The organism is Citrobacter sp. Cpo069, assembly GCF_030332785.1.
GTDB classification, from domain to species: Bacteria; Pseudomonadota; Gammaproteobacteria; order Enterobacterales; family Enterobacteriaceae; genus Citrobacter; species Citrobacter portucalensis.
Window position 1 is genome coordinate 346,030 of the sequence record NZ_JAOWHD010000063.1, and the last position, 57,671, is coordinate 403,700.

Below are 57,671 nucleotides of genomic sequence, written 5' to 3' on the forward strand. Positions count from 1 at the left end.
ATATTTTCAGCTTAAGGAAGGCTCACGCATGCTCCCATCCCGTTCTGCTCCGGCTCCTTTTTACGAAAAGGTCAAACAGGAGATCAGCGAAAAAATTGCCAGCGGTATCTGGCAGCCTCACGATCGCATTCCTTCTGAGGCAGAGCTGGTGGCGCAATATGGTTTCAGCCGCATGACCATCAACCGGGCGCTGCGTGAGTTAACGGATGAAGGTTTACTGGTGCGTTTGCAGGGCGTCGGGACGTTTGTCGCAGAGCCCAAAGGTCAGTCCGCGCTGTTTGAAATCCGCAGCATCGCGGATGAAATCAACGCCCGTCAGCATCAGCACCGGTGCGAAGTGCGGACGCTGGAAAGAACCCTGGCAAACGCGCAGCAGGCTTTGGTGTTAAACGTCAAAGAAGGCACCTCCATTTTTCACTCTGTCATGGTGCACTACGAGAACGATTTGCCGGTGCAGATTGAAGATCGCTGCGTGAATGCAGATATTGTGCCGGAGTATCTGGCGCAGGATTACAGCCAGACTACGCCGCACGCTTACCTGTCGCTGATAGCCCCTTTAACGGAAGGTGAGCATATTGTTGAAGCGGTACGTGCCAGCGCCGAAGAGTGCGCGCTGCTGAATATCAAAGAACACGATCCCTGCCTGCTGATCCGCCGTAAAACCTGGTCTGCGTCATCCATTGTCTCTCATGCCCGTTTGCTGTTCCCGGGTTCTCGCTATCGCCTGCAAGGACGGTTTATGTCCTGATACAGGACATGAAAACCGTGATTGCTGACGCAATATAATAAAAATGTATCTTAATTGTTAAAATGACCCTTGCGGCAGCTTGTATAGACAAGTATATGTTACTTATCTATCCGACGTTCGCGAGGAGTTTTCTGTCATGTCCCATAGCAAATATCGTCAGCAGGATATTCGTGCCCCACGCGGCACCACCTTAACGGCCAAAAGCTGGCTGACCGAAGCGCCGCTGCGCATGTTAATGAATAATCTGGATCCCGATGTGGCGGAAAATCCGCATGAGCTGGTGGTATACGGTGGGATTGGCCGCGCCGCGCGGGACTGGGAATGTTATGACGCCATCGTCAACGCGCTGACCAAACTGGAGACCGATGAAACTCTGCTGGTCCAGTCTGGTAAACCGGTAGGCGTATTCAAAACTCACGACAACGCACCGCGCGTGCTGATTGCCAACTCCAACCTGGTGCCACATTGGGCTACCTGGGAACACTTCAACGAACTGGACGCCAAAGGGCTGGCGATGTACGGCCAGATGACCGCCGGAAGCTGGATCTACATCGGCAGCCAGGGCATCGTGCAGGGGACTTATGAAACCTTCGTTGAGGCCGGGCGTCAGCATTATCAGGGTAACCTCAGCGGACGCTGGGTGCTGACCGCCGGGCTGGGCGGCATGGGCGGAGCACAACCGCTAGCCGCTACACTTGCGGGTGCGTGTTCGCTGAACATTGAATGCCAGCAAAGCCGAATTGATTTCCGTCTGCGTACCCGTTACGTCGACGAGCAGGCGACATCGCTTGACGATGCGCTGGCGCGTATCGACAAATACACCCGCGAGGGTAAAGCGGTCTCCATTGCACTGTGTGCTAACGCCGCCGACGTTGTGCCGGAACTGGTGAAGCGCGGTGTGCGCCCGGATATGGTCACCGACCAGACCAGCGCCCACGATCCGCTGCATGGTTATCTGCCGTCCGGCTGGAGCTGGGAAGAGTATCAGGCAAAAGCGGTGTCCGATCCGCAGGGCACGGTGCAGGCGGCGAAACGTTCAATGGCAACGCACGTTGAGGCGATGCTGGCGTTTAGCAAAATGGGCGTGCCGACGTTTGATTACGGCAACAACATTCGCCAGATGGCCAAAGAGATGGGCGTGGAAAATGCCTTTGATTTCCCGGGATTCGTACCTGCTTATATTCGCCCCCTGTTCTGTCGCGGCATAGGGCCATTCCGTTGGGTGGCGCTGTCGGGCGATCCGCAGGATATTTATAAGACAGATGCCAAAGTGAAAGAGATCGTGGCTGATGATAAGCACCTTCATCACTGGCTGGATATGGCGCGTGAGCGGATTAACTTCCAGGGCTTACCAGCGCGTATCTGCTGGGTCGGCCTGGAGTGGCGACAAAAGCTGGGGCTGGCGTTTAATGAAATGGTGCGCTGCGGTGAAGTATCCGCGCCGATTGTTATTGGCCGTGATCATCTGGACTCCGGTTCTGTTGCCAGCCCAAACCGCGAAACAGAAGCTATGCGCGACGGTTCAGACGCCGTATCCGACTGGCCGCTGTTGAACGCGCTGCTTAACACCGCCAGCGGAGCAACCTGGGTGTCGCTTCATCATGGCGGCGGGGTTGGCATGGGCTTCTCTCAGCATGCCGGGATGGTGATTGTTTGCGATGGTACCGATGAGGCCGCGGCGCGCATCGCCCGGGTATTACATAACGATCCGGCTACCGGGGTGATGCGCCACGCCGACGCCGGGTATGACATTGCGGTGGAGTGCGCCGTTGAAGAAGGGCTGAATTTGCCAATGATTGCTGCGACGCAGGAGAAACGCTGATATGAACACCATGACACTCACGCCGGGCCATCTGAGTTTTACCCAGCTACGTGAAATCTGGCAGCAGCCGGTCAAACTGAGCCTGGATGCCGGGGCGATTGATGCAATCAACGCCAGCGTCGCCTGCGTCAATAATATTGTCGCTGAAGGCCGTACGGCGTATGGCATTAATACCGGCTTTGGCCTGTTGGCTCAGACCCGTATCGCCACGGAAGATTTGCAGAATTTACAGCGTTCGCTGGTGCTTTCGCATGCGGCAGGCGTTGGCGAGGCGCTGGATGACGCAATGGTTCGTCTGATTATGGTGCTGAAAATCAACAGCCTGGCGCGTGGTTTTTCCGGCATTCGTTTGAGCGTGATTGAAGCGCTGATTGCGCTGGTGAATGCCGAGGTGTATCCACTGATCCCGGCGAAAGGGTCGGTGGGCGCATCGGGCGACCTGGCGCCGCTGGCACATATGTCGTTGACGCTATTGGGCGAAGGTAAAGCGCGCTGGCAGGGGGAATGGCTCCCGGCTACCGACGCGCTGAAAAAGGCCGGACTGGAGCCGATCACGCTGGAGGCGAAAGAGGGGCTGGCGCTGCTCAACGGCACTCAGGCTTCCACCGCCTTTGCACTGCGCGGGTTAATTGAAGCTCAGGAACTGTTTGCGTCTGCGACGGTGTGCGGGGCGCTGACCACAGAAGCCGTGCTGGGCTCCCGTCGTCCGTTTGACGCCCGTATTCATGCCGCGCGAGGGCAGCGTGGGCAGATTGATGCTGCAACGCTATACCGTCATGTGTTGACCGACTCTAGCGCGCTTTCGCAGTCGCATCATAACTGTGAAAAGGTGCAGGACCCGTATTCTCTGCGCTGTCAGCCACAGGTGATGGGGGCGTGTCTGACGCAAATGCGCCAGGTGATGGATGTTCTGCTGGTTGAAGCCAACGCGGTTTCCGACAACCCGCTGGTGTTTGCCGAAGAGGGCGATGTGATCTCCGGTGGGAATTTCCATGCTGAACCGGTGGCGATGGCGGCAGATAATCTGGCGCTGGCGATTGCGGAAATCGGCTCGTTGTCAGAGCGGCGAATTGCGCTGATGATGGACAAACATATGTCGCAGTTGCCGCCGTTCCTGGTGAAAAATGGCGGGGTTAACTCCGGCTTTATGATTGCTCAGGTAACCGCCGCCGCGCTGGCGAGCGAGAACAAAGCGCTGGCGCATCCGCACAGCGTGGACAGCTTGCCGACCTCCGCCAACCAGGAAGATCATGTTTCTATGGCGCCGGCGGCGGGGCGCAGACTGTGGGAGATGGCAGCAAATACGCGCGGCGTGATTGCCGTGGAGTGGCTGGCGGCGTGTCAGGGGATTGACCTGCGTGAAGGGTTAACCTCCAGTCCGTTGCTGGAGCAGGCGCGACAGGCGCTGCGCGAGCAGGTTGCCCACTACACGCAGGATCGCTTTTTTGCCCCGGATATTGAGTGCGCGACCGAGCTGTTAGCGCAAGGAACGCTGCTGCAATTGCTGCCTGAATTTCTGTAGAAAATTGCCTGATGTCGACGCTGACGCGTCTTATCAGGCCTACGGTCTGCTTTGTAGGCCGGATGAGGTGAAACCGACATCCGGCACAACACAGCTTAGCTAAACATCGCCGTAATCGAGGCGCTGGCGAGCGAGTGGAAATGGACGTTAAATCCAACCATCGCGCCGCTGGCACCTTCATCGACATCAATACGCTCCACATCCAGGGCGTGAACCGTAAAGATATAGCGGTGGGTTTCCCCCTTCGGCGGCGCAGCGCCACCATAACCAGCTTTACCAAAATCTGTACGGGTCTGAATCACCCCATCCGGTTGTGCAACCAGCCCGGAGCCGAATCCTTGCGGGAGTACGCGGGTATCAGCCGGCAGATTTACCACCACCCAATGCCACCAGCCGGAGCCGGTTGGCGCATCAGGATCAAAGCAGGTCACGACAAAGCTTTTGGTTCCTGCGGGTACGTCATCCCACGCCAGGTGGGGGGAAATATTATCCCCGTCATAGCCCATGCCGTTAAAGACGTGGCGATGCCCAAGCTTATCGCCATCGCGCAAATCGTTACTGATTAGTTTCATGCTGACTCCTCTCGTTAGCCAAAAAGTGTAGCCAGAAACCGTAGAGCTTACCGCTGATTAATCGCTAAAAAATGTTGCATTGCGCACAGCCTCGTTCACGGCCTGCGTCAGGCGACGCAACTGATCGGGCTGGATGATGTACGGTGGCATCAGGTAGATGAGCTTGCCAAACGGTCTTATCCACACGCCCTGTTCGACAAAGAACTTCTGTAACGCTGCCATATTCACCGGATGCGTGGTTTCGATGACGCCGATGGCGCCGAGCACGCGTACGTCCGCGACCCAACTGGAGTCCGCCGCCGGGGCGAGTTCTGCCCGCAACTGCGCTTCAATGGCCGCTACCTGCGCGCGCCACTCGCCGGTTTCGATTAACGACAGGCTGGCGGAGGCGACGGCGCAGGCCAACGGATTGCCCATAAAGGTCGGGCCGTGCATGAAGCATCCGGCTTCACCGTTGCTGATGGTTTCCGCAACCTGGCGGGTGGTGAGGGTTGCAGAAAGGGTCATTGTTCCGCCGGTTAACGCTTTGCCCAGGCATAAAATGTCCGGAGTGATGTCGGCATGCTCGCAGGCAAACAGCTTGCCTGTACGACCAAATCCGGTGGCGATTTCATCGGCAATCAGCAGGATCCCTTCACGGTCGCACATCTTACGGATGCGTTTTAACCATTCGGGATGATACATGCGCATACCGCCAGCGCCCTGTACGATTGGCTCTAGGATCACCGCCGCAATTTCGTGGCGATGCGCGGCCATCAGACGGGCAAAAGGCACCATATCCAGTTCGTCCCACTCGCCGTCCATGCGGCTTTGTGGGGCAGGGGCAAACAGGTTCTCCGGCAGGTACCCCTTCCACAGACTGTGCATTGAGTTGTCAGGATCGCAGACCGACATCGCGCCGAAGGTATCACCATGGTAACCATTACGAAATGTCAGGAAACGCTGGCGGGATTCGCCTTTAGACTGCCAGTATTGCAGCGCCATTTTCATTGCAACTTCTACTGCGACCGACCCTGAATCCGCGAGAAAAACGCACTCCAGCGCCTCTGGCGTCATCGCCACCAACTGGCGGCACAGCGCAATGGCCGGGGCATGGGTAATGCCGCCAAACATCACATGCGACATGGCATCAATCTGCGTTTTCATCGCGGCGTTCAGCTGCGGGTGATTGTAACCGTGGATTGCCGCCCACCAGGATGACATGCCGTCAATCAGCTTCTCACCGCTGGCTAAGATCAGTTCGCAACCTTCGGCACGCGCCACCGGATAAACCGGCAACGGGGAGGTCATGGAGGTGTATGGGTGCCAGATATGGCGTTGGTCAAACGCAAGATCGTCCGTTGTCATAATCGACTTGTAAACCAAATTAAAAAGATTTAGGTTTACGAGTCTACACCAAACTAACAACGAAACGTATACCAATATGGCTCATTCTTCTCGCTGGACAATGTCGCAAGTCACCGAATTATTTGAAAAACCGCTGTTGGATCTGTTGTTTGAAGCGCAGCAGGTTCATCGCCAGCATTTCGATCCGCAGCAGGTACAAGTTAGTACGCTGCTGTCGATTAAGACCGGTGCTTGCCCGGAAGATTGCAAATACTGCCCGCAAAGCTCCCGCTATAAAACCGGTCTGGAAACGGAACGGTTGATGGAGGTTGAACAGGTACTGGACTCGGCACGTAAGGCGAAGCAGGCCGGTTCAACGCGGTTTTGCATGGGCGCGGCGTGGAAGAACCCGCATGAGCGCGATATGCCGTACCTGGAACAAATGGTTCAGGGCGTGAAAGAACTAGGGCTGGAAGCCTGTATGACGCTGGGCACGCTGGACGAATCTCAGGCCCAGCGCCTGGCCAATGCGGGTCTGGACTACTACAACCACAACCTCGACACCTCGCCGGAATTTTACGGCAATATCATCACCACCCGCTCGTACCAGGAGCGCCTGGATACGCTGGATAAAGTGCGCGAGGCGGGCATTAAAGTTTGCTCCGGCGGGATTGTTGGGCTGGGCGAAACGGTGACCGACCGCGCGGGTCTGCTGCTGCAATTAGCGAATCTGCCGACGCCGCCGGAAAGTGTGCCGATCAACATGCTGGTGAAAGTGAAGGGCACGCCGCTTGCCGATAACGACGACGTAGATGCTTTTGATTTTATTCGTACTATCGCTGTGGCGCGTATCATGATGCCGACCTCATACGTGCGTCTTTCTGCCGGGCGCGAGCAGATGAACGAACAAACCCAGGCGATGTGCTTTATGGCCGGGGCCAACTCGATTTTCTACGGCTGCAAACTGCTGACCACCCCGAACCCGAACGAAGATAAGGATTTGCTGTTATTTCGCAAGCTGGGTCTTAACCCGCAGCAAACGGCGGTACTGGCGGGCGATAACGAACAGCAACAACGTCTGGAGCAGGCGCTGCGTACCCCGGATACCGACGATTACTACAACGCGGCAACCGTATGACCTGGCAGCAAAAAATTGACGATGCGCTAACAGCGCGTCGTCGTGCTGATGCCCTGCGTCAGCGCTATGCAGTGACGCAGGGAGCCGGGCGCTGGCTGCAGGCCGACGGTCGCCAGTATCTGAATTTCTCCTGCAACGACTACCTCGGCTTAAGCCACCATCCGCAGATTATCTGCGCGTGGCAGCAGGGCGCTGAGCGTTTTGGCGTCGGCAGCGGCGGCTCGGGCCATGTCAGCGGTTATTCCGTTGCTCATCAGGCTCTGGAAGAAGAGCTGGCGCAGTGGCTCGGCTATTCCCGGGCGCTGTTGTTCATCTCTGGTTTTGCCGCCAATCAGGCGGTCATTGCCGCACTGATGGGAAAAGATGACAAGATTGTTGCCGACAGGCTCAGCCATGCCTCGCTGCTGGAGGCTGCCAGTCTTAGCCCTGCCGTGTTACGTCGCTTTACTCATAACGACTCGCAACATCTGGATCGTCTGCTGACAGCCCCCTGTCCGGGGCAGCAACTGGTGATCACCGAAGGCGTGTTCAGCATGGATGGCGACAGCGCGCCGCTGGCAGAAATCCACGTGGTGGCGAAACGGCAGGGCGCGTGGCTGCTGGTGGATGATGCGCATGGGATTGGCGTAAGCGGTGAGGAAGGGCGTGGTTCGTGCTCCCGACAGCAGGTGAAACCTGAGCTGTTGGTGGTGACATTTGGCAAAGGGTTCGGCGTCAGCGGTGCGGCGATCCTGTGTTCTGATAGCGTGGCCGATTATCTGCTGCAGTATGCCCGTCATCTGATCTACAGCACCAGCATGCCGCCAGCCCAGGCTCAGGCCTTGCGCGCCGCGCTGGCGGTGATCCGCAGCCGCGAAGGCGATGAGCGCAGAGAAAAGCTGGCGATGCTGATCCAGCGTTTTCGCGCAGGGGTGAATACTACGGATTTGACGCTGGCACATTCAGACAGCGCTATTCAACCGCTGATCGTTGGCGACAATCATAAAGCCTTGCAACTGGCACAGACGTTACGGCAACAGGGGTGCTGGGTGACGGCGATTCGTCCACCGACGGTGCCGGTTGGGACGGCCAGGCTGCGGATTACGCTGACCCAGGCGCATGAAGTCCAGGATATCGACAACTTACTGGAGGTGCTGCATGGCGCAGGTCAATAAGCAGGCGATTGCCGCTGCGTTTGGTCGCGCGGCCACGCACTATGAGCAACATGCGGAGCTTCAGCGTCAGAGCGCCGATGCGTTACTGGCGCAACTCAATGGCCGGGCGTTCTCACGGGTTTTGGACGCGGGCTGTGGGCCTGGGCGTATGAGTCGTTACTGGCGGGAGCAGGGGAGCGAGGTCTGTGCGCTGGATCTGTCGGCGCAAATGCTTACGCAAGCGCAGCGTCACGATGTCGCCCATCACTATCTGCTGGCGGATATCGAAGCCATTCCGCAGGCCGCTGCCACTTTCGACCTGGCCTGGAGCAATCTGGCCGTGCAGTGGTGCAACGACCTGCGCGGCGCGTTACGCGAGCTATACCGGGTGGTGCGTCCTGGAGGGGAGGTGGCGTTTAGTACGCTGGCGCAAGGGTCGATGCCGGAACTTCGTCAGGCGTGGAGAGCGGTTGATGATCGGGAGCACGCCAACCGTTTTTTGCCCGTGGAGCAACTGGAAAACGCTCTGTGCGGCTGGGACGTTGAATACCAGTCTCATGCCGTCACGCTGTGGTTTGACGATGCGCTGAGTGCCATGCGCTCGCTAAAGGGCATTGGCGCGACGCATTTGCATGATGGACGTGAGCAGCGTGTGCTGACCCGCTCGCAGTTGCGCCAGTTACAGCTCGCCTGGCCTTGTCAGCAGGGGAAATATCCGCTGACCTATCATCTTTTTTTGGGAGTAATTCAACGTGACTAACACGTATTTTGTCACCGGGACGGACACCGAAGTAGGTAAAACTATCGCCAGCTGTGCGTTGCTTCAGGCGGCGGGACAGCTGGGGTTGCGAACGGTCGGCTATAAGCCGGTGGCGTCAGGCAGTGAAATGACGGCTGAAGGTCTGCGAAACAGCGATGCGCTGGCTCTACAGCGCAACAGCGTTGTGGCAGTGGATTATGCGGCCATCAATCCGTATACCTTCGCCGAACCTACCTCACCGCATATCATCAGTGCTGACGAAGGACGCCCCATTCAGGCTTCAGTGATGTCTGCGGGTTTACGCTTGCTTGAAGAACAAGCTGACTGGGTATTGGTGGAAGGCGCAGGCGGATGGTTTACGCCACTTTCACCAACGCTGAGTTTTTCTGACTGGGTAAAAGCGGAACAACTGCCGGTGATTCTGGTGGTTGGTGTTAAGCTCGGTTGTATCAACCATGCCATTTTGACCTCCCAGGCGGTGCAGCAGGCCGGGCTGACGCTCGCCGGATGGGTTGCCAATGATGTGCTGCCACCTGGCAAGCGTCATGCTGAATATATGGCGACGCTAAAGCGTGCGCTTGCGGCTCCGCTACTGGGGGAAATACCCTGGCTGGCAGAAGAGCCGGAACGAGCATCGACAGGTCGTTATATCGATCTTAGCGTTTTGTCTCTGGCATCCACCAGTCGTTGATTAGCGGGTCGCTGAATTGTGTTATTTGCCCTTGAGCCACGTTGCGTCCACGATGTAACAAGCAATAGCAGTCGGCGACCCGACGAATAAACGGCAGGCTCTGCTCCGCGAGCATAATGGCGATGCCAAGCTCCTGGCTTAGCCTCACAATCAGATTCCCCAGTTTGTGGATATACGCCTGGCCACTTCCTCGTGTCGGCTCATCGAGAATCAGCAGGCGCGGGCGAGTGACCAGCGCACTGGCGAGTGCAAGCTGGTGCTGATTTTCCTCTGATAATGCCACCCCTTTGGCCTGACGCAGTACAAACAGCTGCGGAAACAGGCGGTAAATATCGCTGCTGTTCATCGCTTCGCTTTCCTCAACCGCCTGGCGCGCAATGTGCAGATTTTCCTCTACCGTCAGCTGCGAAAAGATTCGCCGTTCCTGTGATACACAGTTAATACCCAGCGCAATGCGCTTTGCCGCCGGAATCTGAAGCAGATCGCAAGGTGGTGCGCCAGCCTGATGCCAGAACATGGTTCCGCTCTCAATCGGTAAATTGCCTGTGATGCAATTGGCCAGCGTGGTTTTTCCCATCCCTGGAAGACCCAGCACGGCGGTACATTTGCCGGGCAACAGGTCGAGATCGACATCCCAAAGCGAGTGTTGATTACCGTAATAGTGATTCACTGCACGAAGACTCAACATAGATTTCTCCCTCATGATGATATCCGCCTCGCGGGCTGATGGTCGGGAGAAAACTGCAAATCTCTTGCCAGAAGCGGAATTAGGGGAAAATACAGCAGAATAGAGTATTGAGCGGGTTGCGGTATCCGGCTTGTTGTGGATGAGAGCCGCAGTGTGCACATTGTCAGTGCCTGGTGGCGTTGTGATGGTGCAGGCAGGAAAATGATGAAAATGCGAGCAAGATCTCGGCTATCCCAGGTCGCTTCGTTAGCTGATAAATATCAAAAAATAGCGATAATTTTTTTTTATCCCACCAGAAAAGATCATCAGGACGTTTTTGCCAGGCTACAGTCCGTACGGGCTGGAGGCAGTTATCCACTATTCCTGTGGATAACCTTGTGTATTAGAGTTAGAAAACACAAGGTAAGCGAGAGAAGACGCGGCCTGCGACTAAATTGATGCGAAAGACGGCTTGAGATAATAATCATTAAATTACAGTGTGTTAGATAAATGCAATGGCTGTCGCAGAAGTGTCATGTGTTGCCACAAAACTTTCATCGGGTAGCTTGACAAATGTTAAAAAAGTCATTGGTTTGGGGATAACACATTTTTGCTGGTGTTTTATCTTGCCTGCGGACAAATTTTAGCCTGTAGTCACGGCCATTTTGCTGGCGTAACAGAAATATTCTGGCGCGTTACTGTTTTTTCATCCAGTATATTTTACTGGCAAAATATACTGCTGCGAGTAAAATTACACACCTGCCCGCCCATTGCTTCAGGTAGCTGCTCATGAGTAAACCGTTCAAACTAAATTCCGCTTTTAAACCCTCTGGCGATCAGCCCGAGGCGATACGTCGCCTGGAAGAAGGTCTGGAGGATGGTCTGGCGCATCAGACGCTGCTGGGGGTGACGGGGTCGGGGAAAACATTCACCATCGCGAACGTGATTGCGGACCTACAGCGCCCTACCATGGTGCTGGCCCCCAATAAGACGCTTGCCGCGCAGTTGTACGGTGAGATGAAAGAGTTCTTCCCGGATAACGCGGTGGAGTATTTCGTCTCCTACTACGACTATTATCAGCCGGAAGCCTACGTGCCAAGTTCTGACACCTTCATCGAGAAGGATGCTTCGGTTAACGAACACATTGAGCAGATGCGTCTGTCAGCAACCAAAGCGTTGCTTGAGCGACGGGATGTCGTCGTCGTAGCGTCGGTTTCCGCGATTTATGGTCTGGGTGACCCGGACCTGTACCTGAAAATGATGCTGCACCTGACGGTGGGGATGATTATCGACCAGCGCGCGATCCTGCGTCGTCTGGCGGAGCTGCAATATACTCGTAACGATCAGGCATTCCAGCGCGGGACCTTCCGCGTGCGCGGTGAAGTGATCGACATATTCCCGGCGGAATCTGACGACATCGCGTTGCGCGTGGAACTGTTTGATGAAGAGGTCGAACGTTTGTCGCTGTTTGACCCGCTTACCGGACAGGTCGAATCCACTATTTCGCGCTTTACCATCTATCCCAAAACGCACTACGTGACGCCGCGCGAACGTATTGTTCAGGCGATGGAAGAAATTAAGGTTGAGCTGGCAGAGCGGCGAAAAGTCCTGTTGGCAAATAACAAACTGCTGGAAGAACAGCGCTTAAGTCAGCGTACCCAGTTCGATCTGGAAATGATGAACGAGCTGGGTTACTGCTCGGGGATTGAAAACTATTCCCGCTATCTGTCCGGGCGTGGTCCGGGCGAGCCACCGCCGACGCTGTTTGATTACCTGCCTGCCGATGGCCTGCTGGTGGTGGATGAATCTCACGTGACTATCCCGCAAATTGGCGGCATGTATCGCGGTGACCGGGCGCGTAAAGAAACCCTGGTCGAATACGGATTCCGTCTGCCGTCTGCGCTGGATAACCGTCCGCTTAAATTTGAAGAGTTTGAAGCGCTGGCCCCGCAAACCATCTACGTTTCGGCGACGCCGGGCAACTATGAGCTGGAGAAATCCGGTGATGATGTGGTCGATCAGGTAGTAAGACCGACCGGCCTGCTGGATCCGGTCATTGAGGTGCGCCCGGTGGCGACGCAGGTTGACGATCTGCTATCTGAGATCCGCACCCGTGCGGCGATTAACGAACGTGTGCTGGTCACCACGCTCACCAAACGGATGGCGGAGGATCTCACCGAGTATCTTGAAGAGCACGGTGAACGGGTGCGTTATCTGCACTCTGACATCGATACCGTGGAACGTATGGAAATCATTCGTGACCTGCGTCTGGGCGAGTTTGACGTGCTGGTGGGTATCAACCTGTTACGTGAAGGTCTGGACATGCCTGAGGTCTCCCTGGTGGCGATTCTGGACGCAGACAAAGAAGGGTTCCTGCGTTCTGAACGGTCACTTATTCAGACCATTGGTCGTGCGGCGCGTAACATCAACGGTAAGGCGATTCTCTACGGCGATAAAATTACCGCCTCTATGGCTAAAGCGATTGGTGAAACCGAACGTCGCCGTGAGAAGCAGCAGCTCTATAACGAAGAACACGGTATTACGCCGCAGGGGCTGAACAAGAAAGTGGTCGATATTCTGGCGCTGGGTCAGAATATTGCGAAGACCAAAGCGAAAGGCAAAGGGAAGTCACGCGCAGGCGCGAAGTCTGAGGTTGTCGAACTGGATATGACGCCAAAAGCGCTGCAGCAGAAGATTCACGAGCTGGAAGGGCAGATGTTGCAACACGCGCAGAATCTCGAATTTGAAGAGGCCGCGACAATCCGTGACCAGTTGCATCAGTTGCGCGAGTTGTTTATTGCGGCATCGTAAGGCGGTGTCGGATGCGGGGTGGATAGCATTCGTAGGCCGGATGCCGGAGCAAATCGTTTTGTAGGCCTGATAAGCAAAGCGCATCAGGCATTGTTTGATGCCGGAGCAAATCGTTTTGTAGGCCTGATAAGCGAAGCGCATCAGGCAAATCCGTTCAGCCCAGCGCCTGCACTGCTTTCTCCAGCGCACTATGCAATAGCTGGCGGTCATGGCGGTAGGGAATATCGCTGGCTTCCAGCACTTCCTGGATCACAACGCGGTCGGTAACGGCGGAAGCATCCACTTTCGGCCCCACAACCACCGCATCAATCACTTTCTTCCCGACGTACTGTTCAATAATGGCCAGCTTATCGCTAAGCGTCAGGCTGGCTGCTGGCAGGCTTAATTCGCGTCCAAGATTGCCTATGTAGACCATCGGAGCCGGTGTGCGACGTAATGCCTGTGACATTTCATCGAGTAAAAGAATCGGCATCAGGCTGGTGTAAAAACTGCCGGGGCCTATCAAAATTAAATCCGCTTCAGCGATAGCCTCAACGGCCTCCCGTGTAGTCGGGACTTTTGGCGAAAGCATCAGTTCCTGAGGTGGGACGGTGAGCTGATCGATATTCACTTCGCCATAAACTTCGTGCCCCTGGTCATCAATGGCCATCAGATCCACCGGCAGCTCCGACATCGGAATTAAATGTGCGTCAACTTTCAGCAGGCTACGAATTAAATTGATAGCTTCCAGAGGCCGCACGCTGAGGTGATCGAGCGCCTTTAACATCAGATTTCCGAGGTTATGCCCGGAAAGTTCGCCATTACCGCCAAAACGATACTCAAACATAGCGGATGCAACGCTGGGTTGGGTAATTAACTGGTTCAGACAGTTACGCATGTCTCCCCAGGCAATCCCTCCTTCAGAGCGACGAATACGACCTGTCGACCCGCCGTTATCGGTGGTGGTGACGATACCCGTCAGGCGGGAACCTAATGGGGAAAGAGAGGAGAGAACGCGTCCTAATCCATGCCCTCCGCCGAGAGCGACAACGCGGTCCAAATCTGCCAGCGTGCGAGTGCGCATATATTTTCCTGATATCAATTGATCGGCGCTACAGTAACGTAAATAGCGTGTTTTCAGCAATTATCCAGTCGGAATCTGCCGTAATTTTTTTCTGCGATCTACTCCTTTCTGACGACACTCACCTGATGGCAAGATGATGTATATCAATGCAAAACTGTGATTTTTGCTTATTCTGTAGCGAAATTGCACGATTATGTCGCTATATACATATTTATACAGCGAAAGTGTACATGGCAAAAGCGCCATTTACACGCTAGTATCGGCATAACCACAAAGTACTCTTAAGAATTTGAGTTGCCGGAAGCCAACGCATCTGCAACTCGAAGTATGATGAGTATAAACACTCTAGCCTCTGCACCTGGGTCAAATGATACGGTGCTTTGGCCGTGACAAGACTTGAAAAAGTTTGTCACCAGGGCGCAGGAAGAAATGACTACGTCTCCCGTATTTGGAAAGGTGTACATGGGCTCTCAACTTACCGATGCTTTCGCACGTAAGTTTTACTACTTACGTTTGTCGATTACCGATGTGTGTAACTTTCGTTGCACCTACTGCCTGCCGGATGGCTATAAGCCCGGCGGGGTCACCAATAACGGCTTTTTAACCGTTGATGAAATTCGCCGTGTCACGCGTGCGTTCGCCAGTCTGGGAACGGAAAAAGTGCGTCTGACGGGGGGCGAACCTTCACTGCGTCGCGACTTCACTGACATTATCGCCGCCGTGCGCGAAAACGACGCCATTCGCCAGATTGCGGTAACCACCAATGGTTATCGTCTGGCGCGCGATGCCGCCGCCTGGCGCGATGCCGGACTGACCGCGCTCAACGTCAGCGTCGACAGCCTCGACGCCCGTCAGTTTCACGCCATTACCGGACAGGACAAGTTTCAGCAGGTGATGGCGGGCATTGATGCCGCCTTTGATGCCGGTTTTGAAAAAGTGAAAGTCAACACCGTGCTGATGCGCGACGTAAACCATCATCAACTGGACACCTTCCTGGCGTGGATCCAACCTCGACCAATCCAACTGCGTTTTATTGAACTGATGGAAACGGGCGAGGGCAGCTCTCTCTTCCGTAAACACCATATTTCCGGACAGGTACTGCGCGATGAGCTGCTGCGTCGCGGCTGGATCCACCAGATCCGACAGCGTAGCGACGGCCCGGCTCAGGTTTTCTGTCATCCTGATTATGTTGGCGAAATTGGTCTGATCATGCCTTATGAGAAAGACTTCTGCGCCACCTGTAATCGTCTGCGCGTTTCCTCTGTCGGCAAGCTTCATCTGTGTTTATTTGGTGAAGGCGGCGTAAGCCTGCGTGATTTGCTGGAAGACGATGCTCAGCAACCGGCGCTGGAAGAACGTATTTCAGCCGCGCTGCTGGAGAAAAAGCAGACCCATTTCCTGCATCAGAACAATACCGGTATTACGCAAAACTTATCTTACATTGGCGGCTGATCGCTAAAAGGAGTTTTTCATGAGTCAGGTAAGCGCTGAATTTATCCCGACACGCATTGCTATTCTTACTGTTTCCAACCGTCGCGGCGAAGAAGATGACACCTCCGGCCATTATCTGCGTGACTCGGCGCAAGAAGCGGGTCATCAGATTGTCGATAAGGCGATTGTCAAAGAGAACCGCTACGCCATCCGCGCCCAGGTTTCTGCCTGGATTGCCAGTGACGATGTACAGGTGGTGCTCATTACCGGTGGCACTGGCTTAACCGAAGGGGACCAGGCGCCGGAAGCGCTGCAACCGCTGTTCGACAGAGAAGTCGAAGGGTTTGGCGAAGTATTCCGTATGCTGTCGTTTGAAGAGATTGGCACCGCGACGCTGCAATCCCGTGCGATTGCCGGGGTGGCGAATAAAACGCTGATTTTTGCCATGCCGGGTTCGACCAAAGCGTGTCGTACTGCCTGGGAAAATATCATTGCGCCGCAGCTTGATGCCCGTACGCGTCCGTGTAATTTCCACCCACATTTGAAGAAATAAGTATGTCGCAACTGACTCATATTAACGCCGCTGGCGAAGCGCATATGGTGGATGTCTCCGCCAAAGCGGAAACCGTACGCGAGGCGCGTGCAGAAGCATTCGTGACCATGCGTAGCGAAACGCTGGCGATGATTATCGACGGCAGCCATCATAAGGGCGACGTTTTCGCCACGGCGCGTATTGCCGGTATCCAGGCCGCCAAACGCACCTGGGATCTTATCCCACTGTGTCACCCACTGATGCTGAGCAAGGTTGAAGTCAATCTGCACGCTGAACCGGAACATAACCGCGTACGTATTGAAACGCTGTGTCGCCTAACCGGTAAAACCGGCGTTGAAATGGAAGCGTTAACGGCAGCCTCCGTGGCGGCGTTGACCATCTACGATATGTGCAAAGCGGTGCAAAAGGATATGGTGATTGGTCCGGTGCGTTTGCTGGCAAAAAGCGGCGGCAAATCGGGTGATTTTAAGGTGGATGCACATGATTAAGGTTCTTTTCTTTGCTCAGGTACGGGAACTGGTGAACACCGATGCGTTAGAAGTTGCCGCCGAGTTTGCAACGGTAGAAGCGCTGCGCAAGCATCTGGCGGCGCAAAGCGATCGCTGGGCGCTGGCGCTGGAAGACGGCAAGCTGCTGGCGGCGGTGAATCAGACGCTGGTCAGTTTTGACCATCCTCTTAACGCGGGTGATGAAGTCGCTTTCTTCCCGCCGGTAACCGGAGGCTAAAATGGCTGAAACGCGAATTGTTGTTGGCCATGCGCCGTTCAGCGTCGGGGATGAGTATCCCTGGCTGGCAGAGCGCGATGAAGACGGCGCGGTAGTCACTTTCACCGGTAAAGTCCGCAATCACAATCTCGGTGACAGCGTTAAGGCGTTAACGCTGGAACACTATCCGGGAATGACCGAAAAAGCGCTGGCGGAGATTGTCGACGAAGCGCGTTCGCGCTGGCCGCTGGGTCGGGTGACGGTGATCCATCGCATTGGCGAACTGTGGCCGGGTGACGAAATCGTTTTTGTTGGCGTGACCAGCGCGCATCGCAGCAGCGCGTTTGATGCCGGGCAGTTCATTATGGATTACCTGAAAACCCGCGCGCCGTTCTGGAAGCGCGAGGCCACGCCGGAAGGTGAGCGCTGGGTTGATGCCCGCGACAGTGATAAGCTAGCAGCAAAACGCTGGTAGAGTACAATTGTTGTAGGCTCATACTGATTCAGGAGATTGTCATGGACCGATTCCCACGATCCGATTCTATTGTACAGGCCCGTTCCGGCTTGCAAACGTATATGGCGCAGGTGTACGGCTGGATGACCTGCGGACTATTGCTGACGGCGTTTATCGCCTGGTATGCGGCAAATACGCCCGCGGTGATGATGTTTGTCTTCTCCAGCAAAATCACCTTCTTTGGCCTGATCATCGCTCAACTGGCGCTGGTGTTTGTTCTGTCCGGCATGGTGCAAAGGCTGAGCGCGGGTATGGCGACCACGCTGTTTATGCTCTATTCGGCATTAACCGGGTTGACGCTATCAAGCATCTTTATTGTCTATACCTACTCGTCTATCGCCAGCACCTTCGTGGTCACTGGCGGGATGTTCGGGATCATGAGTTTGTATGGCTACACCACCAAGCGCGATCTGAGCGGCTTCGGCAATATGCTGTTTATGGCGCTGATCGGTATTGTGCTGGCTTCGCTGGTTAACTTCTGGCTGAAGAGCGAAGCGCTGATGTGGGCGGTGACCTATATCGGGGTGATAGTGTTTGTCGGTCTGACCGCCTATGACACGCAGAAGCTGAAAAATATCGGTGAGCAGATCGACCTGCGAGACAGCTCCAATCTGCGTAAATACGCGATTCTTGGGGCCTTAACGCTGTATCTGGACTTCATCAACCTGTTCCTGATGCTGCTGCGTATTTTCGGCAATCGTCGTTAATTGTCTGTTGCCGAATGGTATAAAAAGTAGGCCGGATGCGTTACGCCGCATCCGGCACTATATACATCCTCATTTCGCCATCGCCTTCTCGTTCTTTGCCCGTAGCTTTTTCGCCCGACTCTCCAGCAGTAAATAACACATCAGCGCCAGCAGTAGCGGAATAAAATAGTACAGCACGCGATACGCGAGCAGGGCAGCAATGATCGTGCCCTGAGACGTATTCTCTCCCTCCAGCAGCGCCATAAACACCGCCTCCAGCACGCCGATCCCTGCCGGAATATGCACAATAACCCCGGCAATACTGCTTACCAGCAGCACGCCAAGCACGAAGAAATAGTTAATATTCTGACCCAGCAACAACCAGATAATCGCCCCCATAACCATCCAGTTAGTCCCGGATATCGCCATCTGCGCGAGGGCAAATTTCCAGGAGGGGAGCACCAGCTTTTGGCCCTTGATGGTGATGTGACGATGTTTAGCGAAGGTGCAAAACCACAGATAAACAACAATAATCAGCAGCAGCGCTATGCCTAAAATGCGCAATGTGCCTTCATCGATATACCAGTGAGTGGGCAGTTCGACGACGCCGAAGGTAAATATAAAACCGCCCAGCAGAATATAGCCCAGCCAGTTAGTGGTAATGCTCAGCGAAAAAATCCGCGTTATTGTGCCCCCCGGCAACCCGAGACGCGAGTAGAGCCGATATCGCATCCCAATACCGCCCACCCAGGTGCTTAACGTCAGGTTGAACGCGTAACAGATAAACGACACCAACATGACCTGGCGTTTTGCCAGCTTGTGCCCGCAGTAGTAGCGCCCGAGCAGATCATAACAACCGTAAAGTAAATAACTGACGATCACCAACCCCACGGCGCTGAGCAGGGCGATCCGGTTGTAATCGCGAATTACCGTCCACACTTCCTGCCAGTTGACTTTGATGGCATAAACGACCAGCAACACGATCACCGCAATAAAAAATAACCATGTGAGGATCTTTTTCGCTAACCGCCAGCGTCGGTGATTTTTTGCCATCAGGTTTTCCCTCCTGCATCCTCAGTTTGTATACGGTCCTGAGTTTCCAGAGCGGGCTGCGCGGGCGGCTCTACCTCGGCCAGGTGCGGGGTATGCGCCGGAAGCCAGCCGACCAGCGCCGGGAAGTGGCGTAAAAAGTGGAAGGCCAGCACGCTCTTAGTCAGGTTCCACCAGGTGCGTTTTGGCAGCATGGATTCATCAACCCGCTTGCAGTCCTGCGCAATAATAGGGTTCAGGTTGTCGCGCAGGGTCTGGTTAAACGTGCGGTCATGAATAATCAGATTCGCTTCCAGATTCAGCGACAGGCTCAGCGGATCAAGATTGCTGGAGCCCACCGTCGCCCAGTGATCGTCCATCAGCGCCACTTTGCCATGCAGAGGTTTACGGCGGTATTCGTAGACATGGACGCCACCTTTTACCAGATAGTTGTACAGTAGGCGGGCACCCACTTTCACAATCGGCATATCCGGTTCACCCTGCACAATGAGTTTTATCCGAACGCCGCGTCGTGCTGCTTTACGCAGGGCATGCAGCAGGCGATAACCGGGAAAGAAATAGGCATTGGCAATGATCACTTCCCGTCGGGCCTGGGTCAGCATTTTAAGATAATGGCGTTCAATATCATCGCGATGCTCTTCGTTATCGCGCCAGACAAACAGCGCCTGCGCTTCGCCGGGGCGATGATTGTCGATTGCCCGGTGATGACGTCGCCACCAGCGTCGTACGGCGCTTTGCCCGGGCAGGTTTTCCAGTACAAAGTTCAGAATGTCAGCAACGACTGGACCTTCAACGCGAACGGCGTAATCCTGCTTGGCCTCCGGGCCGTAATCCGACATATGTTCAGCGGAGTAATTGATGCCGCCGACAAAGGCAACACGGTCATCAATGACCACTATTTTTCGATGCATACGGCGAAAGAGATTGGTGCGCATTCCAAAAAGACGCGGACGCGGATCGTAGTAGCGGAAAACAACACCGGCTACGGTCAGCTCTTCAACAAAACTGTCGCTCAGATCCGGCGAGCCGTAGCCATCCAGCAGCACCTCTGCTTTGATTCCTCGTCGGGCGGCTTCGAGCAACGCGGCATGCAGCTGTTTTCCTACTGCATCTTCAAACCAGATAAAAGTCTCAAGGATAATTTTTTGCTGTGCCTGCTCAATGGCGTCAAAGACGGCGGGGTAGAATTGATCGCCGTTTTCCAGCAGTTGAATTTGATTGCCTTCACGCCAGCCATATTTCATAAATGAATCTCCGCACTCAGGGGGGCATGATCGGACAAATGTCGCCAGTGACGCAGCGCAAGCGTCGTCGGGGTACTGGCATTCGCGTTTTTCACATAGATCCTGTCCAGGCGCAGCAGAGGAAACTGCACCGGAAACGTTCGCGCCGGGCGACCGTGGGCACGGGTAAAAATCTCGTCAAGGCCAGCTTTGGCTTTCAACGGGCGATTGGCTGTTTGCCGCCAGTCGTTAAAATCTCCAGCAATCACCACGGGCTCCGCGTTGGGCAGGGCGTTAACCCAGTCTGCCAGCATCGAGAGCTGAGCCTGGCGGTGAGCTTCACGTAGGCCGAGATGCACACACATCATATGAATGGGGAGGGAGAGCATTGGCGGTACGATGCGGCAGTAAAGGACTCCGCGCTTTTCACTCGCACCGACTGACACATCACGATTTTCATAATGCTCAATGGGATACCGCGACAGCACTGCATTACCGTGATGTCCCTGCGGGTACACGGCGTTACGCCCGTAGGCGAAATCGCTCCACATCGTGTCCGCCAGAAATTCGTAGTGGCTGGTATCCGGCCAGTTCTCAATGTGCAGCGAATGCGCTTCGTGCGCCCCCATGACTTCCTGCAGACACACAATGTCTGCGCCGACGGTTCTGACGGCTTCCCGTAGCTCAGGCAAAATAAAACGCCGGTTGAAGGCGGTGAACCCTTTGTGAGTATTAATGGTGAGCACATTGAATGAAAATTGAACTCCCGATCCGCTCATGAGCCTCCCGATGGCGTCACTTCCTAAATAAAATAGTGTAGTCGTCGTCACAAAAAGATGCGGTGTTGCGGAATTTTCCGTAAAGTCCGGTACTCTGAACAATTAGTCGAAAATCCTTCAGGAGAATAGCCATGAGGTGGCAACAACGTGTTCGTGTCGCAACGGGTCTAAGTTGCTGGCAGATAGTGTTGCATTTACTGGTAGTGGCGTTGCTGCTAATGGGCTGGATGAGCGGCAGACTGGTGCATGTCGGCCTGGGATTGTGCGTCGTGTACGGCGTTACCGTTTTATTGATGCTTGCATTGCAACGTCACCACGAACAGCGCTGGCGCGACGTGGCTGATGTGCTGGAAGAGTTGACCACGACGTGGTATTTCGGTGCCGCAATGATTGTGCTGTGGCTGCTGTCGCGCGTGCTGCAAAACAACGTCTTGCTGGCACTGGCGGGGCTGGTCATCCTTGCCGGACCCGCCGTGGTCTCGCTGCTGGCGAAAGACAAAAAGCTACATCACCTTGCGTCTAAACATCGCATACGCCGCTGATCCGGTCGTGGCCGCTATCACTAATAGCGGCCACAAGCTTCCCCAGACAATCTGCAGACTCGCATCTTTCAGGTAAATCTGTTTCGTGATGTCCGTAAAATGGCGGATCGGGTTTATCCACGTCAGATTCTGCAACCAGACCGGCATGTTTTCGACAGGTGAGACATAGCCCGAGAGTAAAATCGCCGGCATCATAAACACAAACACCCCGATAAACGCCTGCTGCTGGGTGGCGCACAGTGACGAAATCAGCAGACCAAAGCCGACCAGCGACAGCCCGTAAATCACCATTGTGAAATAGAACAGCCCCAATGAACCGGCAAACGGGATGTGATAAGCCCAGATGCCGATCGCCAGCACAATGGTGGCCTGAAAAGTAGCCACAATTAGCGCGGGCACAGCTTTACCGATAAAAATCTGCCAGGTGGTAAGCGGGGAAACCAGCAGTTGATCCAGCGTGCCTTGCTCGCGCTCGCGGGCAACCGAGAGTGAAGTAACGATCATTACGCCGATGGTGGTGATCATGGCGATCAGCGACGGAACCACAAACCATTTGTAATCCAGATTCGGGTTATACCAGTTACGCACCACCAGCTCGCTGTTGTTCGGTTTCGGCTTGCCGTCCATCAGCTCCTGCTGATACTCCTTAACGATTTGTTGCAGGTAATTCGCGGCAATTTGCGCGCTGTTGGAGTTACGTCCGTCGAGGATAATCTGCATGGGAGCCTGCTGGAAGGTATCCAGATTACGCGAAAAATTGGCCGGGAAACGCACCAACAGCAGGGCTTTTTGCGTGTCGATGGTGGGCTGGATCTCCTGCGGACTTTTCAACAGCAGAACATGCGTAAAGGCGCTGGCGCGGGCGAAGCGCTGGGTTAGCTCAACCGAATGTTTACCGTTGTCTTCGTTATAGATAGCGATAGTGGCGTTGGTGACTTCCAGCGTTGCCGCGAACGGGAACAGGATAACCTGAATCAGCACCGGTAAAATCAGAATGGCTCGCGTCTGCGGTTCGCGTAACAGCGATTGCAGCTCTTTGCGAATTAATGTCCATAAGCGATGAAACATGCCTGTCCTCTCAGTCCAGTTTGTAGGCCTGATAAGCTAAGCGCATCAGGCATAATGCCGGATGGCGACGTGAACGCCTTATCCGGCCTACGGCTACAATTATCCATACACGAATTTAATCCAGCCGACGTTTGGTTTTAAGCCACGTCAGGCCGATAAACATCACCGCCGAAGCGATTAAAAACAGCACGTTGATAATCAGCACCACCGGAATATTTCCCGCCAGAAACAGGCTTTGCAGGGTACTGACGAAATAACGTGCCGGAATAATGTAGGTTACCGCCCGGATGATCGCGGGCATGCTGTCTATCTGGAAGATAAAACCCGACAGCATAATTGAGGGCAGGAAGGCGGCGTTCAGTGCGACCTGCGCGGCGTTAAACTGGTTGCGGGTGATGGTGGAAATAAGCAACCCCATACCGAGTGTACTGAGCAGAAACAGGCTGGTAATGAAAAACAGGATCAGCAACGAGCCGCGGTAGGGCACGCCAAGAATAAACACCGACACCAGCATACACAGCAGCATCGCCAGCATGCCCAGAAAGTAATACGGGATCAGTTTGCACAGTAGGAGTTCGACGCGGGTGACTTCTGTCGACAGCAGCGCTTCCATGGTGCCGCGCTCCCATTCGCGCGCCACCACTAATGAGGTGAGGATGGCGCCAATCACCGTCATGATGATGGTTACCGCTCCGGGAATAATAAAGTGCTGGCTGATGGCCGCCGGGTTAAACCAGTAGCGGGTTTGCACGTCGATCAAAGGTTTGAACGATTCCCCACGATCTTCTGCCCGCTGTTGCTGCCAGATTTGCCAGATGCCTTCGACATAACCCTGCACAAAGTTGGCGGTATTCGGTTCGCTGCCGTCGGTGATCACCTGGATCGGGGCGACATCGTTAGGTCGCGCCATCTGCTGGGCAAAATCCACTAGGATCACCACCAGACCGCGAATGCGCCCGGCCTGCATTTTCTCAATCAGTTCCTGGCGATTATCGCTGATGGTGGCGTCAATATACGGCGAACCGGTCATGGTATGGGTAAAATCCAGCGCCTCTTCACTCTGCTGTTCGAGCAAAATCCCTACCCGCAGCTTGCTGGAGTCGAGGTTGATCCCGTAGCCGAAGATAAACAGCAGCAGCAGCGGGATCACCACCGCAATCAGCCAACTGCTGGGATCGCGGACGATCTGGCGCGTCTCTTTCACGCATAGCGCGCGGACGCGACGCCAGGAGAGAGCGGAGTTACTCATGCGTATGCTCCTTATCCCAGTCATTGATTAGCGTGATGAACGCCTGTTCCATGGTCGGGTCCGGCGTGTCGCTGTCAGCAGCCTGAGCCTTCAGGTCGTCTGGCGTACCGCTGGCTATCAGTTTGCCGCGATACACCAGCCCGATGCGATCGCAGTATTCTGCCTCATCCATAAAGTGGGTGGTCACCATCACCGTGACGCCTTTTTCCACCATGCTGTTGATATGCAACCAGAACTCACGACGGGTGAGGGGATCGACCCCGGAAGTGGGTTCATCAAGGAACAGAATGTCGGGTTCATGCATCAGCGAGCAGGCCAGCGCCAGACGCTGCTTAAATCCCAGCGGCAGTTCATCGGTGGCATGGGAAGCGATACTCTTCAGGCCAAATGCTTCGCTCATACGATCGATTTTCTCTTTCTGCGCCCGACCGCGCAGGCCGTAGACGCCGGAGAAAAAGCGCAGATTCTGTTCAACCGTCAGGTTACCGTACAGGGAGAATTTCTGCGCCATATAGCCCAGATGCTGACGCGCTTTACCGGAGCTAACTTTCAGGTCCATATCCAGCACCAGCGCTTTGCCGGAGGTGGGGACCAGCAGGCCGCACATCATTTTAAAGGTGGTGGATTTGCCAGCGCCGTTGGGTCCTAACAGACCAAAAATCTCGCCGCGCTGCACGGCAAAGTCTACGTGGTCGGTAGCGGCAAAATCGCCAAATTTCTTGGTCAGCGCTTTGGCTTCGATCACCGTTTCGCCAGGCGTGCCTTCCACGGTATGCAGGATAGCGCCCAGTGGGGACTCCGATGTTCCGGCTCCGCCGAGTAAATCGATAAAGGCATCTTCGAAGCGGGGGGCTGTTTCGTTGATGGTTATCTCCGGCATGCCGTCAGCGTTTTGGATCTGCTGAGCAGTAGCCTCTTTTTTCAGGATTAAACGGACGGATTTGCCCTGAATCATTCCGTCGCTGACCAGCGGCAGCTTTAACGCGCGTTGCAGCAGTCGGCGGTTGTTTTCCTGTGGACTGCTCATCAGGAAGCTGCGACCTGCCATGGTTTGCGTAAGCTGGGTGGGATCGCCCTGGTATAACAGTTCACCTTCGTTCATCAGCAGCACATCACGGCATTGCTCTGCTTCATCCAGATACGACGTACTCCAGAGGATCAGCATGCCGTCCCCGGCCAGCTCGTGGACCATTTGCCACAGTTCGCGACGGGAAATGGGGTCGACACCTACGCCTGGCTCATCCAGCAGCAACACTTTAGGTTCGCCAACCAGCGTACAGGCAAGCCCGAGCTTCTGCTTCATGCCGCCAGAAAGCTTGCCAGCCAGTCGTCCGGTAAATGGTCCCAGCGAGGTGAATTCCAGGAGTCGGGCAAAGGTTTTTTCTCGCGCTTCACCGGTGACGCTGCGTAAGTCGGCATAGAGATTGAGGTTCTCCATGACGGTTAAATCTTCGTACAGACCAAATTTCTGCGGCATATAGCCCAGCACCGCATGTAGTGCGCTGTCGTCTTTGATGGGGTCAAAACCAATCACTTCAGCACTTCCGGCATCAGGTTTTAATAATCCCGCCAGCATTCGCATCAACGTAGTTTTGCCCGCGCCGTCCGGCCCGACAAGCCCGGTCACGTAGCCTGCATGAACGGTACAGTCGAGCGGGGCGACAGCCGGTTTTTCCATTCCGGCAAAGTTTTTCGTCAGCCCTTTAAGCGTAATGACGGCGTCATTCATGCCGTGCCTCATTGCCAAACTTTATCGTTACCGGCATTCCCTGACGCAGCGCATCGTCCGCGTCGGTGACGACAATTCGCAGGCGATAAACCAGGTCGGTACGCAGGTCAGGAGTCTCGACCGTTTTCGGGGTAAATTCGGCGGTAGGAGAAACGAAGCCGATTTTGCCGTGATACGGTTTGTCCGGGCGGCCATCGGTATAGAGCAGGATCTCACGTCCTGGCTGCGCCTGGCTCAGATTTCGTTCGTCAACGTAAGCACGAACCCATACCGGACGCGTGAGCGACAGCGTCAGTACCGTGCCCCCTTCGTTCAGCATGCTGCCGGGTTCAACTGCACGGGTGAGAAGCGTGCCGTCAGACGGCGAGGTCAGCGTGGTGTCATGCAAATTAAGCTCTGCCTGTGCCAGCTCGGCCTGAGCTTGTTCGAGCGTGGCTTTTGCCTGCTCGATGTCCTGCACACGATTACCGCTGCGATACTGCGTGAGTTTATCCTGTGCGGATTTCAGCGAAGCTAACGCCTGATCGCGAGATGAACGGGCGTTTTCCAGATCGTTGGCTGAAATTGTGCGGCTTTTCCACAATCCGACCTGCCGATTGTAAAAGTTCTGCGCGTAATCATAGGCGGCCTGCGCCTGTTTGACTGCCGCCGCGGTTTGCGCGATCTCTTCTTCGCGATACCCTGCCAGCATCAGATCGTATTGTGCCTGTGCGGCGGCAACATTGGCTTTTGCCTGCATCAATGCGTTTTCATACGGTGCGCGGTCCAGTTCACCCAGCACCTGACCGGCGGTAATCGCATCGCCTTCGTCAACCGCCAGCGAGGCCAGCCTGCCGCCGACACGAAAACTCAGGTTGACGCTACGGATATCGACATTGCCGTATAGCGTCAGGCCGTTATCTTGCCGACTCTGATACCACCACGTTCCACCGGCAATCACGGCAACGAGGGCCGCGATAACCAGCCCGAGAACGACAGGTTTTTTCATGACTCCAGACTCCTTTGCGTTAAACCTTGCAGAATAAGATCGATGTGACAGGTGATCGTTTGGTCAATCAGCGCGGTTTTATCCTCATCAAATTGTGACCAGCCTGTACGCAACAGAATGGTTTCTTTCCCCAGACGAAAAGCCAGCACCTCGCCGAGTATGGCGTGGGTGTGCAGAATCATTTGGGTATCATTGGCATCGCCGCCCGTATAGGCGGCAATCAGGCGCGTCAGATGTGTATGTAGCGGATTGATAACCTGGTCGTGCACCAGTTGATAAGCCGCGGTGGGGGAAAGCTGTTCGCGCGAGATAAATTTGCTCAGGTTAACGGTGTCGTCCTGAGTTAACAGCATGATCATATTTTTGCAGGCGCGCAGGATCAGTTCGCGCATCGCGCCACGGTCCGGCTCAGGCTGGGCGAATAAACGCTCGGCCTCTTCAGCGTGCGGGCGAAACTGTGCACCGATAAAATCCGCAATCCACTGGGCGCAGGCGAGATATAAATCCTCTTTTGAGCCAAAATAGTAGGTGATAGCCGCAATGTTTTGCCCGGCCTGTGCAGCGATATCGCGCGTCGTGGCGTGCAGACCATACTCACCGAATTGCGCCAATGCGGCGGCAATGAGCTGGTTCTTCGCCTGTTCACCTTTGGTTGTCATGGTGGGTGTATTCATGGCACGACTCTGATCTTAATCAATCGATTGATTAAGATTATGACTGATGTGCAGCCTTGTCCAGTCCGGAGCGTTATTTTCCAGTGAAGGGATAATTTATGCGGCACATCACAAAAACTGCTACACTCCGCCCCTTCATGACATTGTGGTTTTTGTCATCTCTATTGTATGTATCTCCCTGAAAACGACACCGGTAACGGTCAGGGCGGTTCGGAGTTGTTATGTCTTTTGATTCCCTTGGTTTAAACCCTGAAATTTTACGTGCCGTTGCCGAGCAGGGTTACCGTGAACCTACCCCTATTCAGCAGCAGGCTATTCCTGCCGTGCTGGAAGGCCGCGATCTGATGGCCAGCGCCCAGACCGGTACGGGGAAAACGGCAGGTTTTACCTTGCCGCTGTTGCAGCACCTGATCACCAATCAGCCGCATGGTAAAAGCCGTCGTCCGGTTCGTGCGCTGATCCTCACGCCAACCCGCGAACTGGCGGCCCAGATTGGCGAAAACGTCCGTGATTACAGTAAGTATCTGAATATTCGCTCGCTGGTGGTCTTCGGCGGCGTCAGCATTAACCCGCAGATGATGAGGCTGCGTGGCGGCGTAGATGTGCTGATCGCCACTCCGGGTCGTTTGCTCGATCTGGAACACCAGAATGCGGTGAAACTGGATCAGGTTGAGATCCTGGTACTGGATGAAGCTGACCGCATGCTGGATATGGGCTTTATTCACGATATTCGTCGCGTTCTGGCAAAACTGCCGGCAAAACGTCAGAACCTGCTGTTCTCGGCAACGTTCTCTGATGACATTAAATCGCTGGCCGAAAAACTGTTGCACAACCCGCTGGAAATTGAAGTGGCGCGTCGTAATACCGCGTCAGAGCAGGTTACTCAGCACGTTCATTTCGTTGATAAAAAACGTAAACGTGAACTGCTGTCGCAGATGATTGGTCAGGGCAACTGGCAGCAGGTGCTGGTGTTTACCCGTACCAAACATGGCGCGAACCATCTGGCAGAGCAGTTGAATAAAGACGGCATCCGCAGTGCGGCTATCCACGGTAATAAATCTCAGGGTGCGCGTACGCGTGCGCTGGCTGATTTTAAATCCGGTGATATTCGCGTGCTGGTAGCGACCGACATTGCCGCGCGAGGTCTGGACATTGAAGAGTTACCGCACGTGGTAAACTACGAGCTGCCAAACGTCCCGGAAGACTACGTGCACCGCATTGGTCGTACCGGTCGTGCGGCCGCTACCGGCGAAGCGTTGTCTCTGGTGTGCGTCGATGAACATAAGCTGTTGCGTGACATCGAGAAGTTGCTGAAAAAAGAGATCCCGCGTATTGCGACGCCAGGCTACGAGCCAGACCCGTCCATTAAAGCTGAGCCGATCCAGAACGGTCGTCAGCAGCGTGGCGGCGGCGGTGGTCGTGGGCAGGGCGGAGCAGGGCGTGGACAGCAGCCGCGTCGTCAGGATGGCGGAGCGCCAAAAGCGAAGCCGCGTAATGGCGAAGGCAAACCGGCAGGTGATAAACCTCGTCCACCGCGCCGTCCGCGCAAACCGTCTGCAGCTCAGTAATTGCGAGCCCGGCCGAAAGGTCGGGCTTTTCTTTTTGCGACACGGGATAGAAAGTGCCACAATAGTGGCTGTTTATACAGTATTTCAGGTTTTCTCATGGCACTTACGGCTGCGCTAAAAGCGCAAATCGCCGCCTGGTACAAGGCGCTTCAGGAACAGATCCCCGACTTTATCCCCCGTGCGCCGCAGCGGCAGATGATTGCTGACGTCGCGAAAACGCTCTCCGGGGAAGAAGGGCGGCATCTGGCGATTGAAGCACCGACCGGAGTGGGGAAAACCCTGTCGTATCTGATTCCCGGTATTGCCATCGCGCGTGAAGAACAAAAAACGCTGGTGGTCAGTACCGCCAACGTCGCTTTGCAGGACCAGATCTACAGCAAAGATTTACCGCTGCTGCGCAAAATTATCCCCGACCTGCGTTTTACGGCTGCGTTTGGTCGCGGACGCTATGTCTGCCCGCGTAACTTAGCGGCGCTGGCCAGCACTGAACCCAATCAGCAGGATCTGCTGGCTTTTCTCGACGATGACCTGACGCCCAACAACCAGGAAGAACAAAAGCGCTGTGCCAGGCTAAAAGGCGATCTCGACAGCTACAAGTGGGACGGGCTGCGCGACCACACCGATATCGCTATCGACGACGGACTCTGGCAGCGTCTGAGCACCGATAAAGCCAGCTGTCTGAATCGCAACTGTCACTACTATCGTGAATGCCCTTTTTTTGTCGCCCGCCGGGAGATTCAGGAAGCTGAAGTGGTCGTGGCTAATCATGCGCTGGTAATGGCGGCCATGGAAAGCGAAGCCGTTTTGCCGGAGCCGAAAAACCTACTGCTGGTACTTGATGAAGGCCACCATTTGCCGGATGTCGCGCGCGATGCGCTGGAGATGAGCGCAGAAATCAGCGCCCCCTGGTATCGACTGCAGTTGGATCTGTTTTGCAAATTAGTGGCTACCTGCCTGGAGCAGTTCCGCCCGAAGACCACGCCGCCGCTGGCGAATGCCGAGCGTCTGAACGGTCACTGTGAGGAATTGTATGAGCTGATTTCATCGCTCAATAACATTCTTAATCTGTATATGCCCGCTACCCAGGAGGCGGAGCACCGCTTTGCGATGGGCGAATTGCCTACGGAAGTGATGGAGATTTGTCAGCGTCTGGCAAAGCTAACGGAAATGCTGCGCGGTCTGGCGGAACTGTTCCTCAACGATCTCAGCGAAAAAACCGGCACTCACGATATCGTGCGTCTGCATCGGGTTATTTTGCAGATGAACCGGGCGCTGGGCATGTTTGAGGCGCAAAGCAAACTGTGGCGGCTGGCATCGCTCGCGCAATCGTCAGGCGCGCCGGTGAGTAAATGGGCGACGCGCGAGGTGCGTGACGGGCAGATCCACGTCTGGTTCCACTGCGTGGGGATCCGTGTGAGCGATCAGCTCGAACGACTGCTGTGGCGTAGCGTCCCGCATATTATTGTCACTTCCGCAACGCTGCGCTCGCTCAACAGCTTCTCGCGTTTGCAGGAGATGAGCGGTCTGAAAGAAAAAGCAGGGGACCGGTTTGTCGCGCTGGATTCACCGTTTAATCACGTTGAACAGGGCAAAATAGTCATTCCGCAGATGCGCTACGAACCGTTAATTGATAACGAAGAGCAGCATATCGCGGAAATGGCCGCCTATTTTCGCGAACAGCTGGAGAGTAAAAAGCATCAGGGCATGCTGGTACTTTTTGCCAGCGGTCGGGCGATGCAGCGTTTTCTTGAGCACGTTACCGATCTGCGCCTGCTGTTGCTGGTGCAGGGCGATCAGCCGCGCTACCGTCTGGTGGAGTTGCACCGCAAACGGGTGACCAACGGCGAGCGCAGTGTGCTGGTTGGGCTGCAATCTTTTGCTGAAGGTCTGGACTTGAAAGGCGACCTGCTGACTCAGGTGCATATTCACAAAATTGCTTTTCCGCCTATCGACAGCCCGGTGGTGATCACCGAGGGCGAGTGGTTGAAAAGTCTGAACCGCTACCCCTTCGAGGTGCAGAGCCTGCCTGCGGCGTCATTCAATTTGATCCAGCAGGTTGGGCGACTCATCCGTAGCCATGGCTGCTGGGGAGAAGTGGTTATTTATGACAAGCGTTTATTGACCAAAAGCTATGGCAAGCGTTTACTGAACGCGTTACCCATATTTCCGATAGAGCAACCTGCTGTGCCAGACGTTATAGTAAAACCAAAAGAAAAAGCGAAACCCACGCGCCGCCGTCGGCGTTAACGATGCGAGCAACAGGCAAGGAGTTATCGATGGATTACCGCAAAATCATTAAAGAGATTGGGCGAGGAAAAAATCACGCGCGTGACCTGGATAAGGATACTGCTCGCGGACTGTATACCCATATGATGAACGGCGACGTACCTGACCTTGAGATGGGCGGGGTACTGATTGCGCTACGTATCAAGGGCGAAGGTGAAGCGGAGATGCTGGGCTTTTACGAAGCGATGCAAAACCACACCATTCGCCTGACTCCGCCGGTAACCAAACCCATGCCGATTGTCATTCCCAGCTACAATGGCGCGCGCAAGCAGGCGAATTTGACTCCGCTGCTGGCGATTTTACTGCATAAACTCGGTTTTCCGGTGGTGGTGCACGGCGTCAGCGAGGATCCAACCCGCGTACTGACTGAAACCATTTTCGAACTTATGGGGATTACGCCAACGCTGCATGCCGGGCAGGCGCAGGCAAAGCTGGATGGTCATGAGCCGGTGTTTATTCCGGTGAGCGCGCTGTGCCCTCCGCTGGAGAAACAGCTGGCGATGCGCTGGCGCATGGGTGTGCGTAACAGTGCACATACGCTGGCTAAATTAGCCACGCCGTTTGCTGAAGATGCCGCGCTGCGTCTTTCCAGCGTGTCCCACCCGGAATATGTTTCGCGCGTGGCGAAGTTCTTCGGCGATATCGGTGGGCGCGGCCTGTTGATGCATGGTACCGAGGGCGAAGTGTATGCCAACCCGCAGCGCTGCCCGCAGATAAGCCTGATAGATTCATCCGGTGTGCGAGTGCTACAAGACCGACAGAGCGAGATGCCTGACGAGCCGGTACCCCTACCGGTAGCAAAAGACCCGGAAACCACCGCGCGCTGGATTGAGCGTTGTCTGGCTGGCAGTGAGCCTGTTCCGGCATCGTTGAAAATCCAGATGGCCTGCTGCCTGGTGGCAACCGGTGAGTCCGCCTCACTGGCTGAAGGACTTGCCCGCGTCGAGCAAAGTTTCTAAACCATTTGTTATCCCGACGGGCCTGTTGCCTGGCCCGTCGGTTCTCTCTTTTCGGCAATGTGAAATTTCTGCACGTTTATTGACCTCCAGCGCACCGTGGCGCAGCATAGTTTGTTGAAAAATAAGAAACACAACAAACACGTGACACAACAGGAGATAACAATGAACAGTGGACATCGCTTCCATGTGCCAACGCTGCACGCCTTTATCCAGGCCGTTTTTCATCAGATGGGAAGCAATGATCAGGAGGCGCGGCTGGTGGCCGACCATCTGATAGCCTCTAACCTCGCCGGTCACGACTCCCATGGCATCGGTATGATCCCAAGCTATATTCGTTCATTCTCGCAGGGGCATCTGCAGATCAACCGTCATGCCAAAGTGGTAAAAGATGCGGGGGCGGTGATTACACTTGACGGCGACTGTGCGTTTGGTCAGGTGGCGGCACACGAGGCAATCACGCTTGGAATCGAAAAAGCGCGTCAGTACGGAATCGCCGCCGTGGCATTACATAATTCGCACCATATCGGCCGTATTGGCTACTGGGCGGAGCAATGTGCGGCGGCAGGTTTTGTCTCGGTACACTTTGTGAATGTGGTGGGGATCCCGATGGTCGCACCGTTTCATGGGCGCGATAGCCGTTTTGGCACCAATCCTTTCTGCGTCGTATTCCCGCGTAAAAATACCTTCCCACTGTTGCTGGACTATGCAACCAGCGCCATCGCGTTTGGCAAAACCCGTGTGGCATGGCATAAGGGCGAGCCGGTGGCTCCAGGATGCCTGATTGATGTGGAGGGTGTTCCCACTACCGATCCTGCGGTAATGCAGGTTTCTCCGCTGGGGTCGTTGCTGACCTTTGCCGAGCACAAGGGGTATGCGCTGGCGGCGATGTGCGAAATTATGGGCGGTGCGCTTTCTGGCGGTAAAACCACACATGAAGAGAGCCTGCAGACCAGCGCGGACGCCATCATTAACTGTATGACCACCATCATTATGAATCCACAACTGTTCGGCGCGCCGGACTGCGACAACCAGGTCGCGGCATTTGCTGAGTGGGTGAAAGCGTCGCCGCATGCTGAAGATGCCCCGATCCTGTTGCCTGGGGAGTGGGAGGTGAATACTCGCGAGGAACGGCTGGAACACGGTATTCCGCTGGATGCCGGAAGCTGGCAAGCGATTTGTGAGGCAGCACTGCAAATTGGGATGCCAGAGGCCGTGTTGCGGGAATTTTGCCAGCGGCTGAAACAATAGGCAAAAAAAAGCCCGTCCAGTGGCGGACGGGCAAACAAAGGGTAACAAACAGGGTCAATGAGGGTTGGAGCATTGGGTCGTACAGGTAATCTTTCGGTTATTTATAGATAACCGCGGTGCCGCTCATTTTATCTTTGCCGATAGCGGAAGTGATGCTGTACCCAGTTGCGCCAGCAGCATTCGCTTTCTCAGCCAGTTTGGCTTCCAGGCCGTCCAGCGTAGTGGCGCCGTCAGCAGATACCACACCAATTTTGTTCATGTTTTGCGCCTGAGTAGAGGAAACCGGCTCGGCAGCGAAAACGCCAAATGACAGGGTAGACAGGGCGATGGCAGCAACAGCAAATTTGATATTTTTCATGATTAATCTCTCGCAGGGTTGTTCTGTTAGTCAGTGTTCTTTAAGAAGACGTTGTTCCGTCGATGTGATAAGTATCACGTTTTTTTTGGTGAGAGAAAATCGAATAGAATTGACGACATCAATCAAAAAAATTGAATGACAAATAACTTATTGAATATTAATAAATTCGAGTAAGGGATTTACAGTTCTTGTCATTGCGCTTTACAGAGAAGGCGACAACGGCACATTTTGCTACACAGGGTGCAAAAAAGCATGCTCGTAAAGGAAATCGTATGCGCTGAAACTTTTGGTAAAGATAAGTCAACGTAGCTGGCTGTCTTTCGAACCCCTGCGATTATATCCTGAAAATGTTGGGTTATGTGAATCTTTATCCTGTTGGCAGGCAATGCACAAGCGTACACCAGGCACGGCCTCACGTCTGGCCTGAGGCATAGGATTGCCGCATTCTTCGCATTCATACAGACTTTCTCCCGTCGGTAACTCACCGCGAGCGCGGGCAACAGCATCTTCAATAGTATTGTTGATCTGTTCGTTAACCGCGTCGTCATTTGCCCATCCGGATGCCATGTGTACCTCCTGCTGATGTCTACAGACTAAGTATAGCGAAGGTGATGGCTGAAAAACGACCACGCGCCAGCAGTATCAGATTTCAGACCATTCACGCAGCAGGTTATGGTAGAGATTGAGTAATGACAGGATCTCGCTGCTCTCCCCATGGCGAGCCTTCAGGGATTGAATGTTTTTATCCAGTTCAAAAAGCATGGCGCGATTTTTGTTGTCACGGACCATCGACTGTATCCACATAAAAGACGCTACACGAACGCCATGGGTCACTGGCGTGACGCAATGTAGGCTGCTGGAAGGGTAAAGCACCAGATCGCCTGCCGGAAGCTTCACCGCATGCTGGCCGTAAGTATCATTGACCAGCAGTTCTCCCCCTTCATAATCATTCGGGTTACTCAGGAATAAAGTTGCGGAAAGGTCCGTGCGCATCCAGCCGTTTTGCGGATGGCTACGCACCGCACCGTCAACGTGAAAACCGTAGGTCTCGTTGTCCTGGTAGCGATTAAACAGCGGTGTGGAGAGCGTTTTCGGTAGTGCTGCGGCGAAGAAAAGCGCGCTGTTATTTACCGCAGTCTGTACCGCCTGTTGTAAAACGCCGTAGCGTTCACTTTGCGTATTCACCTGCTGGTTGTTTTTAACCTGCGCCCCCTGAGCGCCGGTGGTTGCGCGGCCATCAACCCAGTCGGCAGCGTCCAGTTGTTCGCGAAACCAGGCTACATCCTGCGCCGACAGAACGCCGGGAATGTGGTACATCATCAGTGTTTCTCCTGAAAGTGGGGCTTACGCCCCACGCGATGGATTAGAAATGCATATTGGCGGTGAGCAGGAAAGTTCTTGGCTCGCCCGGATGATAACGGTATCCACTCTTGTTTATGGAGGATACATAATCGGTGTCGAACAGGTTATAGACGTTTAGTTGGAAATCGAGATTGCGATTCACGCGATAGCCCAGTTTGGCGTCAGCGACCCAGTAACCTTCAGTGTAGGATGGCGTACCCACCGCACCATCGGAACCGCGATGCATACTGCCCACGTAGCGAGCGCCTGCGCCAACGGAGATATCATCGGTAGCCTGATACTGGTTCCACAGCGTGAACGCATGTTCCGGTGTATATGGCAGGGAAGAGGATCCATCCTGAGCAACGTTTTTACCGCTGTGGATGGTCGCGCGTTGTTGCGTGTAACCCCCAATAATCTGCCATGCGGGGGTGATGTTACCTGCTACTGAGAGCTCGTAGCCTTCAACGCGTTTCTCTCCGTACTGGGAATAGGTACCGTCGTCGTTCTGCTCAACTTCATTCTCAATATCTGTGCGGAAAATCGCGGCGGTTAACAGCAGGCGCTTATCCAGCACCTCCCATTTGGTGCCGATCTCGCTGGTTTTCGCTTTCTGCGGTTTGAAATCGGTACGGTTCGCACTGTTACCGCTGCCGCCCTGAGCAAGAGCAAAGTTGCTGCCGCCCGGCGGTTGCTGAGAAACGGCATAGTTGATGTACACGTTACCGTTATCGGTCAGGTGATACAGCGCGCCAGCTTTCCAGTTCACCAGATTGCCTGATTTGGCAGTATCTACAGTGGTGACCGGGGAACCTTTAGCCACGCCTGTCGGGCACGCGACTGCGCCGCGACCGGAAGCGCCGCAAGCGGTGGCGCTGTCATATTCAGTCCGGTAATTGTCGAGGCGAATACCACCGTTCAGCTCGAATTCACGGGTAATTTGTAGCGTATCAAAAGCGTATACACCGAAGGTATCTGTTTGCCCGTTAGCGTTGGCGCCGTTGCGAGACAATCCGCCGATATTCACATTGCTGTCGGGGTGATAGATATTCACCGGTGGTGGGGTGATCGGCGCCACGCCATAGTTGGTTTGTGTTTCGCGCGTCAGCTCCACGCCGGTGCTGATGTCGTGACCGATGGATCCCGTGTAGAACGTTGAGGTCAGGTTGGTCTGGTTGGTCAAGATCTTATTGCTGACATCCTTGGTATTTGCCAGGCGTGACCAAGTCCAGCTGTCGACGCTGCTGGTGGGTTGGGTGATGTTAGACGCGCCGCCCATCACCGCCGTCATCAGATAATCCTGTTTAATACGCGACCAGCGGGTGGTGTTGCGAATAGTGGTGCTGTCGTTCAGGTCATGTTCAAAACGCATCGTCGCGGTATCGGTTGTCGAATCGTCATAATCCGAGTTGGTACCGTAGAAATTATGCGTATCCACTTTGCCTGAATGATTCAGTGCAGAAGTCCCCGCAGAAGGTGCGGAATATCCCGGCAAGCCAATGGTAGGGATGCCGCCATCCGGCGTGTTGTGCTGGGTGACATGTAGATAGTTCAGGTACAGTCGATTCTCTGTGCCTAAGCCAAAAGCGAGAGAGGGGGCCACACCGTAGCGTTCATTCTTAACATTATCGCGACCAGCATCATGCGTTTTTTCACCCATCAGGTTTAAACGTGCGGCGGTGGTCTCGCCGATGACCTGGTTAATGTCCAGCGTACCACGGCGGAACCAGGCGCTACCGACGCTGGCCGATGCATCGATTCCTGAGTCGGTGCGTGGCTGCTTGCTGATCATATTGATAGAGCCAGTCGGTGCGCTACGTCCATAGTCGGTACCGGAAGGACCTTTGATTACTTCCACCTGTTCGGTATTGAAGGTGTCGCGCGTGACGCTGCCAATATCACGGATACCGTCGATATAAATACTGTTCGAGGTATCCGCACCACGCATGTAAACCGCGTCACCGGTGCTGGAGTTACCGTTCTCACCGGCGAAAAATGCGCCAACGCCCGGGACGTTTTTCAGCGCGTCGGTCAGATTTGTTGCGCCTTGATCCTTAATCACCTGCTCAGAAATCACCGTCATGGTGCGGGTTGTATCCGCCACCGGACGGGAGAATTTAGGGTCGGCAGACTGTGTTGGGGCGTACAGCGAAGGTTTGGCCGCTTCAACGATCAGAGTGTCTTCTTGTTTTTTATCCTGGTCGTCCGCAGCGACAGCCTGAGCTATAGGGGACAGGCCAATGCACAGACCGGCAAAAAAAGTCAGTGAGTGAAAGCTACTGGACGGCAAGTTGCGATTTTTATCCATGTTAATGAGTGACTTATTATTGTTTGAGTGGACGGTTTCACTCGCGCGAAGGGACATCTCTAAGGATGTTATACCCTGCAGGCCTCGCGGAAATGAGTGTGTAATTGATAATGATTTTGATAAGCATTACTAATCAGTTCGACGTTTTAGCATTCATTAATTCAAAAATAAATACATTTATTTACATTAGATTCAAAATGCCAACATGTTGATTACAAATTGAGCTGCATTAAAGTGAACCGCGCGCAGAAAACTGCATTCGGGTTGAATGCAGTTGGGCTGAGATGGGGGTTACTTATAGATGGTTGCGGTGCCGTACATCTGATTTTTGCCGCCCGCAGAATCAACGACAAAGCCTTTTGCCCCTTGCTCTTTCGCTTTCTCCGCCAGCTTGTCTTCCAGGTCGCTCAGATTAGAGGCGCCGGTAGCGGATACGGTGCCGGAAGCTTGTAGCTGACCGGTAGCTGGGCTGGTGTATGGCTGTGCAGCAAAGGAGGTAAATGTCATGCCGGAAAGTACGGTAGCAGCAAGTAATGTGAGGCATTTCTTCATGGTGATATCCTCTGAAAAACAACAGGTGTGCCTGATAAGTTTAGGTCGTCAGCGGATGACATTTACCGCAAAAAATTGGTGATGAGCTGTCTGTTTTTTGAACAATTAGTAAAGCGTCAAACAGGTGTAAAAAATCAAATTTCCTTGTTGTGTGTGTTTACCGCGTGGCGTTATGCGGGTATCTTACGCCGCTGTTAAAAGGAGAATACTATGTCCGCCCTGAAACAGGGATTACACCCACGCAACCGCCACAATGGCCGTTATGATCTTGCGACTTTATGCCAGGTTACGCCCGAGCTGACGCAATTTCTCACCCTCACGCCCGGCGGCGAGCAGAGTGTTGATTTCGCGAATCCGCAGGCAGTAAAGGCGCTCAATAAAGCACTGCTGGCGCATTTTTATGCGGTGAAAAACTGGGATATTCCAGATGGTTTTTTGTGTCCGCCGGTGCCTGGTCGTGCTGACTACATACACCATTTGGCCGATCTGTTGGGTGAAACCAACGGAACCATTCCGGCAAATGCGAGCGTGCTGGACGTGGGAGTGGGGGCAAACTGTATTTATCCACTGATCGGCGTGCATGAATACGGCTGGCGATTCACGGGTAGTGAAACCAGTAGCGAAGCGTTTAACAGCGCTCAGGCGATCGTCAACGCCAATCCGGGATTAACCCGTGCTATTCGTCTGCGTCGCCAGAAAGATGCAACGGCAATCTTCAACGGCATCATTCACAAAAATGAGCAGTATGAAGCCACATTGTGTAACCCGCCATTCCATGATTCTGCGGCCTCAGCCCGTGCCGGAAGCGAGCGCAAACGCCGTAATCTGGGACAGGACAAAGACGATGCGCTGAACTTTGGCGGACAGCAGCAGGAGCTGTGGTGTGAAGGCGGTGAAGTGGCGTTCATCAAGAAAATGATTGCTGAAAGCCAGGCCTTTGGTCGCCAGGTGATGTGGTTTACTACACTGGTGTCGCGCGGTGAGAACTTGCCTCCGCTGTACCACGCATTAACGGATGCGGGCGCGGTGAAAGTGGTCAAGAAAGAGATGGCCCAGGGACAAAAGCAGAGTCGCTTTATTGCCTGGACCTTTATGGATAACGATCAGCGTCGTCGTTTTATGGCGCGTAAACGCTAAAGCGTTGGCTCGGTTGGCGGTAGTGGTTCGCTTGCCGCCGACGCAGGACCATTCCCTGGTGCAGGTAACACTTGATACGTCTGTACCGGGGCGCGTATGTTGGCCAGATCGAAGTATTTCTTCACCTGGCTGTCGAGCGCAAAACGTACCGTCCACTGCTTCAGCGGTAAGGTGGTAAACGAGACCCGTAGCGTGAATGCCGTATTGGTTAATCCTACAATCCCGGCAAACGACGGTTCGCCGATAATCAGCCCGCGAATATCATCTTTTTCCATCACCGCAGCAACCGCGTCTTTCAACGCCTGATTCGCTTTATCCGCATCCTCATGGCGGTCTACGTCGTAATTGGCGACGACCGATCCAATTCCACGCACAAAGTTGGCGAAGGTCGTTATCGATGACCAGGGAATAATATGGTACGCCCCGGTGTCCTGACGCACGCCCACAGAACGAATGGACATTCGTTCAACCGTACCGGTGAGTGGACCGATGGTCACCAGGTCGCCGGTGTTCATGCCATTTTCAAACTGAATAAAAATCCCAGTAATAATATCTTTTACCAGCGTTTGCGAGCCGAAAGAGATTGCCAGCCCCAGCGCCCCGGCCCCGGCCAGTAAAGGGGCGATATTAACGCCAATTTCGGACAGCACAATCATGATGGTGATCGTGCTGATGATCACCGCCAGCGCGTTGCGAAACAGCGTCAACAGGGTGCGGGTACGAGCGCTGGGTAGCGGGCGTCCGTGAATATCGGAAGCCAGACGATTTTCAATCAGGCTGGCAAGGATCGTCCAGCCGATGGCGGAGAAGAATAAAATCAGCGCGATACGGATCAGAATATCCACCGTTTTTTCTCCTGCGCCGTAATGCAGCCAGTTCCAGAAGTCGAACAGTCCCCAGGCATTCAATAGCAGCATCACCGCAACGCACACCGTCAGGATCCTGGCCACGCTTAACGCCGTCGACAGCCAGCCATTCAGCCGCTTTTGGAGTTCCGGATAGCTGCGCTGGGTGTGTGGCGAAAGGGTAATAGTTTTGGCTATCCAGCGGGAAAACATGCCGGAAACAAAGGCGGCAATTCCAATGATTACCAGGCTGCGCAGCGTAGCGCCCATCATGAATTTCAGGCTGTTGCCCGGATCAAACAGCGAAAAGAAAAACAGCACAATGAAATAGGCGCTGGCCAGCCAGTACCATACCAACGCAAAGGCGCGGATAAACAGGCTGAAAAAAGCTAACGATCTTTCTGCCAGATTCTGTAAATGCAGCGTTATCTCTTTCTTATTTCTGAAAATCAGGTACAGCGCCCATAGCGTGATACACAGCATGATGATGACGTTGGCCATCGCGCCGACCTGCACATTGACCTGATTGGAGATAATGGGAACGGCAACTATAAGCCCGTAACCAATCAAACTGCTTAATGAACTCAAACGCCGATTCCAGTAGCGCGCACCGGTATCCTGAATGTTAAACGGACGCAGTTCGGCCACCGTTGGGCAAAATATCAGACGCAGAATGGCTTTGAAGAATTCAATCAGGGCAAAGGCATTGAGAAACAGGCTTTGCTGAAAGGCGATGGTGCGACTGCCGGCGTTCATTCTGTCGCTCAGTATCTGCCCGACAAACAATGTCAGCGCCAGCAGAAGCAAATCAATAATGAATGCGCCAACGATCATCGCCGGAAGCTGCAGCCAGTTGCTGCGTTCGCGGTTTTTCCGCCGCGCCCATTGCCCCATTTTGCGATACAGCGGCAGCGCGCACAGGCGGATCAGCCAGTAAAACCCGAACACTGACGCCGCCAGCATTAAAAAATGAGTCAGGGCATTGGTGAACGTTTGCGGGTTAAAGGTCTTGTGCGGTGCATCGGTAATATTGCGATAAAGCTGGGCAAAGCGGCTGGAGAGCGCCTCACCGTAGTGCCGGGTGACATCGGTGACGTTTTCCAGCACCGTTTTTTCTTCCGTTAACGTGGGTGGGACAATAGTTGGCACCGGTTCGGCTGGAGGAGTTGTCGCCACTTTGCGTAACTGATCGATCAGTTCTTTCCGCGAGGTGTCATTTTCCAGCACATCAGCCAGTGCGCCGTAGGCCGCTTTCTTCTGTTCAACATCCGGCTCCTTTGCCGGGGCGGTTTGTGCGTTGGTTGACGTTGGCGTGGTGACGCCAGGTATCGTCACTGCCTGAGTCGGAAGACTCAACAGACAAACAAAGATGAACAGGATCCAGCGCATGACTCCTCCCATGAGAAAATAAATTCAAAAGGATAAGTATAGATGTCAGGGCGGGAGGGACTTGAAATGAGAGGATTCTGGTGAAAAACCTCCCTTCGGGCGAAGGGAGGTTGAGCTATCAGGAAACGTGCTGCAAGAATTCCTGTAAGCGTTGGCTGGGTGGATTTTCAATCAGGGCCTGCGGATTACCGTCTTCGGCAATTCGTCCCTTATCAATGAAAATCAGGCGTGAAGCCACTTTTTCGGCAAAGCCGATTTCGTGGGTCACAATCACCATGGTCATCCCTTCTTCCGCCAGGTCCTGCATCACTTTCAGAACTTCATGGCGCAGTTCAGGGTCGAGTGCTGAGGTTGGCTCATCAAACAGCATCATTTTCGGTTTTACTGCCAGCGCACGGGCGATAGCCACACGCTGTTGTTGACCACCGGACAGTTCAGAAGGGTAGTGATGTGCACGTTCGGCCAGACCCACTTTTGCCAGCAGCTCTTTCGCCAGTTTCTCGGCCTGTTCTTTATTCGCCCCGCGTACGCGCTGCGGTCCGAACATGACGTTTTCCAGTGCCGTCAGATGTGGGAACAGGTAAAACTGCTGAAACACCATTCCGGCTTCCTGACGGATTAAGCGCTCGTCTACCTTCGGATCGTTTACTTTCAGACCATCGACGATCAGATCGCCGGAGGTTATCTCTTCCAGTTTGTTAATGCAGCGCAGCAGGGTAGATTTACCGGATCCTGACGGCCCGATAATCACCACGACTTCACCCTGCTGAATGTTCAGGTCAATATTGTGCAGCACCTGGGTTGGACCAAAGTGCTTAGAAACGTTTTTAAATTCAATCACAGGATTTTCATCCTTCTTTCCAGACGACGCAGAATGAAGCTCAGCACCAGCGTAATGATCAGATAGAACACCGCAACGGCGCTCCAGATTTCCAGTGCGCGGAAGTTACCGGCAATGATTTCCTGGCCCTGACGGGTCAGTTCAGCGACGCCAATGACAATAAACAGCGAGGTATCTTTAATGCTGATGATCCACTGGTTGCCCAGCGGCGGCAGCATACGACGCAGTGCGAGAGGTAAAATAACGTGGCGGATAGTCTCTGTGCGTGAAAGTCCAAGCGCCAAACCGGCTTCGCTGAACCCTTTATGGATTGAGAGCACGGCACCGCGGGTGATTTCCGCAATATAGGCCCCGGAGTTGATCATGATGGTGACAACGGCGGCGCTAAAGGGGTCAATGCGTAAATCGTTAAATGCCATTGGCAGAGCGAAGTAAATAAACATTACCTGCACAACGATTGGCGTACCGCGAATGACTTCGATAAACACCAGCGCTACGTGGTTGGCGATCCAACCGCCGAAAGTGCGCGCAAACCCTGCTGCAAGTCCGATTATCAGACCGCCAGCCAGACCGAGGACCGAGATCCACAGGGTCATTTTGGCGCCTTCAATCAAAAGCGGGATGGCGGGCCAGATGGCACTCCAGTCAAACTGCATATGTCGTTCCTGTTACCGTGGTGTAAATATTCAAATGCCCGTTTTGCCGGATGTGCTGTGCTTATCCGGCCTACAGGTCTCAAAAATCCAGGCGTAGGCCCGGTAAGCATCACGCTACCGGGCAACGCTGCCGGTTATTATTTAGGTTCAGTACCGAACCATTTTTTGTAGATTTCGTTGTAAGTACCGTTCTCTTTCAGCGTTTTCAGCGCGCCGTTCACTTTCTCACGCAGGTCGTCGCTGCCTTTCGGGAAGGCGATACCGTACTGCTGGGCTTCCAGCGATTCGCCTACAGCTTTGAACTGACCATTGCCTGCTGTTTTGATGAAGTAAAGAATGTTTGGTGTGTCGTGCAGTACAGCGTCTGCGCGGTTGGTGCCCAGTTCCATATATGCGTTATCGATATTCGGGAACTGACGCAGGTCTTTGGTTTTGATATTCGCTTTCGCGTAATCAACGGAACCGGTGCCGCTCTTAACTGCAACGACTTTACCATCCAGATCTTTTACGCTTTTGACGTCGTTGTTATTCGCTTTCACCATCACTAACAGACCGCTTTTGTAGTAGCCGTCGGAGAAGTCGATCGCTTTTTTACGCTCTTCGGTGATGGTGATACCTGCCAGTGCCAGGTCGATATTTTTGGTTTGCAGAGCCGGGATGATGCCGCTGAAATCCATCGGTTTCAGTTCATAATCCAGTTTCAGTTCTTTGGCCACGGCAGCCCACAGATCCACATCAAAACCAACGTATTTGTCACCCTGTTTGAATTCAAACGGTACAAACGCGGTGTCGGTTGCGACAACCAGTTTCTTGTCTGCGGCATGGGAGGACACCGCAAAAGCCAGGGTAAGTGCAGCCAGTGAAACTTTTAATACAGACTTCATAGGATTTCCTTTTATATCCACGGGGCGATCCCCTGCGAGAACATATGGCTTAATGAAAAAATCGTGCCAATTTTGCAACTCATTGTTTTAACAAGAGGGTGTCTCGTTTCTCTGCACAATAAGTAGGGCATAGCGAATAATCTGCACTGTTTTGGGGCACTCATTTGGTGCGAACCAGTCACGGTGCAAACGGTATGACTATTTAGCGTAAAAATTGTTGATAAAACAATCTTTCGTTAACGATTGTGTGAGGTGATTATTACAAATAATTTACTTTGGAGTGACGAATGATCAATGTTATGCACCATAGATGTGCAAAACCCCCGCCGGAGCGAGGGTTATATAGGTAATTCTTATGTCTGCTGTTACTCAATGTTGGCTTCGATAAACCACAGGAATTTATCGAGGTCGCGAGAAGCTGCGGTAAAGATATCCGCGGTATCTTCGTCTTTTGCTTCGCTGATAGCTTTACGTAAGCTGTTTGCAACTACGGCATAACGTTCGGCCAGCTCTTTTAAGTGGTCCTGTACGCTATGGATATCCAGCGGGTAACTTTTCAGAGGCGTTTTGCTGTTAATAACCTGAGTTGTGCCCAGTGCCACACCGCCCAACTGTACGGCGCGTTCAGCCATGGTGTCGAGGTGATCGGTCAGAGCTGTACGGAAGCCATCGAGCATTTCATGTACTGCAATGAAGTTTGCACCGCGCATGTTCCAGTGAGCCTGTTTGGTGATCAATGACAGGTCAATGAACTGGATTACTTGATGATTCAGCAGTTCTACGGTCGCTTTCTTTTCGCTATCAGACACATCGTTGCGGGTATAAAGGAGGGCGGATGCTTTTGTTTTTACCAGTTTCGCGGTACTCATATTTTCATATCCTCTTGATATTTATGTCCCAACTCTTCAACGGAATTAAGTATAGCGCTAAATTTGGATTTTTGTTTCCGGTGTTGCCTATCACTTTAATAGCGAAGACGAGGGCAAATATAAAATATCAAATAAAATCAATGTGATGAGTGTTTTATTGCTTGCGTGGTGTTATTTTTATGTTAATTTTAAGATTAAATGAAATATGCGGATGAGAAAATTATATTTATTAGAATTATTATCACGCAGATTTACAATTGGATATTCTGCATGATTATGCAAACCATGCAGAATAATACGTGGTTAATTCACGTCGACTTGTTTTATTTGTGGCTCTTTACGAATAGTGAGCGTAGAGCCCATTGATGCGACAATAATGGCGCCCAGAGCGAGCGTCTGGATAAGCGTCAACGTTTCACCGAGGAAGATCATTCCGGAAACCGCTGCCAGCGCGGGTTCCATGCTCATCAATGTACCGAAAGTACGCGTAGGCAGGCGCGTCAACGCAATCATCTCCAGTGAATAGGGAAGCGCAGTAGAGAGGACTGCAATGGCCAGACCTAACGGCAGTATGGACCAGTGCCACAGGGCGTCCCCGGCCTGAATCGCGCCGATTGGCACAAAAACCAGCGCCGCGATTAATGAACCCACCGCTACGGTTGCCGGACCGTGTTCTGCACCGGCACGCTGCCCGGTGAGAATATAAACGGCCCAACAGGCGCCAGCCCCCAGCGCCAGCGCTGCGCCGGTTAAATCTACGTGAGAAACGTCCTGACCCAGAGGCAGCAGGAACCAGAGCCCGAGCACTGCCAACGCAACCCAAATGAAATCCACCGGGCGTCGGGATGAAAACAGTGCTACCGCGAGCGGGCCGGTAAATTCCAGCGCCACGGCGATTCCCAGTGGGACGGTTTGGATTGACAGGTAGAAAAGGTAGTTCATCCCGCCCAGAGACAGGCCATAAAACAGTAGCGGCAGGCGTTGTTCTTTAGCGAATCGTAAACGCCAGGGCTTAAAGAAAGCGATAAGAATGAGCGTACCCAGCGCAAGGCGCAGCGCGGTAACGCCCGGCGCACCGACGAGTGGAAACAACGATTTTGCCAGTGATGCTCCGCTTTGAATGGAGGACATAGCAATAAGCAAAACCAAAATAGGCAACCAGACTGGCGCTTTACGTGACAACCCCGGCATCCTTTCTCCTGTCAAATGATGATTACACGTCTCCATCTGTGCCACGCTTCAGCATTGTTACGACGCAGATGATTTTATGTATAGAAAAGTAAAACAGCGAGTGTAATGGAAATACACTCAACTGGTTGAGTATTCGTTGAAAAAAAAATTGCTCAGTTCCGTACAATGGCATGAAAATGATGGATTAATAATCTGTGTGATTAGGAATGTTCTGGATGAATGTGCCATATTGTGCGCGCAATAATGGTATTTTCAGTTGAAAAAGTGATGTTAATTGAAAGAGATAGCGGGTTTTTGAAATGTTCTGTTACATGAAAGACCCCGTTAGACATCGCGAATCGCAAAGAGTTTCCCATCAATTTTTGGTATATTTAAAACTTAAGATTTACTTGAAGCACATTTGAGGTGGTTATGAAAAAAATTGCATGTCTTTCAGCACTGGCCGCTGTTCTGGCTTTCTCCGCAGGTACTGCTGTAGCTGCTACTTCTACCGTTACCGGTGGTTACGCTCAGAGCGATGCTCAGGGCGCAGCAAACAAAATGAACGGTTTCAACCTGAAGTATCGCTACGAGCAGGACAACAACCCGCTGGGTGTCATCGGTTCCTTCACTTACACTGAAAAAGACCGTACCGATGCTTCTGGCGACTACAACAAAACCCAATACTACGGCATCACTGCTGGTCCGGCTTACCGTCTGAACGACTGGGCAAGCATCTACGGCGTTGTGGGTGTTGGTTACGGTAAATTCCAGAACGTAGAATCTTCGACTTACAACCACAGCACCAGCGACTACGGTTTCTCTTACGGTGCGGGCCTGCAGTTCAACCCGATCGAAAACGTTGCTCTGGACTTCTCCTACGAGCAGAGCCGTATTCGTAGCGTTGACGTTGGCACCTGGATTGCTGGCGTGGGTTACCGCTTCTAATCACTTCGGTGATATGAAAAATCCGCCTCTTGGGGCGGATTTTTTTTGCGTGTAATGCAGGAAGGAATGTCGTTGTAGGCCTGATAAGCGCAGCGCATCAGGCATCGGTAGCAAAATGCCTTATCCGGCCGACAACGTATTATTTGGTTGAGAAAATATCGGTACCCAGATGGTTGTAGTCCACCTTCTGCAGTTTGAAGTTGGTGATGTACACCGGCCCGGCTTTTTTCTCTGAGATAAAGCGGTAGCTGTTGGTGATTTCCTTTGCGCTGATCCCTGTCCACTGCGAGAAAAAACTGAGGAAATCATTGGCGGAGCGACGGGCTTTAATCACCCGATGCGCTTTATCATCGCTCGACAGCACCATGAAAGGCACCTGGAAATTCTGCTGGAACTGATCGTCATGCGCCAGGTACTGCACCTCTTTTCCCCGCTCTTTAAACGCGAGGCCATGATCGGAGAAATAGACCATCGAGAAGCTATTACCGCTGTTACGTAACTGCTCGTAAAGCTGGCGCAGCAGGTTATCCGTCTGTGTCATTGTGTACAGATAACAAGATGTCTCTTTTGACTGGACGAAAGTCTCGTATTTACCCTGTGTTCGGTCACAGGCCTGCGGATGCGAGCCCATTAAATGCAGCACGATGAGCTGTGGCTGGGTGCGCTCGGTTGCCAGCACCTGGGCAGTCATCTTCAACAGCGCTTCGTCACGGGTGTTTTTATCCGCTTCGAAGTCACCGCTTTTGAGGAACTGAACCTCATCAGCGCGCTTCGCAATGCTGGCGATGGCCGTATCGTATTCACCAATCTGTCCCTGATTGGAAAACCACCATGTCTGAAAGCCCGCGCGGTTAGCCAGGGTGACAAAGTTATCCTGGAACTGGGGTTTATTATCCACTACCCGATTAAGCGTTAAGCCGAGCGATTTTTGCGTTGAACCGCTGGCCGCAATGTAATCCGCGAAGATATAGCCGTTAACGGAGCTGGCAAACGGGGTGTTATCCCAGTGGCCGCCAAACGCCCCTAACGCATCGCGGCGGGCGCTTTCGCCGATCACCACGACGTAGGTGTGATACTTCGGTTTAACGGCGGTTACCGTCCAGCTGTCTTTTACGCTCGACAGTTTCGCCATACGCTCTTGTTCGTCGAGCACTTCGTTGTTATTGACGATAACGTCCTTGGCGAAACGGAAAACCGGATAACCGGTATCTTTCAGCTTAAACACGCCGCCCCAGGCCAGGTTTTGTACCGGGGTAACAAAGAATGCGACAACGCTAAACAGCAAACAAATGCTGTCGAACTTATTCCAGCTGCGCTGCTGCACATCTTTTTTACGGCGTACGGCGATAACGCCAAGGGCAAAAATAAACACTCCAACCAGATAACTGTACCAGGGGAAGATGGTCAGGATCTCGGTTGACTCTTCCATATTGGTTGAGTGCAGCGCCAGTAAGGTATTGAAGTTCGGTGAGCCGTAAGCCTGGCCGAACGGAAAGTACATTGCCGCAATGAGTGAGCAAATGCCAATCAGTGCCTTCTGCGCGCGCGGCGCGCTACGCCACAGCAGCATCAATATACATGTGAAAGCAACGCTATAGAGCAGGCTAAGCGGATAGCCCAGAGCAAGGTTTATTAGCAGAGACTGTAAGAAATAGAGGCCAGTCCACGGACTAATAGCCCGACTGCGAGCAATGATTGAATCTTTGAGGGTTAAATTCATACGCCACTAATACAAAAACGCCATGTGCTTACCCTGGCGCTAAGGGTCATTGCCTGCCTGAGAGAGCGAGAAGAGGGATAGGGTCCGCATCCGCGAGCCGCAATATACGCAGGGCTGCGAAAAGATAGAGTGTGCGCAAGAGAAGGTCAACTACTACAAAGAAATTGTTTTGCGAGGGACGTGGCAAAACTGACAAAAAGAAGGGTTATTGAGACGAAAACCACCACCGTACCCGAATGACGGCAGGAAAATGAAGCGGCGTACCGCGACGCCGCATTATTTTTCTGAAGGTTTATCCTGCTCTGGTTTGCTGTTAATCATGTCACACAGCATAGAGATCAGCATCAACCGTACTTTAAAGGGAGAGTGACTAAACACGCGTATGCACCTCTTAAATTCATTCATGTAAACCTCCTGACTTCACAATCCCATCAGTCCTTGAGGGATGTCTTTATTATATACAGATATAGCACAGGCTATATTATATAGCTATTGCTAAAACGTTAATTTTTTGTGCCCACGCAACTCTGGTTTACAATGAGCGCTCTCTAATCAGATGCCGTTAACGCGTCACAGTAACGAGGAAGCAGAATGAGTCGTCGCGCAGGTATGCCAACAACAAAAAAAGTGACGCAATTGGTGAATGTCGAAGAACACGTTGAAGGGTTTCGTCAGGTCCGGGAGGCGCATCGCCGCGAACTGATTGATGACTACGTAGAGCTGATTTCCGATCTCATTATTGAGGTGGGTGAAGCGCGCCAGGTGGATATGGCCGCGCGACTTGGGGTTTCCCAGCCGACGGTTGCTAAAATGCTTAAGCGCCTTGCTTCAGTCGGATTGATTGAAATGATCCCGTGGCGTGGGGTGTTTTTAACCGCAGAAGGTGAACGACTAGCCCAGGAGAGCCGGGAACGTCATCAGATTGTGGAAAATTTCCTGTTGATGTTAGGCATCAGCCCGGAAATTGCCCGTCGCGACGCGGAGGGGATGGAGCATCACGTCAGTAAGGAAACGCTGGAGGCTTTTAGCCGGTTTACGCAACAGCAAGGAACTGGCTCTGAATGAGTTTTCCTTTATTACGTGCCTTACAGCGCGATCGTTTTTTCCAGCTGTTAATCATCGTTGGGGTTGTACTGAGTCTGTTCACGCCATTTACGCCCCGGTCCTGGCCAGGGGCAATTGACTGGCACACGATTATCACGCTTAGCGGGCTGATGTTACTGACCAAAGGCGTGGAGCTAAGCGGTTATTTCGATGTGTTAGGTCGCAAGATGACCCGCCGCTTCAAAACAGAGCGCCAGCTGGCGATATTTATGGTGCTGGCGGCGGCGTTGTTGTCGACGTTTCTGACCAACGACGTTGCATTGTTTATTGTTGTTCCGCTGACCATCACCCTGAAAAAATTATGTGCCATTCCGGTGAATCGCCTGATTATCTTTGAGGCGCTGGCGGTAAACGCCGGATCGTTGCTCACGCCAATAGGTAATCCGCAAAACATTCTGATGTGGGGACGCTCAGGCTTATCGTTTACCGCGTTTACCTGGCAAATGGCGCCGCTTGCGGGGGCCATGATGCTGACGCTGGTGGTGCTGTGCTGGTTCAGTTTCCCGCATAAAGCGTTGCACTATCATACCGGTACGCGCGCGCCTGACTGGCAACCACGCCTGGTATGGAGTTGTCTGGCGCTGTATATCATCTTCCTGGCGGCGCTGGAGTTAAAGCAAGAACTGTGGGGACTGGCGATTGTGGCGGCAGGGTTCATGGTGCTGGCGCGTCGCGTGATCCTCAGCGTGGACTGGACGTTGCTGTTAGTGTTTATGGCGATGTTCATTGATGTGCATTTGTTGACGCAGCTCCCGGCCTTGCAGGGGATTACCCACCAGATTGGCACGCTCTCAGCGCCGGGACTTTGGTTAACGGCTATTGGCCTGTCGCAGTTTATCAGTAATGTGCCCAGTACGATTTTGTTGCTGAACTACGTTCCGCCGACGCTGCTGCTGGCCTGGGCGGTTAATGTGGGCGGCTTTGGTCTGTTGCCGGGATCGCTGGCGAATCTCATTGCGTTACGGATGGCAAACGACCGACGGATCTGGTGGCGTTTTCATTGGTATTCGGTACCGATGCTGATATGGGCGGCGCTGGTGGGGTATGGTTTGCTGCTGTTGATGTAATTGATGTGATGTGCCGGATGGCGGCTGGCGCCTAATCCGGCCTACTGCGTTGGTAGGCCCGATAAGCGTAGCGCCATCGGGCATATATAGCAGATTAGTTCAAACGAACCGGCATACCTGAACGGTTCTGTACCGCCTGCTCAACGACGGCCTGATCGACGTCAGACTGACCGGTGATGCTGGTAATGCTCTTGTTCAGGGTAATCGGTACGATTTCTCCGCCTTCGAACTGTGCTTCAGTCGTAGACAGTGGGTTATGTACTTCGATGTAACGGCTGCCGTCTGGTTCGGTAGTGGCTTTTACCGGCTCATCGATAAACTGTACGCGGGTGCCGACTGGCACATTTTCAAACAGGAATTTGATGTCGTCGTTACGCAGACGCACGCAACCGTGGCTGACGCGTAAGCCTACGCCGAAGTTAGCATTGGTGCCGTGGATGGCATACAGGCGACCGATATACAGCGCGTACAGTCCCATCGGGTTATCCGGACCTGCCGGAACAACGGCTGGCAGCGGCTCGCCCGCAGCGCGGTATTCCGCATGCATTTTCGCCGTTGGCGTCCAGGTTGGGCCCGCTTTTTTACGTTCTACTTTGGTGGTCCAGTTGATTGGCGTGTCTTTGCCCAGCTGGCCGATACCGATCGGCAGAACAATTACGGTGTTGGTGCCTTTCGGGTAGTAGTACAGACGCATTTCAGCGCTGTTGATAACAATACCTTCATGCACGGTATCCGGCAGGATCAACTGCTGAGGAATGTTCAGCACGGTGCCGCCTTTCGGCAGGAAGGTATCCACGCCCGGGTTGGCTTCCAGCATGTTAGACAGACCCATCTGATACTCTGCCGCAAAATACTCCAGCGGTTGGGTGTTGCCTTCAGGAATAGTAATGACCTGGTTTTGGCCAATCAAACGGCTACCATCAGTCGGCAGCGGGTACGTGACGGCTGAAGCGGTATTACAAAAACCAACTATTGCGAGTGCCGCCGCGAAAAGCGTTGTTAATTTCATATTCATATTCATGTATGCGAGATTCAGTGCCAGGCAGGCTAGTGGGTTGAGATTTATGTAGTGTTGGGCACGCATTATATGTGCAATCTGAGCAACAAGGAATTCGGATGTGTACTAAATCACATTTTTTTCCTTTTGGTTTCACTTTTTCCCTTCCGCATGAAGACGCGATCTTCTTGCAGACTTATGGCATAATAAGCGGTTTGTCACATATTTCTTTCTCTTTCAGGATACGCCAGTGTTAGTTTCCAGCAACGTCACCATGCAGTTCGGCAGTAAGCCGCTGTTTGAAAATATTTCCGTCAAATTTGGCGGCGGCAACCGTTACGGCCTGATTGGCGCGAACGGTAGCGGTAAATCCACTTTTATGAAAATTCTCGGCGGCGACCTCGAACCGACGCTGGGTAACGTTTCCCTCGATCCTAACGAGCGCATTGGTAAGCTGCGCCAGGATCAGTTCGCCTTTGAAGAGTTCACCGTACTTGACACCGTGATCATGGGTCACGCTGAACTGTGGGAAGTGAAGCAGGAGCGCGATCGCATTTACGCTCTGGCCGAGATGAGCGAAGAAGACGGCTATAAAGTTGCTGACCTCGAAGTTCAGTATGGCGAAATGGACGGCTACTCTGCGGAAGCGCGTGCGGGTGAACTGCTGCTGGGCGTAGGTATTCCGGTAGAACAGCATTACGGCCCGATGAGCGAAGTCGCGCCCGGCTGGAAGCTGCGTGTGCTTCTGGCACAGGCGCTGTTCTCTAACCCGGACATTCTGCTGCTCGACGAACCAACGAACAACCTGGATATCGACACCATCCGCTGGCTGGAGCAGACGCTGAACGAGCGTGACAGCACCATGATCATCATTTCGCACGACCGTCACTTCCTGAACATGGTCTGTACGCACATGGCGGATCTGGACTACGGCGAACTGCGCGTTTATCCGGGTAACTACGACGAATACATGACGGCGGCAACCCAGGCGCGTGAACGTCTTCTGGCTGATAACGCCAAGAAGAAAGCACAGATTGCCGATCTGCAATCCTTCGTCAGCCGCTTTAGCGCCAACGCGTCTAAATCTCGACAGGCGACTTCTCGTGCGCGTCAGATTGATAAGATTAAGCTCGACGAAGTGAAAGCGTCCAGCCGTCAGAACCCGTTCATTCGCTTCGAACAGGATAAGAAACTGTTCCGTAACGCGCTGGAAGTGGAAGCGCTGGCGAAAGGTTTTGATGAAGGCCCGCTGTTTAAAAACTTCAACCTGCTGCTGGAAGTAGGGGAGAAGGTTGCCATCATTGGTGCCAACGGCGTGGGTAAATCCACCATGCTGAAAACGTTGGTTGGCGACTTGCAGCCGGACAACGGTACCGTTAAGTGGTCTGAAAACGCCCAGGTCGGTTACTACGCGCAGGATCATGAATACGAGTTCGAAAACGATCTGACTGTTTTCGAATGGATGAGTCAGTGGAAGCAGGAAGGCGATGATGAGCAGGTAGTACGTAGCTTCCTTGGTCGTCTGCTGTTCAGCCAGGACGATATCAAGAAACCTGCGAAAGTGCTCTCCGGTGGTGAAAAAGGACGCATGCTGTTCGGTAAGCTGATGATGCAGAAACCGAATATTCTGGTTATGGATGAACCGACCAACCACCTGGATATGGAATCTATCGAGTCGCTGAACATGGCGCTGGAAATGTACCAGGGCACGCTGATCTTCGTTTCTCACGACCGTGAGTTCGTCAGCTCGCTGGCAACCCGCGTGATTGAAATTACGCCGGAACGCGTAATCGACTTCACCGGTAACTACGAAGATTACCTGCGTAGTAAAGGCGTCGAATAATTATCCCGTCGTGCTCGTGTTACAGGTGTGCTGGTTGCACCTGTAACACGGGATACTTAAGGGTAAGGGTATATAAAATTAAACAATCCCCAGCGCGCGTTTGCCGTGGATATTCAAATCCTCCAGCGTGAAGCGTCCTTCCCAGTTAGTTTCATAATCCTCCCGTGGAAAATCACCCGGCGACGCACCTTTTTCCAGCGCGGCCTTCACTTTGTGGGCGTAGGCCAGATTCTTTTCGCACATCGGTGCGGCAGGAATGTACATCACGTTACCCCAACCCTGCTGATTTTCCACCGGTGCGACGGAGTGAATCACATCACAATGCCACCAGACGGAGTCTCCGGCGTCCAGTTGTGGAATGCTGGTTAACGCTTCAATCAGCAGAGGATGCCATTGCGTGGAAATCGGCAGCACCCGGCCGGGCGCAACGCCGCAAAGTTCATCTTCTGGCACATCGTCAAGCAATGGGCGTAACAGCACATACGCCATCGCTTCAGGGATCGGGACCACATGCAACAATCCCTGACCTGGCAGCATATCGGACAGTGCAGTCCAGCCCTGGAAGGTACGGAATACCGAACATTTGGTGGTGTTATCCACCGTGTACTCTTCTACCTCAGTGCGATGCGCCGCCTGCCACGGATCGTAATCTTCCAGCTTGCCATTGAAAACATGAGCAAAGACCTGCTGATATGCCGGAAGAAGCCAGCGTTCCAGCGCGCCGGAATCCGTATGCGCGCCCAGCCCTTTAGACGTGGTTCCCGGCGGTCGACGGCGAATGCGGTCAGGGTAAATAACGCTGATATCCGGGTTAAACCATTGTTTACCTTCGCTTGTAAAGGTCCACAAACGATTGAGGAACGACTGTGCATTGGCCATTTCTTCACTCTGGCGGGCCTGCATCTGCGCCTGGGACCAGTAGATGGGGTAGATTTCAGGCCGTGATGCGCTCAGAGTACCGAAGAAATTATCGCCGGGTCCTTTATAGACGTCGTCAAAGTGGTTGCGGTCCAGATAGTCCAGCATTGAGCTGTCCCATCCGAGAGCCTGTTCGCGAGGGAAATGACCTTTAATGACTGCGCATCCGCGACGCTTAATTTCTTCACGCTGCTCTGTACTTACGTGGCCTGCTTTGATATCTGCATAAGATATCACCGGCCACACCGGGGCACCTTGCGCTTTGAGGGCGTTGATTTCCGCCACGCGGGTGGCGATAGCATCGCTCAACTGATTGAAGATTAACTGAACATCCCCAAGCTGTGCCCGCAGTTGCTGTTTCATCTGCCGGATTGCCGCTTTGTGATCGGCGGGCAGCGTGTCGCTGGTAAAAGTAAAAGCCATATCCACCTCGCATTAACTTTCATTCGAAACTTAACTAACTTACAGATGATAATATAAGTTAAAATTTAGTTAACGCAAGTTTAAAACTTGATGGAGTGAGCAAAATAGAAAAAGAGTGAAAACCGGGATGAGGGATACCCCGGTTGGCAGGATTAGACGTTAAAAGGGGAGGTGTTATCCAGCACAGCCTGAATTACGTTCAGCGCGCCCTGATGGTTGTTGTCGTCGGTCTGATAGCGAGCAATCGTTTTGATATTCTCTGCCGCGTTGGCCATGGCGAAAGAGTAGTGCGCCATTTTCAGCATTTCCGCGTCGTTTCCGCTATCGCCAATGGCGACTACGTTTTGCGGTGACAGGTTCCAGCGTTTAAGCAGGCGGCTGATCCCGTTGGCTTTATGTAAGCCCGGAATGATCAGATCGATAAACCCGAAGCCGCTGGTGACGGGCTTCATGATGCCGTCCAGCGCAGCATGCAGGTGATCGATAACCAATGGGATTTGTTGGTCCGGTAAATTTAGCGAGAACTTGAACAGCACATCGTCGATATCCTGATAATCCTTTACGGGTTTCAGGCGATGGTAGTGTTTTGACATCAATGCGACAAAGGACTCTGGCGCATTTTCGCTAACGTAGGCGCTTTGCAGCCCGCAAGCCACAAAGTTGAGCTGCTTATCTTTTAGCAGTTCACCAATGACAATACGGGATTCGTGGCGGGTAAGCTCGCCGTGAAACAGCTGCTTGCCATGCTCATAAACCAGCGCGCCATTCTCAGCGACAAACGATATTTCGTCTTTAAGCTCCGGGAAAAAGGAGATCAACTGGTAATACTGGTTGCCGCTGGCCACGACAAATTCGATATTTCGTTTTTTCAGTTCCTGATACTGCGCCATAAAACGTGCACGATCGTATTTCTTGGCGTCGTCGAGAAAAGTTCCGTCCATATCGGTGACGATAACTTTGATGATCATAAAGATAGGCTCCTGGCGATTACTGCAACCAGAAACATTCTAATAACAATGTGACCTGTAGCACAAATTTAATTTCGAATGAAAGTAAAAAGCCGGGTGGTAGCTTCGCCTTACCCGGCTACGGGGAGAATCGTTGTAGGCCGGATAAGCGTCAGCGCATCCGGCAATGGGGGGGTTAGCGTGCCGGATGGCGGTGTGGAATCTCATCCGGCCGACAATATTGTTTACAGCATATGCTCAGTACGCGCGATGATGTCGTCTTGCGCATCCGGAGAAAGCGCAGTGAAGAAGGCGGAATAACCTGCTACACGGACCACCAGGTCACGATATTGATCCGGGTGTTTTTTGGCTTCCAGCAGCGTTTCACGGGAGACAATGTTGTACTGAATATGCCAGCCTTTGTGCTCTTCGAAGAAGGTACGCAGCAGGATCATCAACTTTTGCTTATCGGATTCATTTTCCAGCGTGGCCGGGTTGAGCTTCTGATTTAACAGCACGCCGCCGAGAATCGAACCGGTCGGCAGTTTACCCACCGAACCAATTACCGCCGTTGGGCCGAGATGGTCCGTACCGGAAGCCGGGCTTGCGCCTTCTGCCAGCGGAGTGTGTGCTTTACGGCCATCCGGCGTTGCCATCGTTGCTGCGCCGAACGGCACGTTTGCCGAAATAGACGAGGTCCCGGCGTAGTAATTGCCGCCAACCGGGCCACGTCCGTAACGCGGATTATGATATTGTTTCAATTCATCGATATAGGTCTGATAAGCGCGGGCCAGTAGCGTATCAACGCTATCGTCATCGTTGCCGTATTTCGGCGCGCCGTTGATCAGTCGTTGGCGTAACTGCTCATGGGTCAGACCGTCAAAATCATCGGCCAGCGCAGCGGCCAGCTGTTGTTGACCAATAGCGCCCTGTTCAAAGACCAGTTTCTTCACTGCTGCCAGGCTGTTACCGAGGTTGGCAATACCCACCTGCAAACCCGATACCCAGTCATACTTCGCGCCGCCTTGCTTAATGCTTTTCGCCCGTTCAATGCAGTCGTCTACCAGCGCGGAACACAGAATATCGTGCACGTTCTCTTCCAGCATGGTGTCGACGACATACTCAATTTCTATGGATTTACGCGTGTAGTAGCGGATCTGCGTATCCCAGGCATCCATCACTTCGTCGAAATTGTTGAAGTTACCAGCCGAGAGCGCTTTTTCCTGTGGCAGAAAGACTTTGCCACTGGTGGCATCGCGCCCACCTTCCAGTGCCGCCAGCATCACGCGGGCAAAGTTAATAAAGCTCATGCCGGTGCAACGGTAGCCCCATTTCCCGCCGACTGCGGTTTCGATACACCCAATGGCCGCATAGTCATAGGCATCCTGCGGTTCAATGCCCAACTTAATGAATTCCGGTATGACGATTTCATCGTTGTTAAAGGCAGGCATCCCGAAGCCGCAGCGGATCACCTGCACGCAGGCATCAAGGAAGTCATTACTCATCCCCGCGTGATAACGCACGCTCAGGTTTGGCTGCGTAGAACGCAGACGGCCACAGGACTCCAGAATCGCGTAGGAGAGCGGGTTGACGGCATCCATCGGCTGGCCGTTGACCAGGTTTTGACCACCAATGGTCACGTTCTGATACAGCGGGCTACCCGCTGAGGCTTTCGAATGGGAGCCGGAACGGATTTTGTTCACTTCCAGCAGTTTCAACCAGCAGCTGTGCAACAGTTCAATAGCGTGCTCACGATCAAGACTCTGGTTCAGTTCAACGTCACGACGATAGAACGGATAGAGGTATTGATCCATACGACCAAACGACACCGAGTGACCGTTTGATTCAA

General features: G+C 53.5%; 53 protein-coding genes and 1 riboswitch (1 of these 54 running past the window's edge). Of the genes, 24 read left to right on the top strand and 29 right to left on the bottom strand.

Translation table 11 applies throughout. The features are described 5' to 3' along the window. Nucleotides 1-28 precede the first annotated feature (28 nt). From OGY08_RS24320 to hutH, 3 genes are all read left to right on the top strand, one after another. Complete coding sequence (locus OGY08_RS24320) at nt 29-748, top strand: histidine utilization repressor (RefSeq protein WP_125362537.1); 720 nt, start codon at nt 29-31, stop codon at nt 746-748. Nucleotides 749-884: 136 nt separating this feature from the next. Beyond that, a complete protein-coding gene (gene hutU, locus OGY08_RS24325) occupies nt 885-2,570 on the top strand; it encodes a urocanate hydratase (protein WP_060682515.1) in 1,686 nt (561 codons plus the stop codon). A 1-nt stretch (nt 2,571) separates the two neighbouring features. Further along, nucleotides 2,572-4,092 carry a histidine ammonia-lyase gene (hutH, locus tag OGY08_RS24330; protein ID WP_032942757.1) on the top strand — a complete coding sequence of 507 codons (1,521 nt, stop codon included), beginning with the start codon at nt 2,572-2,574 and terminating at the stop codon, nt 4,090-4,092. 95 nt (nt 4,093-4,187) lie between these two features. On the opposite strand, the gene OGY08_RS24335 is transcribed toward hutH, so the two are convergent. After that, nucleotides 4,188-4,664, bottom strand: a complete 477-nt coding sequence (locus OGY08_RS24335; RefSeq protein WP_048214637.1) for a kinase inhibitor — start codon at nt 4,662-4,664, stop codon at nt 4,188-4,190. Between the two features lie 57 nt (nt 4,665-4,721). Then, nucleotides 4,722-6,011, bottom strand: coding sequence for an adenosylmethionine--8-amino-7-oxononanoate transaminase (bioA, locus tag OGY08_RS24340; RefSeq protein WP_125362538.1), 1,290 nt, complete (start codon nt 6,009-6,011; stop codon nt 4,722-4,724). 76 nt (nt 6,012-6,087) lie between these two features. On the opposite strand from bioA, the gene bioB reads away from it, so the two are divergent. From bioB to bioD, 4 genes are read left to right on the top strand one after another with little or no spacing between them, the layout of a single operon-like run. Further along, nucleotides 6,088-7,128, top strand: coding sequence for a biotin synthase BioB (bioB, locus tag OGY08_RS24345; protein ID WP_008784180.1), 1,041 nt, complete (start codon nt 6,088-6,090; stop codon nt 7,126-7,128). After that, a complete protein-coding gene (gene bioF / locus OGY08_RS24350; protein ID WP_125362539.1) occupies nt 7,125-8,282 on the top strand; it encodes an 8-amino-7-oxononanoate synthase in 1,158 nt (385 codons plus the stop codon). The genes bioB and bioF overlap by 4 nt, the downstream gene beginning before the upstream one ends. Beyond that, nucleotides 8,266-9,021, top strand: coding sequence for a malonyl-ACP O-methyltransferase BioC (bioC, locus tag OGY08_RS24355; RefSeq protein WP_125362540.1), 756 nt, complete (start codon nt 8,266-8,268; stop codon nt 9,019-9,021). The genes bioF and bioC overlap by 17 nt, the downstream gene beginning before the upstream one ends. After that, on the top strand, nt 9,014-9,712 hold the full coding sequence (gene bioD, locus OGY08_RS24360) for a dethiobiotin synthase (RefSeq protein ID WP_125362541.1): 699 nt from the start codon (nt 9,014-9,016) through the stop codon (nt 9,710-9,712). Before bioC ends, bioD begins: the two co-directional genes overlap by 8 nt. Here the strand turns inward: bioD and OGY08_RS24365 are convergent. After that, nucleotides 9,678-10,400, bottom strand: coding sequence for an ABC transporter ATP-binding protein (locus tag OGY08_RS24365; RefSeq protein WP_048214632.1), 723 nt, complete (start codon nt 10,398-10,400; stop codon nt 9,678-9,680). The two genes, bioD and OGY08_RS24365, sit on opposite strands and share 35 nt — an antisense overlap. 768 nt (nt 10,401-11,168) lie before the next feature. Here OGY08_RS24365 and uvrB point away from each other — a divergent pair. Then, entirely contained in the window at nt 11,169-13,190 is a 2,022-nt protein-coding gene (uvrB, locus tag OGY08_RS24370; protein ID WP_048235802.1) for an excinuclease ABC subunit UvrB, read from the top strand. A 154-nt stretch (nt 13,191-13,344) separates the two neighbouring features. Here the strand turns inward: uvrB and yvcK are convergent, their stop codons facing one another. Continuing rightward, nucleotides 13,345-14,253: a uridine diphosphate-N-acetylglucosamine-binding protein YvcK gene (yvcK, locus tag OGY08_RS24375; RefSeq protein WP_003831525.1), complete on the bottom strand. Its 909-nt coding sequence runs from the start codon at nt 14,251-14,253 to the stop codon at nt 13,345-13,347. Nucleotides 14,254-14,582: 329 nt separating this feature from the next. Next, nucleotides 14,583-14,728, top strand: a riboswitch (molybdenum cofactor riboswitch). Between yvcK and moaA the strand changes: the two genes are divergently transcribed. The 6 genes from moaA (at nt 14,716) to OGY08_RS24405 (ending at nt 18,163) form a co-directional block, all read left to right on the top strand. Next, nucleotides 14,716-15,705, top strand: coding sequence for a GTP 3',8-cyclase MoaA (gene moaA / locus OGY08_RS24380; protein WP_032934386.1), 990 nt, complete (start codon nt 14,716-14,718; stop codon nt 15,703-15,705). (Overlaps the previous riboswitch by 13 nt.) A 19-nt stretch (nt 15,706-15,724) precedes the next feature. Further along, nucleotides 15,725-16,237, top strand: a complete 513-nt coding sequence (gene moaB, locus OGY08_RS24385) for a molybdenum cofactor biosynthesis protein B (protein ID WP_003035187.1) — start codon at nt 15,725-15,727, stop codon at nt 16,235-16,237. A 2-nt stretch (nt 16,238-16,239) separates the two neighbouring features. Further along, nucleotides 16,240-16,725, top strand: coding sequence for a cyclic pyranopterin monophosphate synthase MoaC (gene moaC / locus OGY08_RS24390; RefSeq protein WP_003035188.1), 486 nt, complete (start codon nt 16,240-16,242; stop codon nt 16,723-16,725). After that, nucleotides 16,718-16,963, top strand: coding sequence for a molybdopterin synthase sulfur carrier subunit (gene moaD / locus OGY08_RS24395; RefSeq protein WP_003831530.1), 246 nt, complete (start codon nt 16,718-16,720; stop codon nt 16,961-16,963). The genes moaC and moaD overlap by 8 nt, the downstream gene beginning before the upstream one ends. A gap of 1 nt (nt 16,964) precedes the next feature. Further along, nucleotides 16,965-17,417 (top strand): molybdopterin synthase catalytic subunit MoaE, encoded by a 453-nt coding sequence (gene moaE / locus OGY08_RS24400; RefSeq protein WP_008784190.1) that lies wholly within the window; start codon nt 16,965-16,967, stop codon nt 17,415-17,417. 41 nt (nt 17,418-17,458) lie between these two features. Further along, the gene (locus tag OGY08_RS24405) at nt 17,459-18,163 is read left to right on the top strand and encodes a Bax inhibitor-1/YccA family protein (RefSeq protein ID WP_003831536.1); all 705 of its coding nucleotides are present in this window, start codon (nt 17,459-17,461) and stop codon (nt 18,161-18,163) included. 69 nt (nt 18,164-18,232) lie between these two features. On the opposite strand, the gene OGY08_RS24410 is transcribed toward OGY08_RS24405, so the two are convergent. Genes OGY08_RS24410 through OGY08_RS24420 form a run of 3 tightly spaced genes read right to left on the bottom strand, consistent with a single transcriptional unit; the run spans nt 18,233 to nt 21,194 of the window. Beyond that, entirely contained in the window at nt 18,233-19,195 is a 963-nt protein-coding gene (locus OGY08_RS24410) for a lysylphosphatidylglycerol synthase domain-containing protein (RefSeq protein ID WP_125362543.1), read from the bottom strand. Then, nucleotides 19,195-20,436 (bottom strand): cardiolipin synthase ClsB, encoded by a 1,242-nt coding sequence (gene clsB / locus OGY08_RS24415; protein WP_286566759.1) that lies wholly within the window; start codon nt 20,434-20,436, stop codon nt 19,195-19,197. The genes OGY08_RS24410 and clsB overlap by 1 nt, the downstream gene beginning before the upstream one ends. Beyond that, entirely contained in the window at nt 20,433-21,194 is a 762-nt protein-coding gene (locus tag OGY08_RS24420; RefSeq protein ID WP_286566761.1) for an endonuclease/exonuclease/phosphatase family protein, read from the bottom strand. Before OGY08_RS24420 ends, clsB begins: the two co-directional genes overlap by 4 nt. A 131-nt stretch (nt 21,195-21,325) precedes the next feature. Here OGY08_RS24420 and OGY08_RS24425 point away from each other — a divergent pair, with 131 nt between their 5' ends. Continuing rightward, nucleotides 21,326-21,736, top strand: coding sequence for a YbhQ family protein (locus OGY08_RS24425; protein WP_048235797.1), 411 nt, complete (start codon nt 21,326-21,328; stop codon nt 21,734-21,736). Here OGY08_RS24425 and OGY08_RS24430 read toward each other — a convergent pair. From OGY08_RS24430 to cecR, 5 genes are all read right to left on the bottom strand, one after another. Further along, nucleotides 21,698-22,804 carry an ABC transporter permease gene (locus OGY08_RS24430; RefSeq protein WP_008784194.1) on the bottom strand — a complete coding sequence of 369 codons (1,107 nt, stop codon included), beginning with the start codon at nt 22,802-22,804 and terminating at the stop codon, nt 21,698-21,700. The two genes, OGY08_RS24425 and OGY08_RS24430, sit on opposite strands and share 39 nt — an antisense overlap. 115 nt (nt 22,805-22,919) lie before the next feature. Next, nucleotides 22,920-24,053 (bottom strand): ABC transporter permease, encoded by a 1,134-nt coding sequence (locus tag OGY08_RS24435; protein WP_286566763.1) that lies wholly within the window; start codon nt 24,051-24,053, stop codon nt 22,920-22,922. Next, nucleotides 24,046-25,782, bottom strand: a complete 1,737-nt coding sequence (locus OGY08_RS24440; protein ID WP_060682507.1) for an ATP-binding cassette domain-containing protein — start codon at nt 25,780-25,782, stop codon at nt 24,046-24,048. Before OGY08_RS24440 ends, OGY08_RS24435 begins: the two co-directional genes overlap by 8 nt. Continuing rightward, nucleotides 25,775-26,770, bottom strand: a complete 996-nt coding sequence (hlyD, locus tag OGY08_RS24445) for a secretion protein HlyD (RefSeq protein WP_057066510.1) — start codon at nt 26,768-26,770, stop codon at nt 25,775-25,777. The genes OGY08_RS24440 and hlyD overlap by 8 nt, the downstream gene beginning before the upstream one ends. Beyond that, complete coding sequence (gene cecR / locus OGY08_RS24450) at nt 26,767-27,444, bottom strand: transcriptional regulator CecR (protein ID WP_003831550.1); 678 nt, start codon at nt 27,442-27,444, stop codon at nt 26,767-26,769. Before cecR ends, hlyD begins: the two co-directional genes overlap by 4 nt. A gap of 221 nt (nt 27,445-27,665) precedes the next feature. Between cecR and rhlE the strand changes: the two genes are divergently transcribed. The 4 genes from rhlE to OGY08_RS24470 all read left to right on the top strand — a co-directional run bounded on the left by rhlE (nt 27,666) and on the right by OGY08_RS24470 (nt 33,505). Beyond that, nucleotides 27,666-29,012, top strand: coding sequence for an ATP-dependent RNA helicase RhlE (gene rhlE, locus OGY08_RS24455; RefSeq protein ID WP_286566766.1), 1,347 nt, complete (start codon nt 27,666-27,668; stop codon nt 29,010-29,012). Nucleotides 29,013-29,108: 96 nt separating this feature from the next. Beyond that, the gene (dinG, locus tag OGY08_RS24460) at nt 29,109-31,259 is read left to right on the top strand and encodes an ATP-dependent DNA helicase DinG (protein WP_071445151.1); all 2,151 of its coding nucleotides are present in this window, start codon (nt 29,109-29,111) and stop codon (nt 31,257-31,259) included. A 29-nt stretch (nt 31,260-31,288) separates the two neighbouring features. Then, on the top strand, nt 31,289-32,257 hold the full coding sequence (ybiB, locus tag OGY08_RS24465; protein ID WP_048214626.1) for a DNA-binding protein YbiB: 969 nt from the start codon (nt 31,289-31,291) through the stop codon (nt 32,255-32,257). 162 nt (nt 32,258-32,419) lie between these two features. Next, a complete protein-coding gene (locus tag OGY08_RS24470) occupies nt 32,420-33,505 on the top strand; it encodes a malate/lactate/ureidoglycolate dehydrogenase (protein ID WP_125363312.1) in 1,086 nt (361 codons plus the stop codon). 97 nt (nt 33,506-33,602) lie between these two features. Here the strand turns inward: OGY08_RS24470 and ybiJ are convergent, their stop codons facing one another. The 5 genes from ybiJ to mcbA form a co-directional block, all read right to left on the bottom strand. Next, nucleotides 33,603-33,863, bottom strand: a complete 261-nt coding sequence (gene ybiJ, locus OGY08_RS24475; protein WP_003831561.1) for a DUF1471 family protein YbiJ — start codon at nt 33,861-33,863, stop codon at nt 33,603-33,605. Nucleotides 33,864-34,163: 300 nt separating this feature from the next. Next, nucleotides 34,164-34,430 carry a DksA/TraR family C4-type zinc finger protein gene (locus OGY08_RS24480; protein ID WP_125363313.1) on the bottom strand — a complete coding sequence of 89 codons (267 nt, stop codon included), beginning with the start codon at nt 34,428-34,430 and terminating at the stop codon, nt 34,164-34,166. Nucleotides 34,431-34,505: 75 nt separating this feature from the next. Continuing rightward, nucleotides 34,506-35,183 (bottom strand): PKHD-type hydroxylase YbiX, encoded by a 678-nt coding sequence (gene ybiX, locus OGY08_RS24485; RefSeq protein WP_008784205.1) that lies wholly within the window; start codon nt 35,181-35,183, stop codon nt 34,506-34,508. 43 nt (nt 35,184-35,226) lie between these two features. Continuing rightward, entirely contained in the window at nt 35,227-37,512 is a 2,286-nt protein-coding gene (locus OGY08_RS24490) for a catecholate siderophore receptor Fiu (protein WP_060683740.1), read from the bottom strand. Nucleotides 37,513-37,803: 291 nt separating this feature from the next. Then, nucleotides 37,804-38,064: a DUF1471 family periplasmic protein McbA gene (gene mcbA, locus OGY08_RS24495; protein WP_125363314.1), complete on the bottom strand. Its 261-nt coding sequence runs from the start codon at nt 38,062-38,064 to the stop codon at nt 37,804-37,806. Nucleotides 38,065-38,274: 210 nt separating this feature from the next. On the opposite strand from mcbA, the gene rlmF reads away from it, so the two are divergent. After that, nucleotides 38,275-39,201, top strand: a complete 927-nt coding sequence (gene rlmF, locus OGY08_RS24500; protein WP_219013521.1) for a 23S rRNA (adenine(1618)-N(6))-methyltransferase RlmF — start codon at nt 38,275-38,277, stop codon at nt 39,199-39,201. Here rlmF and ybiO read toward each other — a convergent pair. The 6 genes from ybiO to rhtA all read right to left on the bottom strand — a co-directional run bounded on the left by ybiO (nt 39,198) and on the right by rhtA (nt 45,876). After that, entirely contained in the window at nt 39,198-41,435 is a 2,238-nt protein-coding gene (ybiO, locus tag OGY08_RS24505; protein WP_125363316.1) for a mechanosensitive channel protein, read from the bottom strand. The two genes, rlmF and ybiO, sit on opposite strands and share 4 nt — an antisense overlap. A gap of 118 nt (nt 41,436-41,553) precedes the next feature. Beyond that, nucleotides 41,554-42,276: a glutamine ABC transporter ATP-binding protein GlnQ gene (glnQ, locus tag OGY08_RS24510; protein ID WP_003035246.1), complete on the bottom strand. Its 723-nt coding sequence runs from the start codon at nt 42,274-42,276 to the stop codon at nt 41,554-41,556. Continuing rightward, nucleotides 42,273-42,932, bottom strand: coding sequence for a glutamine ABC transporter permease GlnP (glnP, locus tag OGY08_RS24515; RefSeq protein WP_003035248.1), 660 nt, complete (start codon nt 42,930-42,932; stop codon nt 42,273-42,275). The genes glnQ and glnP overlap by 4 nt, the downstream gene beginning before the upstream one ends. A gap of 137 nt (nt 42,933-43,069) precedes the next feature. Then, entirely contained in the window at nt 43,070-43,816 is a 747-nt protein-coding gene (glnH, locus tag OGY08_RS24520) for a glutamine ABC transporter substrate-binding protein GlnH (RefSeq protein WP_048235778.1), read from the bottom strand. A 365-nt stretch (nt 43,817-44,181) separates the two neighbouring features. Beyond that, nucleotides 44,182-44,685 carry a DNA starvation/stationary phase protection protein Dps gene (gene dps / locus OGY08_RS24525; protein WP_125363317.1) on the bottom strand — a complete coding sequence of 168 codons (504 nt, stop codon included), beginning with the start codon at nt 44,683-44,685 and terminating at the stop codon, nt 44,182-44,184. A 303-nt stretch (nt 44,686-44,988) separates the two neighbouring features. Continuing rightward, nucleotides 44,989-45,876 carry a threonine/homoserine exporter RhtA gene (gene rhtA, locus OGY08_RS24530; RefSeq protein WP_125363318.1) on the bottom strand — a complete coding sequence of 296 codons (888 nt, stop codon included), beginning with the start codon at nt 45,874-45,876 and terminating at the stop codon, nt 44,989-44,991. A gap of 411 nt (nt 45,877-46,287) precedes the next feature. Between rhtA and ompX the strand changes: the two genes are divergently transcribed. Continuing rightward, on the top strand, nt 46,288-46,803 hold the full coding sequence (ompX, locus tag OGY08_RS24535) for an outer membrane protein OmpX (protein WP_003831579.1): 516 nt from the start codon (nt 46,288-46,290) through the stop codon (nt 46,801-46,803). Between the two features lie 139 nt (nt 46,804-46,942). Here ompX and OGY08_RS24540 read toward each other — a convergent pair whose 3' ends face one another. Beyond that, nucleotides 46,943-48,523, bottom strand: coding sequence for a phosphoethanolamine transferase (locus OGY08_RS24540; RefSeq protein ID WP_057067342.1), 1,581 nt, complete (start codon nt 48,521-48,523; stop codon nt 46,943-46,945). Between the two features lie 276 nt (nt 48,524-48,799). Beyond that, nucleotides 48,800-48,928, bottom strand: coding sequence for a manganase accumulation protein MntS (gene mntS / locus OGY08_RS24545; protein ID WP_003831584.1), 129 nt, complete (start codon nt 48,926-48,928; stop codon nt 48,800-48,802). Nucleotides 48,929-49,114: 186 nt separating this feature from the next. Here mntS and mntR point away from each other — a divergent pair, with 186 nt between their 5' ends. After that, nucleotides 49,115-49,588 (top strand): manganese-binding transcriptional regulator MntR, encoded by a 474-nt coding sequence (gene mntR / locus OGY08_RS24550; RefSeq protein WP_003831586.1) that lies wholly within the window; start codon nt 49,115-49,117, stop codon nt 49,586-49,588. Next, entirely contained in the window at nt 49,585-50,694 is a 1,110-nt protein-coding gene (locus OGY08_RS24555) for an anion transporter (RefSeq protein ID WP_057067343.1), read from the top strand. The genes mntR and OGY08_RS24555 overlap by 4 nt, the downstream gene beginning before the upstream one ends. A 94-nt stretch (nt 50,695-50,788) precedes the next feature. On the opposite strand, the gene ldtB is transcribed toward OGY08_RS24555, so the two are convergent. Further along, entirely contained in the window at nt 50,789-51,709 is a 921-nt protein-coding gene (gene ldtB / locus OGY08_RS24560; protein WP_003035268.1) for a L,D-transpeptidase, read from the bottom strand. A gap of 232 nt (nt 51,710-51,941) precedes the next feature. On the opposite strand from ldtB, the gene OGY08_RS24565 reads away from it, so the two are divergent. After that, nucleotides 51,942-53,534, top strand: a complete 1,593-nt coding sequence (locus OGY08_RS24565; RefSeq protein ID WP_008784214.1) for an ABC-F family ATPase — start codon at nt 51,942-51,944, stop codon at nt 53,532-53,534. 78 nt (nt 53,535-53,612) lie between these two features. Here OGY08_RS24565 and OGY08_RS24570 read toward each other — a convergent pair whose 3' ends face one another. The 3 genes from OGY08_RS24570 to OGY08_RS24580 form a co-directional block, all read right to left on the bottom strand. Further along, on the bottom strand, nt 53,613-54,875 hold the full coding sequence (locus tag OGY08_RS24570; protein ID WP_286566778.1) for a DUF1479 domain-containing protein: 1,263 nt from the start codon (nt 54,873-54,875) through the stop codon (nt 53,613-53,615). A 152-nt stretch (nt 54,876-55,027) separates the two neighbouring features. After that, complete coding sequence (locus tag OGY08_RS24575; protein ID WP_125363320.1) at nt 55,028-55,843, bottom strand: Cof-type HAD-IIB family hydrolase; 816 nt, start codon at nt 55,841-55,843, stop codon at nt 55,028-55,030. Nucleotides 55,844-56,067: 224 nt separating this feature from the next. Beyond that, nucleotides 56,068-57,671 carry the 3' portion of a glycyl radical protein gene (locus OGY08_RS24580; RefSeq protein ID WP_048235769.1) on the bottom strand. 829 nt of this gene lie beyond the right edge of the window, so 1,604 of the gene's 2,433 nt are visible here — the last part of the coding sequence; its start codon lies off the right edge, out of view — the gene reads right to left on this strand; the stop codon is at nt 56,068-56,070.

Coding starts and splice junctions, on each gene's coding strand:
- OGY08_RS24320 (WP_125362537.1), top strand. CDS start 29: ATGCTCCCATCCCGTTCTGCTCCGGCTCCTTTTTACGAAAAGGTCAAA.
- hutU (WP_060682515.1), top strand. CDS start 885: ATGTCCCATAGCAAATATCGTCAGCAGGATATTCGTGCCCCACGCGGC.
- hutH (WP_032942757.1), top strand. CDS start 2,572: ATGAACACCATGACACTCACGCCGGGCCATCTGAGTTTTACCCAGCTA.
- OGY08_RS24335 (WP_048214637.1), bottom strand. CDS start 4,664: ATGAAACTAATCAGTAACGATTTGCGCGATGGCGATAAGCTTGGGCAT.
- bioA (WP_125362538.1), bottom strand. CDS start 6,011: ATGACAACGGACGATCTTGCGTTTGACCAACGCCATATCTGGCACCCA.
- bioB (WP_008784180.1), top strand. CDS start 6,088: ATGGCTCATTCTTCTCGCTGGACAATGTCGCAAGTCACCGAATTATTT.
- bioF (WP_125362539.1), top strand. CDS start 7,125: ATGACCTGGCAGCAAAAAATTGACGATGCGCTAACAGCGCGTCGTCGT.
- bioC (WP_125362540.1), top strand. CDS start 8,266: ATGGCGCAGGTCAATAAGCAGGCGATTGCCGCTGCGTTTGGTCGCGCG.
- OGY08_RS24365 (WP_048214632.1), bottom strand. CDS start 10,400: ATGTTGAGTCTTCGTGCAGTGAATCACTATTACGGTAATCAACACTCG.
- uvrB (WP_048235802.1), top strand. CDS start 11,169: ATGAGTAAACCGTTCAAACTAAATTCCGCTTTTAAACCCTCTGGCGAT.
- yvcK (WP_003831525.1), bottom strand. CDS start 14,253: ATGCGCACTCGCACGCTGGCAGATTTGGACCGCGTTGTCGCTCTCGGC.
- moaA (WP_032934386.1), top strand. CDS start 14,716: ATGGGCTCTCAACTTACCGATGCTTTCGCACGTAAGTTTTACTACTTA.
- moaB (WP_003035187.1), top strand. CDS start 15,725: ATGAGTCAGGTAAGCGCTGAATTTATCCCGACACGCATTGCTATTCTT.
- moaC (WP_003035188.1), top strand. CDS start 16,240: ATGTCGCAACTGACTCATATTAACGCCGCTGGCGAAGCGCATATGGTG.
- moaD (WP_003831530.1), top strand. CDS start 16,718: ATGATTAAGGTTCTTTTCTTTGCTCAGGTACGGGAACTGGTGAACACC.
- moaE (WP_008784190.1), top strand. CDS start 16,965: ATGGCTGAAACGCGAATTGTTGTTGGCCATGCGCCGTTCAGCGTCGGG.
- OGY08_RS24405 (WP_003831536.1), top strand. CDS start 17,459: ATGGACCGATTCCCACGATCCGATTCTATTGTACAGGCCCGTTCCGGC.
- OGY08_RS24410 (WP_125362543.1), bottom strand. CDS start 19,195: ATGGCAAAAAATCACCGACGCTGGCGGTTAGCGAAAAAGATCCTCACA.
- clsB (WP_286566759.1), bottom strand. CDS start 20,436: ATGAAATATGGCTGGCGTGAAGGCAATCAAATTCAACTGCTGGAAAAC.
- OGY08_RS24420 (WP_286566761.1), bottom strand. CDS start 21,194: ATGAGCGGATCGGGAGTTCAATTTTCATTCAATGTGCTCACCATTAAT.
- OGY08_RS24425 (WP_048235797.1), top strand. CDS start 21,326: ATGAGGTGGCAACAACGTGTTCGTGTCGCAACGGGTCTAAGTTGCTGG.
- OGY08_RS24430 (WP_008784194.1), bottom strand. CDS start 22,804: ATGTTTCATCGCTTATGGACATTAATTCGCAAAGAGCTGCAATCGCTG.
- OGY08_RS24435 (WP_286566763.1), bottom strand. CDS start 24,053: ATGAGTAACTCCGCTCTCTCCTGGCGTCGCGTCCGCGCGCTATGCGTG.
- OGY08_RS24440 (WP_060682507.1), bottom strand. CDS start 25,782: ATGAATGACGCCGTCATTACGCTTAAAGGGCTGACGAAAAACTTTGCC.
- hlyD (WP_057066510.1), bottom strand. CDS start 26,770: ATGAAAAAACCTGTCGTTCTCGGGCTGGTTATCGCGGCCCTCGTTGCC.
- cecR (WP_003831550.1), bottom strand. CDS start 27,444: ATGAATACACCCACCATGACAACCAAAGGTGAACAGGCGAAGAACCAG.
- rhlE (WP_286566766.1), top strand. CDS start 27,666: ATGTCTTTTGATTCCCTTGGTTTAAACCCTGAAATTTTACGTGCCGTT.
- dinG (WP_071445151.1), top strand. CDS start 29,109: ATGGCACTTACGGCTGCGCTAAAAGCGCAAATCGCCGCCTGGTACAAG.
- ybiB (WP_048214626.1), top strand. CDS start 31,289: ATGGATTACCGCAAAATCATTAAAGAGATTGGGCGAGGAAAAAATCAC.
- OGY08_RS24470 (WP_125363312.1), top strand. CDS start 32,420: ATGAACAGTGGACATCGCTTCCATGTGCCAACGCTGCACGCCTTTATC.
- ybiJ (WP_003831561.1), bottom strand. CDS start 33,863: ATGAAAAATATCAAATTTGCTGTTGCTGCCATCGCCCTGTCTACCCTG.
- OGY08_RS24480 (WP_125363313.1), bottom strand. CDS start 34,430: ATGGCATCCGGATGGGCAAATGACGACGCGGTTAACGAACAGATCAAC.
- ybiX (WP_008784205.1), bottom strand. CDS start 35,183: ATGATGTACCACATTCCCGGCGTTCTGTCGGCGCAGGATGTAGCCTGG.
- OGY08_RS24490 (WP_060683740.1), bottom strand. CDS start 37,512: ATGGATAAAAATCGCAACTTGCCGTCCAGTAGCTTTCACTCACTGACT.
- mcbA (WP_125363314.1), bottom strand. CDS start 38,064: ATGAAGAAATGCCTCACATTACTTGCTGCTACCGTACTTTCCGGCATG.
- rlmF (WP_219013521.1), top strand. CDS start 38,275: ATGTCCGCCCTGAAACAGGGATTACACCCACGCAACCGCCACAATGGC.
- ybiO (WP_125363316.1), bottom strand. CDS start 41,435: ATGCGCTGGATCCTGTTCATCTTTGTTTGTCTGTTGAGTCTTCCGACT.
- glnP (WP_003035248.1), bottom strand. CDS start 42,932: ATGCAGTTTGACTGGAGTGCCATCTGGCCCGCCATCCCGCTTTTGATT.
- glnH (WP_048235778.1), bottom strand. CDS start 43,816: ATGAAGTCTGTATTAAAAGTTTCACTGGCTGCACTTACCCTGGCTTTT.
- dps (WP_125363317.1), bottom strand. CDS start 44,685: ATGAGTACCGCGAAACTGGTAAAAACAAAAGCATCCGCCCTCCTTTAT.
- rhtA (WP_125363318.1), bottom strand. CDS start 45,876: ATGCCGGGGTTGTCACGTAAAGCGCCAGTCTGGTTGCCTATTTTGGTT.
- ompX (WP_003831579.1), top strand. CDS start 46,288: ATGAAAAAAATTGCATGTCTTTCAGCACTGGCCGCTGTTCTGGCTTTC.
- OGY08_RS24540 (WP_057067342.1), bottom strand. CDS start 48,523: ATGAATTTAACCCTCAAAGATTCAATCATTGCTCGCAGTCGGGCTATT.
- mntS (WP_003831584.1), bottom strand. CDS start 48,928: ATGAATGAATTTAAGAGGTGCATACGCGTGTTTAGTCACTCTCCCTTT.
- mntR (WP_003831586.1), top strand. CDS start 49,115: ATGAGTCGTCGCGCAGGTATGCCAACAACAAAAAAAGTGACGCAATTG.
- OGY08_RS24555 (WP_057067343.1), top strand. CDS start 49,585: ATGAGTTTTCCTTTATTACGTGCCTTACAGCGCGATCGTTTTTTCCAG.
- ldtB (WP_003035268.1), bottom strand. CDS start 51,709: ATGAATATGAAATTAACAACGCTTTTCGCGGCGGCACTCGCAATAGTT.
- OGY08_RS24570 (WP_286566778.1), bottom strand. CDS start 54,875: ATGGCTTTTACTTTTACCAGCGACACGCTGCCCGCCGATCACAAAGCG.
- OGY08_RS24575 (WP_125363320.1), bottom strand. CDS start 55,843: ATGATCATCAAAGTTATCGTCACCGATATGGACGGAACTTTTCTCGAC.